The following is a 56,123-nucleotide window of genomic DNA, read 5'->3' as shown; positions in this document are numbered from 1 at the left end:
CGAGTCCGATGCCCGGGCCGCTGAGGCTGGCGCCGGCTCGACCGCAGGCCCCACCGCTCCACCCCGCTCCGACCCGAAGCGCGCCCCGACCGCGGCCGAACTCCGCGCGATCGCCAAGACCGCCCTCGATCGTGCAATCGACGCCGGCGAGTTCGACAACTCGCCGCTCGCCGGCAAACCGCTCCCCGGGCTCACTGGCGGCCACGATCCCGACTGGTGGATCAAGGCCAAGATCGAACGCGAGGGTCTTTCGGGGGTGGCTCCTCCGGCACTGTCTCTCCGCACCGAGAACGCGCAGCTCGACGACCTCCTCGACTCGATGGCGACCGAGGCGTCAGTGCGCGCGACCCTCGCCGACTTCAACTCGCGCATCGTCGAGGCTCGGCGGCAGCTCGCCGGCGGGCCACCCGTGGTGACGCCGTTGCGCGATGCCGACGCCGAGGTGGGGCGGTGGCAGGCGCGGCGGGAGGCGCGGCGCGCGGCAGCGGCAGAGTCAGCGGCGCTGGCCGAGGCCGAAGAAGCCGCCCAGCAGACGACATGGCGAGCCCGACGCCGGGCCGCTCGGGCTCAGCGCGCCCAGGAGCGGGGGCTCGGGGGCGGGGCCGCCGTATCCTGAGCCAGTTCGCCTCGAAAATTTGAGAGCGATCCGGCTGAGGCACCCCCGTACGGCAGTAACGGGTGTGACCCAAAGCCAGGATCGCTCTCAAATTGGCAGAGACAAAGACCGCCAACGGCAGCAGCCGAGCGTTACGCCTCGGGCACGACCTCCGACGTCGCATCCTTCTCGGCCGCGCGCTGCGACTCCGACTTCCACTTGCCGCGCGCGACGTACGTCACCATCACGTTGAGCACGGCGATCGTCGGCACGGCGAACAGGGCGCCCGGGATCCCGGCAATGTACGAACCGCCGGCCACCGCGAACACGACCGCGAGCGGGTGCACCTTGACAGCGTTGCCCATGACGAGCGGCTGGAGTACGTGCGCTTCGAGCAGGTGCACGACCACGATGACACCGAGCATGATCAGGCCGGCGCCCGGGCCGACGAACAGCAGTGCAATAACCACGGCGAAGGCGCCGGAGACGATCGCTCCGACCACGGGAATGAACGACGCCAAGAACACCAGGACGCCGATCGGCACGGCCAACGGCAGTCCGAGGAAGAACGCGCCGAGGCCCACTCCGAGACCGTCGACGGCGGCGACGAAGATCTGCACGCGCACGAACGTGGTGAGCGTGTGCCAGCCCGACTGGCCGGCCCCGTCGACCGCAGCGCGAGCGCGACGGGGGAACAGGCGGGTGACCCACTTCCAGACGCCATCGCCGTCGATCAACATGAAGATCGTCGCGAAGATCGTGAGGAGGCCGTCGGCGATGAAGTGCGCACCGCCGAGGCCGAACGCGGCGACACCAGAGAGGAGCGACTTCGAGCTGTCTTGGATGGCCTTGCCAGCCGAGTCGAGCACCGAGTTGTAGTCGCTGCTCGTGAGGTTGAACGGGGGCGCGGCGAGGAACTGCTTGACGACCTCGAACCGATCGACCGACTTCTTCTCGAGTGCGGGGAGCCCGGCACGCACCTGCAGGACGACGAGCAGCACGAGCCCGCCGAAGATGACGATCGCGAGCAGCAGTGCGACGACAATCGACAGCCACTTGGGAACGCGGTGGCGCTCGAGCAGGCGGACGAACGGCTGCAGCAGAGCCGAGATCAGCAGCGCGATCAAGAACGGCACGACGATTTCGGCGAGCTTCTCAATAAGGAACAGGAAGACGGCGAGGCAGGCGACGACGACGAGGATCCGCCACCCCCACGCCCCCGCGATCTTCATGCCGTTCGACACGGTGTCGTCGGCCCGGAACGCCGGAACGACCGGGCCGGCCGAGACGCGGACGTCGCGCGGGGCGCGCGGTTCGCGCGGTTCGCGCGGTTCGCGCGAATCGTCGGACGAGTGAGGGAAACCGGGGATCTTCATGAGCTGCGTGTGCTCGGCTTTCTAAACGGGTACAGGGAGGCCGCCGGTGCGGTGGCTACCGATGAGTCGGCAAGAGACGACCAATCGTCACGCAGAAACTGCGCGAACTGCAATGTACCGCCCAATCGCCGAGCAGTGCGCGCCCCCGAGTGGGGCCTATTGAGAGGGTGTCGGAGCGGCGGTGGGGGCGTTGGTCGTGCCCGTGCCGGTGTCGGCCGTGCCGGATCCTGCGCCCGTCGCGTCGGACGAAGAGGACGACGATGACGAGGATCCCCCCACCGCGCTCGACCCGACCTCGGATGCCGGCGGCGCGGTCAGCGTGCCCCCGCCGTACGCGGCGTCGAGCGACGCCAGGATCGGCTTCGCGATCAAGAACTTCACGTTGTAGCCGTAGTTCGAGCCGATGTACGTGTCGTAGAACGACGTCGACCCAGAGACGTTGCCGACCCAGGTCGCCGTGGCCACCTTCGTCGTCGAGGTGACGAGCCAGTTCTGCTCGGCGTTGTCGTTCGTGCCGGTCTTGGCGAGCATGTCGATGCCGTCGTTTGGGTTCGCCAGGGCTCCCGTGCCACCCGCCTTCAGCACCGTCTGGAGGGCGTAGGAGACGCCGGCAGCGACCTCGGATGACATGCCCTGCGTGCAGCTCGTGGGCGTCGCCGTGATCTTCGTGCCGTTGGCGCCGGTGATGCTGTCGATGGCGACTGGGGTGCAGACGACGCCGTTGTTGGCGATTCCGGCGTAGGCGGTGGCCATCGTCAGCGGCGAGATCGTGTTGGTGCCGAGGATCGACGACGGCACCGAGCTGAGCGTGCCGCCGGTGGTCGCCGTGTGCACGCCCATGTCGGTGGCGGCCTTGATGATGTTGCAGAGGTCGAGCTGGGTGCCCATCTCGGCGTAGGCGGTGTTGATCGATTCCTGCGTGGCGGTCAGTACCGACATCGACGACCCCACCGATTCGGCGTTCGCGACCGACCAGGTGCCCGAGCCAATGTTCGAGCAACTGTTGGTGAACTGCGAGAACGAGAAGTCGTGCTCGCCGGTCGTGACGTAGTCCGACAGCGAGTGGCCCGCCTCGAGCCAGGCCGCGAGGGTGAACGCCTTGAACGCCGATCCGGTCTGGAACCCGGTCGACCCTCCATATGCCTGATCGGTGTTGTAGTTCACGCCGGTCTGCCCGGCCGTCGCCTGGTCACTCTGCGTGTAGTCGGTGTTCTGAACCATGGTCAGGATCCGGCCCGACCCCGGCTCCACAGCCACGTTCGAGGCGCCCACATCGAGCCCCGCCACCGTCGTCGGCATCACCGCGCTCAGTGACGCCTGCGCCGTCCGCTGCTGGGGCAGGTCGAGGGTGGTCTCGATCTTCAGGCCACCCTGGTTGAGCGTTGCGAGCCGGGCGTCGGCGGTCGACCCGAAGGCTTCGTCGTTCTTCACGACGTTCAGCACGTAATCGCAGAAGTACCCGGCGTCGTACTTCACGGCCGACGCGCAGCCGTTCGTCGCCGCCGTGATCGTCGGCGTGATCACGCTCGCCGTCGCCGCGGTCAGCTGTGCTTTCGTGATGCTGCCGTGCACGTACATCCGCTGGAGCACGTAGTCGCGGCGCACCTGCGTCAGGGCGTAGTGGTTGGCCGATCCATTGGCTTTATCAGTCGGCTGGTCGATGCGGAGGTTCGACGGGTTGTTGATGATCGCGACAAGTGTGGCCGATTGGGCGATTGTGAGCCTCGATGCGGAGACTCCGAAGTAGTACTCGGCGGCGGCCTGGATGCCGTAGATGTTGCCGCCGAAACCGACGATGTTCAGGTAACCGGTAAGGATCTCCGACTTGGAGTACTTCTTCTCGACGCTGATCGCGTAGCGCATCTCGCGGAGTTTGCGCTCGGGCGTCACCGCCGTGACGTCTTCGTAGCACTTGGTCGCCTTCGCGGCGTCGCTGTTCTCGGTCGCACACCGCTCGACGAGCACGTTCTTCACGTACTGCTGCGTGATCGACGAGCCGCCCTGCACGCTGCCGCCGAGCGTCGTGGCGAGCACCCCGCGAATCGTGCCGGCGACGTCGATGGCCCCCTCGTCGTAGAAGCGGGGATCCTCGGTGTCGACGGCGGCGTTCTTGACGGCCGTGGCGATCTGGTCGGCGGTGACGTCGGTGCGGTTCTCGGTATAGAAGGAGGCGATCTTGACGTTCGTCGAGCCGTCTTTCGCGTACAGGCTGGACGCCTGGGCCGGCGGGGTGATCTCGAGGTAGCTCGGCAGCGAGTCGAACGCATCGACGCCGGTGGTCACGGTGTTCGAGGCGACCACGAGAGCGGGCACGGCGAGCACGGCGCAGAGGAGGCCGGCCACGAGGCTGAGCCCGGCGAAGCCGCCGAGGGCTCGGAGCCCGCCGAAGGTGCGGTCGTGGGCACGGGGAAGTCGGGTTGTCGTCACATCGAACCGTACGAACGGCTCGCCATGAACAGCCTGGGGTGAGGGCCCGTTTCAGCGAACCGGGGGGTGGCTCTTGTAGAACGCGCAGGTTGTGGCCATCCAACCTCGTGCCGGAGTTGCCGAGTGCCGCCAAATGCGCCCCCGGCCCAGGCAGAGGCAGCATTAGGCGGCACTCGCGGCCACGCAACAAGCCCGAAACCCGGCCTCGCTAGGGTGTCAGCCATGATCCTGCAGCCGGGCCACGGAGCGATCCCCGCCGACCTGTATCTGCCCGCGACCGCCCCGAATGTCCTGTGGGGGCGGCTGCCCTGCGCGGCCGACACCGCCGTGCTGACCGTCGACCCGGGCACGGAGGTGACGATCGACACCCTCAGCCACGAGGGGATACTCGAGGACCAGGGGCGCGATCCGCTCGCCTACTTCGGCACCCACGGTGTGGCCGCCGACGAGGTGCTCGAAGACGCCATCGCCGTCGCTGCCTCACAAGGACTGCGGGATCCTTCGGTCGACGGCCCGCATGTCGTCACCGGCCCGATCGCGATCCGCGGCGCCGAGCCGGGCGACCTCATCACGATGACCCTCGTGACCGCCACCCCGCGCGTGCCCTACGGCGTCATCTCGAACCGGCACGGGCGCGGTGCGCTGCCGGGCGAGTACCCACGGGGCGGCTTGAACGTGAGCGTCTTCGCGACGGTGGACGAGGATCCGGCGGGAGCGCTCCTCGGAACGATGCCGCGCACGCCGGGAGGGCCGCACGACGTGCGGTTCCCGCTCCGACCGTTCCTGGGAATCATGGGCGTCGCTGTCGCCGGCGACGAACGGCCGCACTCGGTGCCACCCGGAGCGCACGGCGGCAACATCGACATCAACCTTCTGGTGGAGGGAGCGTCGCTGCACCTTCCGGTGCAGGTGCCCGGCGCCCTGGCGTACGTCGGTGACCCGCACTTCGCGCAGGGCGACGGCGAGGTCGCGCTGACCGCCATGGAGGCGTCGCTGCGCGTGACCGTCCGCTTCGATCTGATCAAGCGGAAGGCCGCGCTCGCCGCATTCGGTGAGATCGCCGGGCCGCTCGCCGAGACCGCCGACTACCTCGTGCCCACCGGCATGGACGAAGACCTCGACGTCGCCGTGCAGAACTGCGTGCGAGCGGCGATCGACCTGCTGCATGCCCGCTTCGGCATGGACGAGAGCCTCGCCTTCGCGTACCTGTCGGCCGCGACCGACTTCAACATCTCCCAGGTCGTCGACCTGGTCAAGGGCGTCCACGCCAGGATCCGAGTGAGCGACTTCGAATGACGACCATCACCACTCTGCAGGGCGAGCTGCCCGACGGCCTCATCCCCGCTTTCGATGCTTACGAGACGGCACTGAAGAGCAACGACCAGCAGGCGCTCGGCGAGGCTTTCGAGCCGGGAGCGGAGACGCTCCGGGCTGATGGCGGCGGGCTCCTGGTCGGACACGACGCGATCTCGGCGTTCCGCGGACGCCGTTCGCAGGCGCCGCAGCGCGAGATCGTCCAGGTGCACGTGCGGGTGATCGACGCCGACACGGCGGTCATCGTCTCGGTGAATGCCCCGAAGGCGGGTGGGCGCGGGGTCGTGACGCAGCTGTGGCGGCGGAGCGCGGCTGGTGCCGACGCGGTCGGTGCCCCTGCCGACGTCGCTGCCGATGCCGATGCCGCTGCCGACACCGCTGCCGAAGACGGAACGGGCGTGTGGCGCATCGCCACCGCGCAGGTGCAGGCGCCGACCCCGGTGTTCGACACGCGCATCTGGCGCGTCGTGGGCGCTCCTCTGATCGAGACCACCGCGGATCCTTCGTCTCCTCCCGGCCCCCTCGCCGGCGAGACCGTCGCCGTCAAAGACCTCTTCGCCGTGGCGGGCGTGCGCATCGGCGCCGGTGTGCCCGGCTACCTCGACGAGCAGGTCGACAGCGAGTTCCACTCGCCGGCCGTGCAGGTGCTGCTCGACGCCGGCGCCTCGGTGCTCGGCATCGCCCAGACCGACGAGTTCGCGTACAGCATCGCCGGTCGTAACTCGTCGTACGGCACTCCTCCGAACGCCGTCGTGCCCGGTGCGATCTCGGGCGGCTCGTCGTCGGGCCCGGCCTCGGCCGTCGCACTGGGTCACGCGAGCATCGGGCTTGGCACCGACACCGGCGGATCGATCCGTGTGCCCGCCTCGTACCAGGGGCTCTGGGGTCTCCGCACGACCCACAATGCGATCCGTCGCACCGACCTGCTGCCACTCGCGCCGACCTTCGACACGGTCGGGTGGCTCACCCGCGACGCCGATCTGCTGGCCCGTGTGGCGTCCGCGTCGTTCGAGAGCGTCGCCGCGCGGTCGTCGGCCGTGCAGCGCGAGGTCAACCCGTCGTTCGTCGTCGACCGGCGGCTCAGCGCGTCTGTCTCGCCCGACGTCCGCGATGCGTTCGGCTCGCTCGTCGATGCCCTGCCCGCTGCCGGATTCGGCGCTCCCGCCGAGGTCGCACTCGGCGACATCGCTCACCTCTACGAGCTGTTCCGCATCGCGCAGGCGGCGGAGGCGTGGGCCTCGCACGGTGACTGGATCACGGCGCACCCCGGATCCTTGGCTCCCGATGTCGAATCGCGCTTCCTCTTCGGCCGCAGCGTCGACGCGGCGCACGAGGCCGACGCACGCGCCGAGCTGGCGGCCCAGCGCGACCACCTCGACCGGGTGCTCGACGGCAGGATCCTGCTGCTCCCCAGTGCGTCGTCGTCGGCTCCGCTGCTCAGCTCGACGCCGGCAGAGATCGACGTCGTGCGATCGCAGACACTCGGTCTCACCTGCATCGCCGGGGTCGGCGGGTATCCGGCGGTGTCGGCGCCGCTCATGTCGGTGCCCGGCGGGCCCGTCGGGCTCTGCCTGGTCGGGCCGCGGCGCACCGACCTGGCGTTGATCGGCATCGCGTCTTCGCTCGAGGTGGCCCTGCGCTCCTAAACTCAGGCGCCGCCAGTTTCGGCGAAACCCGTCTGAAACACAAGTTGCATAGACTGGCCTCGTGAAACAGTCTTTTCAGCCGATCGACCCGCCCGCGCGACTCCTCATGGGCCCCGGCCCGATCAACGCCGATCCGCGCGTGCTGCGCGCGATGTCGGCGCAGCTGGTCGGCCAGTACGACCCGTGGATGACGCAGACCATGGACGAAACTCAGGTGCTCTACCGCCAGGTCTTTCAGACGCAGAACGAGCAGACGCTTCTGGTCGACGGCACCTCGCGCGCCGGCATCGAGGCCGCCCTGGTCTCGCTGATCGAGCCGGGTGACCGAGTGCTGGTGCCGATTTTCGGCCGCTTCGGGCACCTGCTGCGTGAGATCGCCGAGCGCTGCGGCGCTGAGGTGCACGTGATCGAGGTGCCCTGGGGCCAGGTGTTCTCGTTCGAGGCGATCGCCGAGGCGGTCGAGCGCGTGCAGCCGAAGCTGCTCGCCGTCGTGCACGGCGACACGTCCACCACGATGGCCCAGCCGCTCGAGGGGCTCGGCGAGCTCTGCGAGAAGAACGGCGTGCTGTTCTACACCGACGTCACGGCGTCGCTCGCGGGCAACGCGTTCCACGTCGACGACCTCGGCCTCGATGCCGTGACCGCGGGCCTGCAGAAGTGCCTCGGTGGCCCGTCCGGCTCGGCCCCCGTGACCTTCTCGCAGAAGGCGGTGGACGTGATCACCGCCCGCAAGTCGATCGAGGCGGGAATCCGCACCGAGGGCGATGTCGTCAGTGCTCACCCGATCCGGTCGAACTACTTCGACCTCGCGATGATCTTCGACTACTGGGGCCCGAAGCGGCTCAACCACCACACCGAGGCCACTACGATGCTCTACGGCGCCCGCGAGTGCGCCCGCATCGTCGTCGAGGAGGGGCTCGACCAGATGGTCGCCCGGCACACGCTGCACGGGAACGCGATGCTGGCGGGCCTCCGCGGCCTCGGGCTCGAGATCTTCGGCGATGTGACGCACAAGATGACGAACGTCGCGGCGGTGATGATCCCCGACGGCATCGACGGCGACGCTGCTCGTGGCGCGATGCTCAACGACTTCGGCATCGAGATCGGCACCTCGTTCGGACCGCTGCACGGCAAGGTCTGGCGCATCGGCACCATGGGCTACAACGCGCGCAAAGACACGGTGCTCACGACTCTCGCCGCGCTCGAGGCAGTGCTCCGTGTGGGCGGCGTGACAGTCACGGGCGGGGGTGGAGTGGGCGCGGCCTACGACGTCTACTCCGACGCGGGTCGTGCCGAGGTGCCCGCGTGATCGACGCCCACGAGATCCTCGTCCGGTGTGACGCGCTCGCCCGCGAATCGTCTGATCCGAACGGCATCGAGCGCGTCTACCTGTCTCCCGAGCTCGCGGCGGTGAACCGTCGTGCGGGCGAGTGGATGCAGGAGGCAGGCCTTCGCACCTGGCTCGACGCGGCCGGTAACCAGCGAGGAAGGTTAGAGGGGCGCGAGCCAGGCCTCCCCGCCGTTCTTCTCGGATCGCACCTCGACACCGTTCCGAACGCCGGCCGCTTCGACGGCATCCTCGGCGTGATGCTCGCGATCGCCGTCGCGGAGCGCCTCCGTGAGAGCGCCGCCGAGCTGCCCTTCGCCCTCGAGATCGCCGCCTTCGCCGACGAGGAGGGCACCCGATTCGGCACGGCCCTCCTGGGCTCCCGCGCCCTCGCCGGCACCTGGGACGACGCGTTCTGGCACCTCACCGACGACAACGGCACCACCCTGCGCGAGGCCTTCGTCGAGTTCGGCCTCGACCCCGAGCGGATCGCCGATGCCTCCCCGAAGCGCGGTGAGATCGTCGCCTACCTCGAGGCGCACATCGAGCAGGGCCCCTACCTCGAAGAGGCCGATCTGCCCCTGGCGGTCGTCTCGTCGATCGCCGGTGCGCGACGGTTCGCCCTCACCCTCACCGGCGAGGCGGGTCACGCCGGGGGAGTCCCGTTCCACCGGCGGCACGATGCTCTCGCCGGCGCGTCCGAGGTCGTCCTCGCGGTCGAGCAGCTCGCCCGCTCGGCGGGTTGTGTCGCGACGGTCGGGCGCCTGCAGGCGTTCCCCGGCGGAGTCAATGTCATCCCCGGCCGGGTCGAATTCAGCCTCGATCTCCGCGGAGAGACCGATGCGGTGCGCGACGGCGTCTGGCTCGGCATCCAGGCGGTCGCGTCCGAGGTCTGCGACCGTCGCGGCCTCGCGTTCGCCGTCGAAGAGACGCACAACGCGCCTGCGGTCGTCGCCGATGCGTCGCTGCAGGACTCCATCCGCGCGGGCATCCGCACGGCGACGGGCGAACAGGATCCGATGGTCCTCTTCTCGAAGGCCGGTCACGATGCGATGGCGGTCGCCGAGCTGGCTCCCTGGGCCATGCTCTTCATCCGCAACGGGCACGGCGGCATCAGCCACCACCCCGACGAGACCGTCACCGAGGCCGATGTGGCCATCGCGCTCGACGCGTTCGAGGCAGCCGTCCTCGATCTCGCCGCGTCGAAGACCGCCTAGCGCAGATGCCCGACCACGGCGACATCGAGACCCAGGGCGACATCGAGACAAGGATCCGCGACACCTACGACAGTCTCTCGCCGGGAGCGCGCCGAGCGGCCGATCACCTCCTCCGCCACCCCGACGACGCTGCCGTGTACAGCGCTACCGAGATCGCTGCCGCGAGCGGCGTCTCGAAGGCCACCGTCTCACGGCTCTTCCGCACCCTCGGCTACGTCGATGCGCAGGAGGTCCGTGAGCACGCCCGTGCGCTGAGAAGCACCGGCGTGCCCGTGTCGGTAGGGCCCACCGCCGACCTCGCGGCTCACCTCCGCGCCGAACACGCGGCTCTCGACCGGATGGTCGACGGGCTGGCCGATGGGCGCCTCGATCGGGCGGCGGAGCTGCTCGCCTCGGCCCGCGAGGTCGTCGTGGTCGGATTCCGCAACAGCTATCCCGTCGCACTGCACCTGAGGCAGCAGCTCACGCAGGCGCGCGGCGGGGTGCGGATCGCACCCGCACCAGGTCAGTCGGTGGGGGAAGAGTTCGGCGGCCTGGGGGCGGAGGATGCAGTCGTCCTGGTCGGCTTCCGACGCCGACCCCGGGGGTTCGGCAGCGTGCTCGCCGCGCTCACCCGGAGAGGGGTGCCGATCGTGGTCGTGGCGGATCCTGAGTTCGGGCCTTCGGGCGCTGTGACGCTCGTCGCACCCGTCACGAGCCTGTCGGCGTTCGACTCGTACGCGGCGGCGATGAGCCTGGCGAACCTCCTGGCCGCGGCTGTGCTGGCACGTGACCCTCGCGGCGGGCGGGCGCGCGTGGAGGGGATCACCGCGCTCTACGGGGAGCTGGGCGAACTGGAGTAGCGGGGCGGTTCAGAACTCTGGCAAAACCGGCCGAAACGAGGGCTAATCGCTGGGAATCGGGCACTTCTGCCAGAGTTCTGAACGCCGCTCCGTTACGGCCGTGCGACGAGCTGGCCCACCAGGCCGCCGCCCGCGACGCCGCGCTGCCACACCGTCTCGACCGAGCCGACGAGGGCGGCACCGTCGAAGGCGCTGACCGGATTTTTGTGCGCGAGCGCGGTGGCGTCGACCGTGAACGGCGCTTCAGGGTCGAATGCGACCAGGTCGGCCTGCGCGCCCACGGCGATGCGGCCTCGATCGCCGAGCCCGACGAGATCGGCTGTCGAGGTGGCCATCCAGCCGACGACCGTCTCGAGCGGGATGCCCCGTGTCCGGGCTCCGGTCCACACCGCGCGGAAGCTCAGCTCGAGACCGGAGATGCCACCCCAGGCGAGGTCGAAGTCGCCGTCGCCCGCGAACTTCAGCTCGGCCGTCGAGGGGGAGTGGTCGCTCGCGACGAGGTCGATGGTGCCGTCGACGAGGGCTGCCCAGAGCTGCTCCTGGTTGGCGGCGTCGCGGATCGGCGGGCAGCACTTGTACTGGGTGCCGCCGTCGGGGATGTGCTCCTCTTCGAAGGAGAGGTAGTGCGGGCAGGTCTCGACCGTGAGCCGGAGCCCCTCGGCTTTCGCCGCCCGGATCGCCGGAAGGGCCGCCGCCGACGACAGGTGCAGGATGTGCGCGCGGCCGCCGGTACGACGGACGGCCTCGATTACGTGATCGATCGCCGCCTGTTCGGAGGAGTCGGGCCGCGAGCGGACGAACGCGGCGTAGTCGGTGCCCTCGGGGTGGGGAGCCGAGTCGAGCGTCGTCGGGTCTTCGGCGTGGACGATCAGGAGGCCGTCGAACGCCGCGATCTCGGCCATCGCCTCGTGGAGCTGCTCGGTCGACAGGTGCGGAAACTCGTCGACGCCGGAGGGGGAGAGGAACGCCTTGAAGCCGAAGACGCCCGCGTCGTGCACCCCGCGCAGGTGCCCGAGAGAGGAGGGGATCGCTCCGCCCCAGAAGCCCACGTCGACTGAGGCCTGCGGCCCGGCGGCGGCGCGTTTCAGCTCGAGGGCCTCGGGCGTCGTCGTCGGCGGGATGCTGTTGAGCGGCATGTCGATGATCGTGGTCACGCCGCCTTTGAGGGCGGCCTTCGTGGCGCTGGCGAAGCCCTCCCAGTCGGTGCGGCCGGGCTCATTGACGTGCACGTGCGTGTCGACGATGCCGGGAATCAGCACCTGGCCTTCAGGGAGCGTGCGGTCTTCGAGGGCGGTGACGGCCGAGTCGATGTCGTCGATCGCCGTGATGCGGCCGTACATCACGCTCACGGCTGCTGGGCGGAAGGCGCCGTCGATCAGCACCGACTCGGATCGGATCACGAGGTCGATGGGGGCGGCATCAGTCGTCATCCCCTGATTTTACGGGACTTCACGCGCTCGAAACGGTCCGACACCACGATCGAAACAGAGGAATGTAAGTGTGGTCAACATGGACGAGACTGCCCCCAAGCCCCATCCAGGCTGCCCAAAGTCGATGGTCTATGGCCCCTGCGGCGGGGTGGAGTTCGACGGCACGTGCGAGGTGGCCGAACATGCCTGCCCGTTTCTCGACGGGCCAACGGTGCGGTGGCCAGCGCCCGCGCTGTCCGTGCCGCCCGCGTCCTCATCGGGGCCGGGCGCCGCGATGCGCGACACCCTCGCGAAGCGCCAGGTGGTGGTGGCCGATTTTCCCGGGCGGGCCCTCGACGCCGTGTCGGGTGGGCGGATGGCCCGGATCCTCGTGGGCAGTGTCGACGCCGGTCTGGCAGGGGATTCAGGATCCGAGAGAGTCCAGTTCCCGCCCGCCTGCCTCGGCGAGGGCTGCCCGGCTGGTCGAGAAGGAGCGCGCCGGCGCCGAGGTCTGCTTCGTGAACCACGCGGGCGGTGCGGGCCCGGTCGCGCGCTTCATCGGGGAGGCGAGGGACCTTGGATCGACCGTGGCTTTCATTCCCTGCATCCCCGTCGTGGTCGATGCGGCGTCGGCGCGACTGCTCGAGTCGTTCACCACACTGGTGCTGCCCGACGGCTTTCTCCCTCGCATCCTCGGGGCGCGCGACCTCTTCGCTTCGGGGGTGGAAGCCGCCGTCGAGATGTCGCTCGAGATGCTGGCGCTCCCCGGCGTGCGCGGCGTAAACCTGTCAGGCGGGGCGGGGTCGTCGGTCGTGTCGCGCGAGCGGTTCGCGGAGGCGCTGGCTGCTGCGGGGCGGAGGCTTTACTAGCGAGTCGTCTCCGGATGGTCTAACTTGCTGATATGTCTATACCAGACCGATATGATTTACGGACCATCGAAACCGGAGAACTCGAGCAGGCTTCACTGTGGCTAGTTGCAGACGGTACCGATGTTCCGTCGTTTCAGCACATCGTTGTCGACGGGCCGGAGTACCGCGTCGAGAAGATCGGCGTTCCGAGCGAGGATTTTCTCGCTCGGCTAGCCGAGAACCCCCTCCCACCTCTGTCGAGAGAAGCTGCTGACAGCTGGATGGCAGACATTCGTTCGGCTTACGCCGACGATGATTTCGTCTGCGATCCGTACGAGCGGTTTGGGTGCTAAGCGTCGCAATCGGACATCTAAGTCGCTCGATTAGAGCCCAGTACGGTTTGTGGCCTAGCTCGCTCCGCATCTAGTTTCTCACCAACTCATTGAGTCCTGAACGTTGGAATGCCACATTTGCAATCCACACCAGGAAGCTAGGAGAAGAGAATGAAATTCACCAACACCCTCATTACGGCTGTCGTCGCCGGCGGCCTTCTAGCCGGCATCGGTGCTACTCCAGCAGGAGCGGCCTCAGGGACCATTCCGCGAGTCAGTGCCTCTCTGTCGTCGGCACGACTTGCTGTCGGTACGCCTTCTACGACCCTGGCCCGCGCAACTACAGTGCACGTCCCGGCAGGACCAGTCGGCCCCACCGCACCAGTGGCACCAGGCGCAGCGAGAGCGGCGGGGGAGTCGCGCTTCCTTCCCGTGGTCATTGCTGCCGCAGCTCGCTTGTTTGTAGCTGGGGCTAGGGCAGTTCCGGGGCTCCTCAATGTCTTGAAACCATTTGCGAAGAGGGGTGCAACAGCGTTCTTCAACGCGGTGAAAAAATACGCACCGAAGGCAGTCTCTGCCATTGTCACTGGTGCCATGGGGAGCGCCCTCTACGAGCAGATCAAACGCCTCCTGGGTTGGTGAGCGGTGGCCCCTCGGACGTGAAGTAAGACCGAGGGGCCACCGGTCAGGCCGGGGGCAGGCGCCTATCCATACCTTGACCGATCAGGTAACCGGCCAAGAAAATACTTAAGGCAATCTCGAGCACCCATGCCACGGGGCCCGCGGTGTGGTCGAGATTATTGGCCTTGGTGATCCAAATCACAGTGATGATCTGAACGAGCCCCAATAGCACTGAACCGTAGAAGACTCTGAGGCCGACGGGCCAGCGGTCTCCCTTTGCGAAAGATGCTGCGAATTCACGCGCCGGGCCGAGCGCTTGCTCGGGACCTTGCCCGACTGCCAAGCAATGTGTCTGCGCCTCGGCTAGTACATCGAGAACCTCCTGCTCCGGAAGCCCTCGTCGTCGGAGGGCGAAGACGAGTCGTCGGTAATAGGTCACGTCGCGGACCTCCCTTTCTCGCGAAGAAATATTTCGATGTGACTAGACATCGAATGCCAGTCGTTAGTGAGCTGGTCAACGAGCGCCTGACCGCTCTCGGTCAACGCGTAGCGCTTGCGAGCGGGGCCTGCGGAGGGGTGCTCCCACGTCCATGAGACGGCACCGCCTCTCTCAAGGCGGTGCAAAAGGGGATAAAGAGTGCCCCCGCCAACGCCCGTGAACCCCGCGGTGTCAAGGCGCTGTACAAGCTCATAGCCGTGGGATGGACGACGTCGCAGAAGGTTGGTCACCGCCAAGGGTAAGACGATGCCAGCCCATGCTTCTCGACAAACTGACATATCAAGACCGTACACCAGTCAGAAGTGTCCGTGTCGAGATTCAACCTTCCCCATGGAAGATCGGCGTCTCTAACCGGCTAGGAATCTTCGCGACCACGAACTGCCATCGGCGGCGAGCGAGAACTCCACCCGCTGCGACGCCGTATCGCCGTTCGACGACCAGAAGGTGAGCCGCGTCGGCGTCACGAGGTAGCCGACCCACGACTCGGGCTGCTCGAACACTCCGGCGTGGGCCTCCTCGAACGCCGCCCACTGCGCCACCCGCTCGTCGCGCGGCAGGGCCGCGAACTCGTGCGTGTTCAGCCAGGCGAGCTGCTTCAGGTAGGGCGACCGTGCCGCATAGGCCGCCGCGACGTGGGCAGGTGGCGCGGGGGCGGCCGTGCCGCGGATGACGACCTGGTGCGTGAACCCCGGCCAGAGCACGGTGATGGCCACGGCCGGATGCGCCGCGATGTCGGCCGCCTTGCGCGAGGCGCCGTCGGTGTTGAAGTAGAAGCCCTTCTCGTCGAACGAGGTCAGCAGCACCGTGCGGGCATCCGGGTCGCCGAAGGAGTCGACGGTCGAGAGGGTGACTTGCGGGCGCTCCGGATCCTCGTTGGATGGTAGCCAGTCGACCAGGAGATCCCATGCCTCGTCGGGGATGAGTGTGCCCGGCACCGTCACGAGAGCACCGTCATCACGACAACGTGCCCGGCTCGAGCGCGGGGTGGTCGAACCGCGCGATCTCGGCCAGCGACGCGACGCCCGCCTCGATGGCCGTCTTGTAGAGGGACGCGCCCCACTCGGCGTTCGCCTCCGACGCATCGCCGATGACGCCGGCCTCGCCGAAGTCGTTCGACAGCCAGCCGAAGTGCACCGGGCCGCCGTTGAACTTCACGTAGTCGAGGTCGAGCATGTGCTCGGGAATCCACCGTTCGGCCTTCGACATGTCGACGAGGTCGGGGCGGAGGTGCAGGATCATCGACGTCTCGCTGTGGCCGCCGTGCACTCCGAAGCCGTGCTCGTCGGGGCCGTTGGTGCCGTCGCCGCCCTTCATGTTGGAGCCCATCAAGAAGGTGCGCAGTCCGAAGCGACGCCGGAGTTCGCGCAGCGCCACCTGCAGCAGGGCGATGTTGCCGCCGTGGCCGTTGTAGAAGACGACCGTGCGGGCCGGGGTGTTCGCGATGGAGCGGCCGAGGTCGACGACTGTCTGCATCAGGGTGTCGGCGTTCAGCCACATGGTGCCGGGCGCCCAGTGATGCTCGTCCGATTTCGTGTAGGCGAGCGATGGGAGCAGCCAGACGTCCTGCCCCTCGGCGGCGGCGGCTTCGACCACGCCGCGTCCGATCAGGTCGGCCATCAACCAATCGGTGGAGAGGGGAAGGTGCGGTCCGTGGTGCTCGATGGCTCCGGTCGGGATCACGAGGATTGACGACGACGTGAGCGTCGATGCGAGCGCGGGGCCCGACAGGTTGACGAGGTCGCGGGTGGAGGCAGAAGAGATGGTCACGAGACTTTGGCTCCGGTGTTGATAGTGGCGTCGACGAGCTTGCCGGGGTTCAGCAGCCCGTTCGGGTCGGTGGTCGCGGCGAGCTCGCGCGTGCGAGCGGGCTCGAAGTCGACGAACCACTGGTGCGGGTTGTGGAACCCGACGCCGAGCTCTTTCAGGCGGTCGAATCCGGCGTAGACGTCTTCCGCCGACGAGTACGTGCCGGCGAGCATGCCGATCGGGCGCCCGTGCGCGGTCTCGATGTGCAGCATCCCGCCGGGGTAGACGGCGTGCACCTCGTCGATTCGGTCGATCAGCGCGTCACCCGACACCTCCACGTGGAAGTACGTGTCGGGGTAGGCCTTCTGCAGCCATTCGATGGGGTGGTTGTACGACATCATGCTGATCTTCATCGACGTCTGCGGCCCCTCGCGGACGTCTTCGACGCGACCCCCGGCGGCCTCCACGAGCTCGGTGGCACGTGCGACGGTCGAGGCGTCGAGGATCGCGCGGAGCGACGCGCGACCCTGGGGAATCCCAGGATCCGACGGAAGTGCATCGGCCAACGTCGCGAGGTCTCCCGACGCCAGCCGGGGGAGCGGATCGAGCTCACCGAAGGCGCGGATCAGCGGAAGAAGCTGCTCGAACGTATCGAAGCTCGCGAAGAATCCGAGCCACTCCTGTAGTGGTTCGAGGGTGATCGTGGCGCGGACGATGATGCCGGCCGTGCCGTAGTTGTGCACGTAGAGCTGAGCTTCGTCGCCTTCGACGTGGACGATCTCGCCCGTGCCGTCGGCGTGGACGACATCGAGCGCCCTGACGAAGCCCTGGTGGTTCGAGCCGTGCTTGATCGAGCCCGTGCCACCGGATCCTCCCGAGAGGAATCCGCCGAGCGACGACTGAGCCGTCGACGGGTACATCAGGATCTGCTGGCCGGCCTTGTTGGCGGCCTGCTCGAGTGACACCATCGTCGCGCCGGCCTCGGCGGTGAGCTCGCCATCGCCGACCGACACCACCGCGCGCGCCTTCGTCATGTCGAGCACGAGGCCTCCGGTGAACGGGATGGCCTGGCCGTAGTTGCCGGTCCCCTTGCCACGAGGGGTGATCGGTACACCGTGGCGCGAGGCGGCGCCCACGACGGCGGCGATCTCGTCGGCGGTGGTCGGGAAGGCGACGACGTCGGCGAGGCCGAGCGGCAGCTGCGCGCTGATGACGGGTGAGAGGCGCGACCCGTCGACGGAGGCCTTCTCGCGGGCGGCGAGTTCGACCGAGACGCCGCGCTCGCCGAGGAGCTCGCGGAGTTCGGCCACGAGGGCGGCGAGGTGTTCCGGGGTGGTGGTCATGACAGGGCTTTCTGGATCATGGTCGCTGCCTGGTGTGGTCGATGCCGTGTGGGTGGAGGATTTCGGCGGTGGTGGACGGCCACGACACCGGACGACCGAGGCTTGTCCGAGGTCCGGTGCCGTGGCAGTCCACCGCGGTGGGCACAGCTTGTCCGAGGTCCGGTGCCGCGGCCACCGGCCGCGATAAGAAGAGCTAGAACCCGATCGACTTGTCGATGAACTCGTTCGTGAAGAGGTCTTCCGGTGCGAGGCCCGACTTCAGCTTCGTGCCCGACTTCTCGTAGATCGGAGTGTCGATGTCGATGACCTTCTGGATGCGCTCGGTGTCCATGTCGCCGACGTAGTCGTTGTCGCCGTTCGACGCGATCTTGAGCTTCTTCATCGTCTCGACGCCGTAGTTGGCCACGTCCTCGTCGTAAACCCAGCCGTTGTTGTACTGGGTGACGAGGTCGGCGACGAGCTTGTTCGTGGTGCCGGGATTGGTGATGTAGTCGACGTCGGCCTGCTGGAGCACGGGCACCAGCTTCTTCAGGCAGGGGCTCAGCTTGGTGAGGTCGCCGGTGCGGACCGACATGGCCTCGGGGTAGATCGGGTAGCCGGTGTCGTTGACGAGCTGGTACTTGACGTCTTTGCCCCAGGCCGAGACCTGGTTCTTGTAGATGAACGGCTCGGCGGTGGCGAAGCCCTGCTGCGCGTCGTTGCCCTTCGCGACGACGAACTTCGACGGGGTTCCGTCGTAGCTGCCGTCGGTGACGCTCTTCGGCAGGATGCCGTTGCCGATGAGGTACTCCATGTAGGCGGAGCCACCGAAGTAGCGCACGACGCCGTCGTTCTTCTCGAGGGCGGCGCCGAGCTCCTTGATCGTGGTGACGTCGGGGTAGGTTGCCGGATCCCACATGATCATCTGCGGCGAGATGTCGTTCTCGGCCATGACCGCCGTGGTGGGGAGCTTCGCGGAGTTCTGCACGCCCTCGTCGGTGGTGACATAGCCCAGCATGATGTCTTTGTCCTGGTACATCTGCGACGAGACGGAGGCGTAGCCGATGGCCGGGCCGCCGGAGCGGATCTCGACCTGGACACCGGTCGATTTGCCGCCCGACATCAGGGTGCCCGAGACGCTCTTCTTGCTCGCGTCAACCTTGTAATCGTCACCCAGGAGCTCGTAGAGGTGACCGTGGTCTGCCTCCGGGTTCCAGTCGGTCTGGATGACGACGTTGGCCGGGCAGACGCTCGACAGGTCGACGGCCGCGGCGGCAGAGGTCGTCTTCGTGTCGGTCGTTGCGCCGCTGTCGGACGAACAGGCAGACAGGGCGAGCGCCGAGACGGCCACGAGGCCGAGGCCCGCGAGGGCGCGCTTGGGGAGGTGCATGGGATCTCCTTGATGTGGGTGCTGTGTGAAGGGGAGGGTGCTGTCTTCGGGTGGGGAGCTAGTTCTGGTCGTGCCACTTGCCGATCGCGAGGCGACGCAGCACGTTGAAGAGGACGAAGACCAGCACGCCGAGGATGGAAGCGGTGAGGATCGCCGCATACATCTCGGCGCCGTTGAGGCGCTGGTTCTCGACCGAGATGAGCACGCCGAGGCCGCCGTTTCCCCGCTGGAAGAACTGGTCGGCGACGACCGCACCGATCACGGCGAGGCCCGCGGCGTTGCGCAGGCCGACGAAGATCGACGGGAGGGCGGCGGGGAAGCGGAGCTTGGTGAGCATGGTCCAGCGACCGGCGCCCTGCAGCTGGAACAGCTCGCGCTGGCCCTTGTCGATCGACTGGAGGCCGAACAGCGTGGAGGCGATCATCGGGAAGAGGCAGAACAGCACGGTGACGATCACACGCGACTTGAACTCGTAGCCGAAGAGCGAGCCGATCAGCGGCACGAGCGCGAGGATCGGGATGCAGAGCAACACGACCGCATAGGGGAACAGGGCGCTTTCGAGCCACTTCGCCTGGGCCATGATGACGGCCCACACCATGCCGATGACGACGCCTATGACGAGGCCGACCACGGCCACGAGCATCGTGTTGCCGAGTGCCTCGGCGAGTTGCTTCTGGAAGATCGGCTCGGTGAAGACCGCCTTGAGGATCAGGTGCGGGTACGGCACCAGGAACGGCAGCCCCTTCACCTTGTCGTAGTAGAACGCGGCGACGTAGAAGAGGCCGACGAGCACGAAGAACACGACGATCGGCAGACCGATGTTCATGGCGCGCGAGTTGCCGTTGCGGCGGCGCGGCTGGGAGATGCCCGCGGCGCCCTGGCCGGTGGTCGTGGTGCCGGCGGTGTCGAAGGCCATCAGCGGTGCCCCTCTCGGAGAGCGTGTGAGACTTCGCCGACGAGCTTCGCGAAGTCCGCCTCGAAGCGGATCTCCGGGCTGCGCGGCATGGGGAACGGCACGTCGAAGGTGTCGACGATCGAGCCGGGCCGACCCGACATGACGATCACCTTGGTCGACAGGTAGACGGCCTCCGACACGGAGTGCGTGATGAACAGCCCGGCGAACTGCTTCTCGACGAAGAGGCGGAGCAGTTCGTCGTTGAGGCGCTCGCGGGTGATCTCGTCGAGGGCGCCGAACGGCTCGTCGAAGAGGAAGAGCTCAGGATCCAGCGTCAACGATCTCGCAAGCGACGTTCGCATGCGCATTCCCCCCGAGAGCTCCTTCGGCAGGTTCTTCTCGAAGCCCGAGAGGCCTACCAGCTCGATCGCCTCCTGCGCCTTCGCCCGGCGCTCCTTGGCGGGCCGCCCGTTCAGTTCGGCGAGCAGTTCGACGTTGTCGCTGACGGTGCGCCAGGGCAGCAGCGTCGCGTCTTGGAAGACGTAGCCGATGCGGTCGGTCTTCACCGCGGCGGTTCCCTCGGAGGCCTGCTCGAGGCCCGATGCGATGCGCAGCAGTGTCGACTTGCCGCAGCCGGAGGGGCCGACGACGGTGACGAACTCGCCCCGTTGCACGGTGAGGTCGACGCCCTGGAGCGCGACGGTGCCGTTCGGAAACTGCATCGCGACGTTCTGGAAGTCGAGCAGCGTGTCGGTGCCGCCGGAGGTCGTCCGGGTGGGGCTTGCCGGAGCTGTGGTCGTCATGGGCGGCTACCTGGTTTCGGTGAGGAGGGCGGGATCGGGCAGGGGGACCGCGACTTCGACGGTGGAGCGGCTTCGAGCGACGAGGCGCCCGGCGTGAATGACGTAGCGGTCGGCGGGCGCATTGGCCGTGACGTCGGCGAGGCTCGTGCCCTTGACTGCAAGCAGCTCGGCCTTCGCCCCGACTCGGGCACCGGCCTCGGGCAGGGCCATCACGGAGCGGGCTCCGTCGCTGACGGACGTGTAGGCCTCGTCGATGGTGAGGTGACCGGCGGTGACCATGAGCATCGTCGTCTCGAGGGCGTCGCTGCGGCCCAGGGGGTTGAACGGGTCGCGCACGTTGTCGGCCCCGGCGGCGAGACGGACTCCGGCGTCCAGCAGCTGGCGCGCAGGCGTGAGGCCCCGCGGCATCGAGACCGGGTGCTCCCAGCCCTGCAGGTAGAGGTTGGTGATCGGGTTGGCGATGATGCCGATGTCGGCCTTCTTTACCGCCGCGATCATCAGGTCGCGGGCTTCGGCGTCGACGGTTCCGAGTCGCACGCAGTGGCCCGCGCTGACCGGGACGGTCCAGTCGGTCACCGTCTCGGCGAACTCGTCGAGGGTGATCGCGCCGGCCAGGCTCTCGTCGGTGTGCAGATCGACGCCCACTCCGCGGCGCGCGGCGATCGCGAGGAGGCGCTGCAGGTCGGCGCTGGGGTCGGGTGCGAGATGCGACGAGCCGCCGACGAGGTCGACTCCCAGATCGAGGGCGGCCTCGATGTCGGCGTCGGGCACATCGGGTCCGGCGAGAGCCACGAGTTCGAGGTCGACGAGGCCGCGGAGCTCGTCACGAACCCGGCCAAGTGCCTCGGCACCGCGAAGAGGCGCGCCGCCGAGCAGGATGTCGACGTGGGTGCGGATCGACGTCGTGCCGTTCGCCAGCATGCGGAGGATCTGCTCGCGCGCCCGGCTCGCGATGTCGTCGACGGTCATGGTGCGGGCGTACTCGCGCCACGAGGTGATGGCCGAGACGAGGTCGCCCATGGGCGGCCGGATCGCCTCCCACGACAGGGCCTTGTCGAGGTGCGCGTGCGGATCGGCCGGGGCGGTGAGGAGCACGAAACCGCGGAGGTCGAGCACGGCGGGGTCGCCGGTCGCGGGCGAGCCTGCCGACGGGGACGAGGATCCTGCGGTCTCGATTTTCACGACCGTCTCGCCGTCGATCGTGACATCGACGACTGAGCCGTCGGGAAGCGTCGCCCCGGTGAGGAGGCGGAGGCGCTGGGGAGTGAAAGTCACAGGGGTCTTTCGCGGGAGGAGGGGAATTCGTCGAGCGGACGAATGAATGTTGATGTGCTCAACATGCTTGAATCTACGGACGCTGCGTTTCGGCCACGTAACGCCGTCGTTTCGACGTGTTAACTGCGGCGGGTCGATTCGAGTCGCCGTGGTACACAATTCGAGTCCATTCATCCGAAGGAGCACCCCGTCACCTCGCTCGACACCGCGATCGACCAGCAGTCGCTGCTGGTGGGCCGTCGCATCCGGGAGCTCCGTCGAGCCCGGAAGCTGACGCTCGTGCAACTCGCTGCGGCGTCGCAGCTGTCGCACCCGTTCCTGTCGCAGCTGGAGCGCGGGCTGGCCCGGCCGAGCATGGTGTCGCTCGAGCGGATCGCTCGGGCACTCGGGTCGTCTCAGGTCGAGCTCCTCGCCGCGATCGACGGCGAGGGGCGCGCCGATCAGCCGGGAATCCAGGTGGTTCGAGCGCACGAGGGTGCCCACGGTCCCTACGGTCAGGCCGAGGGGCGCGTGCTGACGGAGGGCGACCGCAGCTTCCACCCGATGCTGCTCGTCGGCACCAGCACCGAACGCGGCGAGTTCTTCAGCCACGCCGAAGACGAGTTCGTGCACGTGATCGAGGGCACCATCTCGATCGACTTCGACGACGGAGTGCCGCGGACGCTCGGCACCGGCGACTCGATCTACTTCGTCGGCGGCACTCGGCACCGCTGGTGGGCCGTCGACACGATCGGCTACCGGGTGCTCGTCGTCAAAGAGAGGCCGCAGTCGCTGTGAAAGACGGCGCCGTGAACAGGAAGTCGCTATGAACGCTCCCGGAACCACCGAGGGTCTGCACGAGACCCAGTTCGAGGTGCGGGTCGTGTCGCGCACCCGCGCCGCCGACGGGGTGGAACTGTTCGAACTCGGTTCGATTACCGGGTCGGGCCTTCCCGGCTGGAGTGCCGGCTCGCACATCGACGTGGTGCTGCCGGGTGACGAGGTGCGGCAGTATTCGCTGACCGGAGCGCCGCAGCCGGTGCGCAGCGACACGTGGCGCATCGGGGTGCTTCGAGAAGAGCAGGGCCGGGGCGGATCCTCGTGGTTGCACGACTCCGTGCAGGTCGGCGACACGCTCACGGTGGCCGGCCCGCGCAACCACTTCGAGTTCGTGCCGACGCACGGCACCTCGTACGTGCTCGTCGCCGGGGGCATCGGCGTCACACCGATCTCGTCGATGGCGGCTGCCGCGGCACGCGCCGGAGTCTCGTACGAGGTGCACTACTCCGGTCGCTCGCTGTCGACGATGGCGCTAATCGACGAGCTGTCTGCCGCTCACGGGTCGGCTCTGCACCTGTACTCAGGATCCGACGGAGTCCGTCTCGACCTCGACGCCCTCTTCGCCGGAATGAAGCCCTTCACGACCACCTACTGCTGCGGCCCGGCTCGGCTGATCGAAGCGATCGAGGAGGCGGCTGCGCGTGCTGGCCGCCAACTCGTCGTCGAGCGCTTCGAGCCGAAAGAGGTCGGTGAGCCGGTGCTCGCGTCGGCATTCGAGGTCGAGCTGGCCTCGACCGGCGTGACGATCACGGTGCCGCCCGACCGGTCGATCCTCGACGTCGCCGAAGAGGCCGGAGCTCTAGTGCTCTCGAGCTGCCGCGAGGGCACCTGCGGCACCTGCGAGACGGTCGTGCTCGAGGGGGAGGTCGACCATCGCGACTCGATCCTGACGCCCGACGAGCAGGCGGCGAACGAGGTCATGTACGTCTGTGTGTCTCGGGCGGCGTGCCCGCGGCTGGTGCTGGAGCTGTAGGGCTGCTGCTGCTGCCGGTGTTGTTGCTGTTGGGGCATCGCCAATTTGCGAGCGATTCGTGCGGCGCACAGCCTCCGGATGCGGTCACACGGCGGTTTTGCTCTCAAATTCGCGCAGGATCCGCGACACCGCCCACGAGCCTCGGCCGCCGGCGCTACCGCCCGACCCGCTCCCGCACCGCTGCTACCAACTCTCGCTCGTCCGCTTCGACCAGCTCGTAGTCGCGCACGACGACCCGCCCGCCGACCACGACGTGCCGCGGCCGCCGCCCGGGTGACGCCCACAGCAGCCCGGCCACCGGGTCGGCGATTCCCGCGTCCGCGACGCCGGCGACGTCCCACACGCAGAGGTCGGCTGCTGCGCCGGGCCGCAGATGCCCGAGCTCGGGACGCCCCAGCCCCGCGGCGCCGCCGGCCATCGCCATGCCGAGCACCGTCCGGGCGCTGAGCGCCGGGCCGACCAGCGGCGCCACCTGCATCGCGAGGCGTGCGTCGGCGATGAGGTGTCCGGCGTCGTTCGATCCGCCGCCGCTCGTGCCGAGGCCGACCGTGATGCCGGCTTCGCGCAGGGCGTGCACGGGTGAGATGCCCCAGCCCATGGGCAGGTCGCAGCCCGGGGCATGTGTCGCCGTGACACCCGCCGCCGCGAGTCGGGCGATCTCGGCGGGGTTCACGTCGCAGAGGTGGGCGATCGTCACGTCGTCGGCGAGCCAGCCCCACTCTTCGAGGAGGTCGAGCGGTCGGCGCCCGTAGCGCTGGAGGGCGATGGCGGTGTCGACCTGCTCGTTGGCCTGGGTGCGACGTCGGAGTCCGTGGCGGGCGGCGACCTCGCCGAGCAGCTCGAAGGTCTCGCGGCTGTCGCTGTGCACACCGGCCGGGCCGACCGCGACCTGCAGCAGTCCGTCGGCGCGCACCCCGCCGATCGCCCCGGGCACGAGGGCCTGGACGATGGCCTCGGCCGACTCCGCGGCGTCCTCAGGAGCGTCGCGCGCCGATCCGCGCACGAACACGAGCCGCCCGCCGAGCCTGGCGGCGGCATCGGCGGTCGCCCGCGCGATGGCGGTTCGATCGGCGACCGACGTTTCGGCGGGCCAGTTGAGGTGGTGATCGGCGACGGTCGTCACGCCGTTCAGAAGCCCCTCGGCCACCCCGACAGCGGCGCTCGCCTCGAGCAGCGACGCATCTATGCCCGCGGCGGCATACGACGCGGCCATCGCCGGCAGCCACGCCGTCATCGGCACGCCCCTCGTGCCGGGCAGGGTGCGAAAGGCGCTCTGCAGCAGGTGGTGGTGGGCGTTGACGAGCCCGGGCGTGACGATCGCGTCGGTTGCGTCGAGGAGTTCGTCCGCATCGGAGTGCGGTTTCGCCTCGCCGGCGGCCGTTTGATCCACGACGACGCCGCCATCGACGAGCACCTCGCCGCCTTCGATCTCGGTGGACTCGTCGACGAGAAGGGTGGCGGCGCCGGTGACTCTGAGCATGCCCGCATCGTTGCAGGTGCGTGTGTCGAGTGTGTAACGCGCCCCCTCTGCAAATTCGAAGGAGAAACGTGAAGTCGACCCCGCCGGATCCTGATGTTCTCGTTGTCGCGCGGCAGGATCTCCTTCGAACTTGCAAGACGGGCCGGGCGTAACCCGCGCGAAACCCGGGCGTGCGACCCTTGAGGCATGTTCGAGATCGCCGACCGCCTGCTGGCAGCGCTCGACGCGGGCCGCACCCTCGCGATCGCCACCGCCGTCTCGATCGAGGGCAGTGCCCCGCGCACGGTCGGCACGTCGATGGCATTCGACGGCGAGAGCGTGATCGGCTCCATCGCGGGCGGGTGCGTCGAGGCCGCGGTCGTCGCCGAGGCCGAGCTCGTGCTCTCCGACGGCCTGCCGCGCACGGTCGAGTACGGCGTCGACGACGAGACGGCGTTTAGCGTCGGTCTTACCTGCGGAGGCCAGCTCAGGATCCGTCTCGAACGCCTCGACTCAAACCACCCCGTTGTACCGCAACTGCGTGCCGCTGCGGCCGGGCGAACCGCGGGTGCGGCCCTCGTCGTGTCGGGCCGCGTTCCTGCCGGCTGGCAGTCGCGCATCGAGGCCGAGCTAGCCGCCCGAGTGGCTGTCGGCGGCTCCGGGCTCGCCGAGCTCGACTGCGACGGAACGCGGATCGAGGTCTTCTACGAGGTGCAGGCCGCACCCGCGCACTTCGTGATCGTCGGCGCGATGGAGTTCTCGACGGCTCTCGCCGCTGCAGCCCGCGTGCTGGGGTACCGGGTGACCGTGACGGATCCTCGTGCTCTGTTCACGACGGCCGACCGGTTCCCGGGCGCCGACGTGGTGGTCGGCTGGCCGCAGCGGGTGCTGCCGACGCTGGCCCTCGACGAGCGGTCGATCGTCTGCATCTTGTCGCACGACGCGCGGTTCGACGCCCTCGCCATCGAGCTCGCATTGGAGTCGCCCGCGTTCTACGTCGGAGCAATGGGCTCGCGCCGCACGCACGAGCGCCGGATGGCGTCTTTGCGCGAACGGGGAGTGCCTGAGTCGGTGCTGGCGCGGCTGCGGTCGCCCATCGGGCTCGATCTCGGGGCCTCGACGCCGGAGGAGACGGCGATCTCGATCCTGGCTGAGGTTCTGGCCGCTCGCACGGGGGCGTCGGCGGCGTCGCTCGCGACCACGCGCGGGGCGATTCACCGCCGCCCGCGGCTCGGCCTCGAGATGGCCGAGTCTGCGTGAATCGCGCGTCAGGCCTGTAGATCGCGCCATCTTGCGCGCCTGACATGCGGGCGCCCGTGCAACCTCGCGCGAATTGGCCAAAGTGACCCGCCGCGCCGCGTCACTTTGGCCGATTCGCGTCACCTCGCCAGCGGCGAGCGGCGACGACCTGCAGCAGCAGCGGCCAGCCGCACGCGCCTACGCCTGCAGCAACCGCCACAGCCGATCGCGCGACATCGGCAGCTCGTGCGGCCGCACCCCGATCGCGTCTCGCACGGCGTTCGCCAGCGCCGGAGCCACCGGGTTGTACGGCGCCTCGCTCATGCTCTTCGCCCCGAGCGGCCCGAGGTCATCGTGCGTCGCCGCGAACAGCACCTCGGTCACGGGCAGGTCGCTGAACTTCGGCGTTCGGTAGTTGCGGAACGCCGTCGTCGTCACCTGGCCCGCCCCGTCGAGCATCATCTCCTCGTAGAGCGCCGTGCCGATGGCCTGCGCCGTGCCGCCCTCGACCTGGCCGCGCAGCTGCTCGGGGTTGAGCACCGTTCCGGCATCGGCCGCCTGAACGGAGCGCAGGATCCGCACCTCACCAGTGTTCCGGTCGACCGCAACGCTGAAGCCGTGCACATTGAACGCGACCGACCGCGGGGTGCCGTCGTGGCTGCCGTCGGCGCGGAGTTCTCCGTGGGCGAGGAGCTCGGCGGCGGGGACGAGGCGGCCGGGGCCCCATGCTCCGGCCGGCATGAGCACGCCGTCGGGGGTGAGAGCGACGTCGACGAGCCCCAGGTCGGTCGAGACGGGGACGCCGGGATCCTGCGCCGGGTCTCCGACACCGGTCACGATGGCCTGTGCCCTCGCGATCATCGCGATCTTGAGCTTCTGCGCGGCGGCGTAGAGAGCTTTGCCGGCGACGACAACTCCGGCCGAGCCGAACGCCCCGGTGTCGTAGCGGGCGACATCCGTGTCGGACTGCTCGATCACGATGCGGTCGGGCGTGGTGCCGAGCACGGTCGCGGTGAGCTGGCCGTGCACGGTCGTGGTGCCGTTGCCGAACTCGGCCGTGCCGACGCCGATCGTGTACGTTCCGTCGGCGTTGAGGGCGACGGTGGTGTCGGCGAAGTGGCCGCGGGGCGGCATCGTGGCGATCATCGCCATCGCCATGCCGGTGCCGAACGCCCACTGGTCGCCGGTTGGCACGGGAGTGGCCCCGATGAGCGAGCCCGAGTCGGCGGGCGGCGGCCCGGCGAGGGCATTCTGCAGCAGGTCGAGGCACTGGTCGAGTCCGTAGCTGCCGAAGAGGAGGTCGCTCTCTTCGTTCGGGTCGACGACGGTCATGTGGTCGCCGGGAACGACGACGTTGCGGCGCCGCAGCTCGAACGGGTCGATGTCGAGCTTGCGAGCGAGCTCGTCGAGGGCCGATTCGACGGCAAAGATCACCTGGCCGAGCCCGTAGCCGCGGAACGCCCCCGACGGCAGGTTGTTCGTGTAGACGCTCTCGGCGTCGACCCGCTTGTTGGGGGCCCGGTAGACCGAGATCGACTCGTGCACGCTGTGGAACATCACGCCGATTCCGTGATTGCCGTACGCGCCGGTGTCCATGAGCTCGTCGACGGCCAGGGCGGTCAGGATCCCGCCCGCCGTCGCTCCGACCTTCACTCCCACGCGCATCGGATGCCGCGGCGGGGCGATCGTGAACTCGTCTTCGCGCGTGAACTCGTACTGCACCGAGCGTCCGGTGCGGAGCACGGCCATCGTGACGAGGTCTTCGGTGAGCAGCTCCTGCTTGCCGCCGAAGCCGCCGCCGACCCGCGCCGCGAAAACGCGCACCCGGTCGGTCGGCAGGCCGAAGATGTGGCAGATCTCGTCGCGCACGAGGAACGGCACCTGGGTGCTGGTGCGCAGCACGAGGCGGCCGTCGTCGTCGATCCAGCCGCGGGTGGCGTGCGTCTCGAGGGCCGCGTGCGTGATGCGCTGCGTCTGCCAGGTGCCTTCCACCGTCGCGGCGCTCGCGGCCAGGGCGGCATCGACGTCGCCGGTCTCGCCGTGCATCTGGGCGACGACGTTGCGCGACGGGTCGGAGATGCGCGACTCGGGGCCCTTCTCGCCGTGCACGAGCGGTGCACCGGGTTCCCTGGCGAGCGCGGGGTCGAAGACGGCGGGCAGCACCTCGTACTCGACGACGACCGCCGAGAGGGCAAGTTCGGCCTGGCGCACGGTGTCGGCGACGACTGCCGCGACTCGCTGCCCACGGAACCGCAGCACCGGGTCGAGCACGAGTGTGTCGTCGGGGTCGTCGGTGCGGTTCTCGTGGCGGCCGGTCGAGAACAGCGTCGCGGGGGAGTCGCGGTGCGTGAAGACGACGTGCACGCCCTCCATCGCCTCGGCGGCGGTCGTGTCGATCGACGTGATGCGGGCGTGCGCGTGCGGGCTCTTCAGCACCGCGAGGTGGAGGGTCTTCGTGGGGGTCGTGAAGTCGAGTGTGTACTGCTCCCGACCTGTCACGACGCGCATGCCGGCGGGAGCCTTGGTCGACCGCCCGGCCGAGTCTCCGGCGGGCGCCACCTCGGTGTTCGTCACGCCGCAGATCGCATCGCGGATCGCGCGGTAGCCCGTGCAGCGGCAGAGATTGCCCTTGAGGAGGCGGGGCAGGTCGGTGCCGTCGGCGATCTGCTCGTCGGTGAACGTCGACGCGGTGACGACCATGCCGGCCGTGCAGAAGCCGCACTGGAGGCCCGCCGCATCCGAGAAACGCTGCTGCATCGGGTGCGGGTGCTCCGGGCTACCCAAACCGGCGACGGTGGTTACGTGCTTGCCCTCGAGCCGATGTGCCGGGTAGATGCAGGAGTGCACCGGCTGACCGTCGACGAGCACCGAGCACGCGCCGCAGTCTCCGGCGTCGCAGCCCTTCTTGACCTCGTAGTGCTCGTTCTCGCGCAGCACCGTTCGCAGCACCTGGCCCGGGAGCACAGTGGCGTCGAGCTCTTCGCCGTTGACCTCGAACTTCATGCGTCGCTTCCTGTGTCGGAGTCTGTCCTGGTGCTGCTCTCTGTGCTGGTGCTGCTGTCCGTGTCGGCGCTCAGCTCCTCCCGGATCTCCTCCGCAAAGCGCATCGACACCGCCCGTCGCCAATCGGGCGCGCCATGCGGGTCCGAGTACCAGTCGGAATACCCGCTCAGCGCGTCGCTCAGTTCGCCCGCCTCGGGCACCGAGTCGAAGCGCAGCTGCACGGGCCGGGGTGTCGCCGCCGTCACAGTGATCACGCACTCGCCGGTGGCGTCGACCCGTCCGATCACCACGGCGGCGGAGCGGCCGAGGTTCGAAAGCGAGATGCGCCGGAACGCCGTCCGCGATCGGAGTGAAGTCAGCGGGATCTCGAACGAGCGGATCACCTCGTCGAGCGACAGATCGGTGGCCCGGACGCCGGTCACGAGGTCGGAGACCAGGATCCTGCGCTCCCGCCCCTCGGCCCCCCAGATCACCGCGCGCGCCCCGAGCCCTGCCAGCAGCGACGTCATTGCCCCGGCCGGCAGCGCTGTCGCGACGTTGCCGCCGACAGTGGCGAGGTTCCAGATCTTGAAGCTCATGAGCAGCGACTCGGCGCACTGCCGGAAGAGCTGCTGCGCCGGCCACTCGGGGTCGAGCGCGAAGTCGGTCAGCTCGCGGATCGTGCACGTCGCCGACACGACGAGGTGATCGGCGGTGGTCTCGATCGGGGTCCAGCCGAGGGTGGTCAGGTCGACGAAGCCGGTGTGCTCGGGCGGCTGCGGTTCGGAGAACAGCCAGGTGCCGCCACCGAGCGGTCGGACGCTCTCGCCCAGCACGATGTCGTCGCGGGTTCGGGCCACCCGGATTTCGTGAACGTCGATCAAGTCCATTGTTTGCTCAGTCAACATCACCTTTGTTTCGGGCGCGTTGCAACGGGCCGGTGCGGGTGGTTTGCGTCAGGTCGCGCGGGGGTTACCGACCGTGACCCGACGTACCTCGGCCGACCTCGCGCGCCGCGGCGCTATGACATTGGCCGAGTCGCGTCAGGTCGCGCGGGCGATGAGGATCCACACGATGATTCCGATGATCGGCAGTAGTACGAGGAACGTGATCGGCGGAGCATTCCGGTCTTTCATGCTCGTGCCGAAGGTCAGAACGAAGATGCCGACGGCCATCGGCACGAGCGAGAGCGTCGTGCCGATGATTACGAGAACGAGCGACAGGCTGACGAGTGCACACGCCGCCGCGCATCGCAGGTGGACGGAGTCGAGGCGCCGGCGGCGCGTGGTGCTGGATCTCATGGCGGCAGTATTCCACACTCTTGATACTGAGACCTACCACCGCAACCCGACCCGAATCGGCCAAACCGACCCGGCGCGCCGCGTCGAAATGGCCGATCCGCGTCGCCCTGTAGAAGCCCTCGGCGCCCTACCCCCTGGAATGGGGGTGAGCAATGGTTAGTCCGCCAGAAGGGGGACACCTACAGTTGCATTCATCACCGGAGTGAACACCCCTTCCGGAGGCGCCCGAATCGCCTCAGGATGCACCCGATGACGAGTGGCGGCCGTACCCGCGGCCGCCGAAGAAAGAGGCATCTGACATGGTCAGTTCCCGAACCCGATCCGCCCGAATCATTCACGCGCTCTTCCGCGAAGCCCCTCATCTGCAGTCGACCATCCTGACGGTCGGCCGCGCCGAGGCCGCCCGCTGGGGCAGTGCCCGTCGTGTCATCACCGTCTCGAGCGGAGCCGAGACCCTCTCGGCCGCCTGGTACATGAACGAGGTCTGGCACATCGGCCGGATCAGCCTGAGCCACGGCCACGCGCGCATGTCGCCCACCCGCGTCGTCACGAGCGACCACGATGTCGTCGAGGCGCTCGTCCGCACGGTCGAGCAGCGCGCCGAGTCGAGCCCGATAGCCCAGGATCCGGCAGCCGCCGCTCAGCCCAGAGTCCTCGCGGGCCACTTCGCCTAGCGCGCCCTGAGGGTCGCGGCCCGGCTCTGCTGAGGCGACGCGAATCGGCCGACGTCGCGTGCCGCGGCGCTGTGACCTTGGCCGATTCGCGTCGGTTCGCTCAGGAGGAGTGCTTGGCGGTCCAGTCGGCGAAGGGGGCCGTCGCGTTCGCGACCTGTCCCTGCTCAGCGGGCAGTGATCGATCCTCGATGCTCTTGGTGTATTCGTCGTAGAACGTGCCCAGGCTCATGAGGCGGTTGCCGTCTTCGTAGTGCTCGGCCTCCTCCTCGCGCGAGACCGCGTAGATCACGCGGTCGGGCTGGGCGTAGTAGAGGGCACCGAGGCACATCGGGCAGGGGTAGGCGGTGACGTAGGCGTCAAAGCCACGGAGGTCGGTGATGCCCTGTTCGGCGGCCATCCGGATGGCGCGGATCTCGGCGTGCGCGGTGGGATCGCCGGTCTGGGCGACGTGATTCTGCGCCTCGACCACGACCTCGCCGTCGCGGACGAGCAGGCAGGCGAACGGCTTGCCGCCCTGGTCGACGTTCTCCTGAGCTCGTTGGACGGTCAGGGCGGTGAAGGTGTCGTCGCGATCGGTCATGACTTCGAGCGTGCTCTTCGGCGGCTGGCCCAGAGCCGAGGGTTCGGGGGACGAGCGCGGCGAGGAGGCGTCGGTCCGCCGCTAACCGACGAGGATCGGCCAATCCGACCTGGCGCGCCTCGTCGGAATGGCCGATTCGCGTCGATTTCCGCGCCACCTGAGCGTCTGCGGGGGACTCGCGCCTACCATCTGCCGAAAGTCGGGGATTCCCGGCGCGAGGTGTTGAGAAGGGAACGTCATGTCCATTGGAGACAAGGCAAAGGATGTCATTCAGAAGGCTGCCGGCCACGCTGAGGAGTTCGTCGGCAAGAAGACCGACGACGACGAGCTGAAGCACCAGGGCCAGAAAGACCAGGCCATGGGCGAGGCGCGCAAGAAGACCGAGGACGTCAAGGACAACCTCAAGTAACGACGCACTACGACACGACCCCCGTCACCTTCCGAGGTGGCGGGGGTCCTGTCGTTTGGCGTCGGGTAGACCAGAGCCGAGCCCCCTACGCGTCGAGCGCGATCCCGGCCGGCACCACGGCGTCGAGCTCGGCCCACAGCGCCTCGGGCAGTGCGGCGGTGGCGTCGTCGATGGCCGACTCGAGCCGAGGCAGGGAGGAGACCCCCACGACGGTGGAGTGGATCCTTGGCTCGCGAATGCTGAACTGGAGCGCCGCCGTCTGCAGCGGGATTCCGTACGAGTCGCAGACACCCTGCAGGCCGTTCACGGCGCGGAGGATCTCGGGGGTCGCCGGCTGGTAGCCGTACGAGCCGGCGAAGCGCGGGTCGCCGGTGAGGATTCCGCCGCCGTACGGTGCCGCGTTCGTGATGCCCATGTTCCGGGCGGTCGCCGCGTCGAAGAGGTCGGAGGCCGACCGGTCGACGAGCGTGTACCGGTTGTGGGTGATGAGGGCGTCGAAGAGGTCGGTCTCGACGAACTGCTGCAGCATGCCGACGGGGCCGCCCGAGATGCCGATCGAGGAGACGAGCCCCTCCTCTTTCATGGCGACGAGCGCCGCGACCGGGCCGTCTTCGGCCATCGCGGCGTCGAACCCGATCGTCTCGGGGTCGTGCAGGTGCATCACCTGGATGCGCTCGAGGCCGAGCCTCGACAGCGACTCCTCGAGGGAGCGCCGCATCCGGTCGGTCGAGAAGCTGCCGGTCGCGACGTCGCGGTCGAGTTTCGTCTGCACGACGAGGTCGTTGCCGACCGACCCGTCGACGACCGCCGATGACGCGGCCAGGGCACTGCCGATCAGCGGCTCGCTGCGCCCTTCGCCGTATTCATTCGAGGTGTCGAGGAAGTTCAGAGTCGACCCGCCGTGCGACGCCGCACCGAGACGCAGCGCGCCGATCGCCCACGACCGCGCGATCTCGGCGATGCGCACGTCGGCGTCGGCCTGCGACTCCTCACCCTTGGGGCGGCCCCACGACGAGGTTCCGATGCAGAGGGGCGAGACCGAGAAACCGGTTCGGCCGTAGATGCGCTGTTCCATCAGTACTCCAACTCATATGACACGCAGGCGAAGCTGTCGGACGACGGTGCCCACGAGTTCATGTTCAGTGTGCCCTGTCCGCCGGTGAGGTGGAGCACATCGCGTTGACCGGAGCCGTCGGGCTCCATCGACCGGATCACGACGTCGACGTCGGTCGCATGCCCCACGGTGCCGGGCGGGAACGACAGGTAGACGACCCGTGACCCGTCGGGCGACACCTTCGGAAACCAGTTGACCCGCTCGTCGTCGGTCAGCTGCTTGACACCTCGACCGTCGGGGCGCATGCGGTGGACTTGCGAGTGACCGCGCGTCGATGAACCGAGCTCCGAGCCGAAGTAGAGCCACCCGTCCGGTGACCAGTCGCAGCCCACCGAGTCGGCGGTCCAGCCGCTGAGGCGGGAGACCTCCCGCGTGCCGAGGTCGAGCAGGAACAGCCCGCTCACGAAGTCGAGCCCGTCGCGACGCTCGGCTCCGGTGAACGCGAGGATCCCACCGTCCGGCGACTGCCCCTGCAAGAAGTAGCCGAAGACTCCCTCTCGATCGGGCGAGACCCGCACCGGCTCACCACCCCCGACGGGCACGGCGAAGAGGTGCCCGGTGGTCTCCGACGACGAGTAGATCGTCGTGCCGTCGCGCGAGACGAGATGGTCGTTGTTGTGATCGTCGAGGGCGCCCGAGGCGATCGGGGTCGGCACCCCGCCGGCCGCGGGCACGCTGTAAAGACGGCCCGCGGCGTTGACGATAAGCGACAACCCGTCGGGCGTCCAGTTCGGTGACTCGTAGGCGACATCGTGCGACTCGTGGACCACCCGAGTCGTGCCCGTGACCGGGTCGACCACCAGGATCCTGCACACCTGCCCTGGTGCCAGCGTGCGCCAGCGGGCCTCCTGCAGGATCGGGATCACGCGTCGTCGCGCAGCACGACCGCGTCTCCGGCAGCCAGCACCGTATCGGCACCGCTCTCCCCGGCCGTGGGCAGCGTCACGTCGCGGTCGGTGTGGTTGATCCAGGTCGTGAACGTCACCCCGTCGGCTCGACGCGACACCCGTTCGACACCGCGGAGTGCGATCGGCCCGGCCTCGACGCCGGCGTCGGCGTAGGCGCCCACCAGCACGTCGGCGAGCTGCTCGGCGGTGAAGTCGGTCGAGAGGTACCAGGCGTGACCGGCACCGAAGGAGTTCCGCGTGACTGCCACGCCGCCCGCCATCGGACCGTCGACGTAGGCGTCGATCGACTCGGCACCCTGCAGCAGGATCGCGTCGGTCCAGCGGCTACCGACGGCACCGGAGGTGAGCTGCACCGGGGTGTCCTGGGGAAGCGGGCCGAATTCCTCGACCGTGAGCCCGAGCACGTCGCGGAGCGCACCGGGCATCGCGCCGTCGTGCACCGTGTCGTGCGAGTCGACGATGCCCGTGAAGTACGACGAGACGAAGGTGCCGCCGGCCGCGACGAACGCCTCGATGTTCGTACGGGCTGTCGTCGAGATCAGGTAGAGGCTCGGAGCGACGACGAGGTCGTACGTCGAGAGGTCTGCTTCCGGGTGCACGAAGTCGGTCGTGATGCCGTCTTCCCAGAGGCGCGTGTAGAACGTTTCGATCTGGCGCCGGTGGGCGAGCTCGACACTCGGACGCCACTCGAGATCCTGCGCCCAGAACGACTCCCAATCCCAGAGGATCGCGACCGACGCGTGCACGCGGCTGCCGACGGCGGGAGCGAGCGCGCCGAGCTCGGCACCGAGGGCGACGGTCTCGCGGAACACCCGCGACGTCTCGCCGGCGTGCGGCAGCATCGCCGAGTGGAACTTCTCCGCGCCGTAGCGGGAGGCCCGCCACTGGAAGAACAGGATCCCGTCGGCCCCTCGGGCGAAGTGCTGCAGGCTGTTGCGGCGCAGCTCGCCGGGCTGCTTGCGCAGGTTGCGCGGCTGCCAGTTGACGGCCGAGGTGGAGTGCTCCATGAGGATCCAGGGACGCCCGGCCGCGAGCGAGCGGGTCAGGTCTGCATCGAGGGCCAGCAGCACGTGGTTGTCGGTGCGCTCCGCCACGAGGTAGTGGTCGTTCGAGACAATGTCGACCTCGTTCGCCCAGGTCCAGTAGTCCACTGACGGGCAGTTCGTGGCCATGAAGTTCGTGGTGACCGGGATGCCGGGCGAGAGCCGGTGCAGGATGTCGCGCTCGCGGCGGAAGCACTCGAGCAGGGCGTGGTTGGTGAATCGGGCGAAGTCGAGGCGCTGCGATGGGTTGACGACGGTGGCGGCGGTGCGCGGGGCGTCGATCTCGCTCCACGCGCCGTAGCGCTGACCCCAGAACGTCGTGCCCCAGGCGCTGTTGAGTGCGTCGAGGGTCGTGTAGCGGGCTGCGAGCCAGAGGCGGAAAGCGGCGACCGACGCGTCGTCGTAGCTCTCGGAGATCGGGGCGCCGTATTCGTTGTGGACGTGCCAGAGGGTGACGGCCGGGTGCGAGCCGTAGCGCTCGGCGAGAGCCGTGACGATGCGGGTGGTCGCCTCGGCGTAGGCGGGCGAGCTGGGGCTGGCCATGCCGCGCGAGCCGAAGCCGAGGGGCACGCCGTCGCGGGTGACCGGTCGCGCCTCGGGGTACTTCGCCCAGAACCAGGCGGGCGGCGAGGCCGTCGGGGTGCCGAGGTCGACCGCGATGCTGGCCGAGTGCAGCAGGTCGATGACCTGGTCGAGCCAGGCGAAGTCGAATTCTCCCTCGCGGGGTTCGAGCAGCACCCACGAGAAGATGCCGATGCTGACCAGGTTGACCCCGGCCTCGCGCATCAAACGGATGTCGTCGTCCCAGACCTCGCGAGGCCACTGCTCGGGGTTGTAGTCACCGCCGAACGCGATGGTGGAGGTGCCGGGGAGCCAGCCGCTGCCAGTGCCGGGGATCGTCTCGGGCTGGATCGTGGTCATTCGGTTCTCCTCGCTGAAAACAGGGCTTGGCCCGGCTGGAACTGTTACCGGTTACGGAACTGTAACCGGTGACAGAGTCGAGTATCACCGCAAAAGACGGGCTTGACAAGCCGGTGTGAGCGTGACGTACTGTAACCGCTAACAGTCACAGGGCCCGGCACCGGGCGTGCACAGCAGCCGACGCGAAGACGCTCGGCACTCAACGAGGAGGAACAATGCGCAGAACCATTCGCGCTGCAATCGGAGCGGGCGTCCTGGCCGCAGCTCTGGTCATGACCGGCTGCTCGAGCAGCGGATCGTCGAGCAGCAACGACGGCAGTCTCGGCACCGCCGACAAGCCGGTGAAGCTGACCTTCTGGGGATGGGCCCCCAACATGGACAAGGTCGTCGACACCTGGAACTCCACCCACAAGAACATCCAGGTCACCTACGTCAAGACCGACGCGGGCGACCCCGCCGTCACCAAGCTGCTGACAGCCATCAAGGCAGGATCCGGGGCTCCCGACCTCATGCAGGCCGAGTACCAGAAGATCCCGACCCTCGTGTCGGCCGACGCCATCATCGACATCAAGAAAGACGTCTCCGATGCGACGACGTCGAAGTTCTCGGACGGCGTCCTGTCGTCGGTGACCCTAGGATCCGACGCGCTGTACGGGATCCCGCAGGATTCCGGCCCCATGATGTTCTACTACCGCGCTGACATCTTCAAGAAGCTGGGGCTCTCCGTGCCCACCACCTGGGCGGAATACGCCGACGCCGCGAAGAAGGTGCACGAGGCCGACCCGAAGAACTACCTCGGCACGTTCTCGTCCGCCGACGCCGGTGAATTCGCCGGTCTCACGCAGCAGGCCGGCGCCTCCTGGTGGGGCTCCGACAAAGACTCCTGGTCGGTCGACATCGACTCGGCGGCCACCAAGAAGGTCGCGTCGTTCTGGGGTGGACTCGTCGAGGACGGCGTGATCGACAACCAGCCGCAGTACACGCCCGAATGGAACAAGGGCCTCGCCGCCGGCACGCAGGTCGGTTGGGTCAGCGCCGTGTGGGCGCCCGGCGTCCTCGCCGGCAACGCACCGAAGACCGCCGGCAAGTGGAAGATGGCGCCGCTCCCGCAGTGGACCGCGGGCGAGCAGGCCACCGGCAACTGGGGAGGCTCGGCTGTCGCGGTCACCTCGCAGTCGAAGAACGTCAAGGCCGCCGTGCAGTTCAACACCTGGCTCAACACGAGCAAGACCGCTGTCAGCCAGATGGTGACCGACGGCGGGCTGTACCCGGCCGACACGGTCGACTCGAAAGAGGCCCTCGCCACCGGCAACGGCTTCTTCAAGAACCAGCCCGATTTCTACACCCAGGCCGCCAAGATCGCCGAGACCGTGAAGCCCTTCACCTACGGACCGAACGTGAACGTCGCCTACTCGGCATTCAACGACCAGTTCGGCAAGGCAGCCCAGGCCAAGAGCCAGCAGGCGTTCCTCGACGCGGCCGCGCAGATGCAGAAGATCACTGTGGCCGACCTCAAGAATTCCGGCTTCACCGTCAAATAGCAGCGTCCACTCCTCAGGGGCGGGCCCGAAGTCAGGGTCCGCCCCGCTCCCTTCCCCCAGGAGGACTAGAAATGACCACCACCGTCGACGTCGACCAGACCGCCCCCGGGCGCGATCGGGCGGCGAAGCCGTCCGCGCCGGCCCCCCGGGCCACCCGCCGTCGCCGTTTCAATCCGACCCCGTACGCGATGCTCGCCCCCGCGGCCATCCTCTTTCTCGTCTTCATGGCGGCGCCGATCGTCTACACGCTGATCCTCAGCCTGCAGAAGACCGAGGTGCAGGGTCTCGGACTCGGATCCGGCGCTCGAAAGACGGTTTTTGCGGGCCTCTCGAACTACGCCGCGGCGTTCTCCGACCCCGACTTCCTCGCCAGCGCGGGCCGAGTGGGCCTGTACGGCTTGATCCTGGTGCCGGCCATGCTGGTCCTCGCGCTCGTCTTCGCGCTGCTCCTCGACTCCAAGCGCACCCGGCTCGCCGGCTACTCGCGCGTGGTCATCTTCCTGCCCTACGCCGTCCCCGCCGTCATCTCGAGCCTGCTCTGGGGATTCCTTTACCTGCCGAGCGTCAGCCCCTTCGTCGACCTGGCGAACGCGCTCAACCTGCCGTCGCCCGACGTCCTCTCGCAGGGAACCGTCATCTTCGCCATCGCCAACATCGCCCTCTGGGGCGGCGTCGGCTTCAACATGGTCGTGATGTACACGGCACTGAAGGCGATTCCGACCGACCTGTATGAGGCCGCTCGCCTCGACGGGGCAAGTGAGATTCGCGTCGCCCTCGCCATCAAGATCCCGATCATCTTGCCGTCGCTCATCATGACGGCGATCTTCTCCCTGATCGCGACCCTCCAGGTCTTCGCCGAGCCGACCACGCTGAAGCCGCTCACCAACTCGATCTCGAGCACCTACACCCCGCTCATGAAGGTCTACCGCGACGCCTTCGTCCGCAACGACGTCAACTCGGCCTCGGCGACGTCGATCATCATCGCCGTCACGATCTTCGCGCTCTCGTTCGTCTTCCTCCGGGTCGTCCAGCGCCGCGCCTTCCAGGAGGAGAACTCATGAGCACCGTCACCAAGCCCCTCTCCTCGCGCTCCTCGATGGGTCGCCCGCCGTTGGCCAAGAATCGATCGGGCCGGATCGGCGCGAACGACAAGACCAGCTACACGTCGACGATCATCCTGCTGCTCGGCGCGCTCTACTGCCTCCTGCCGCTCGCGTGGGTGCTGATGGCGTCGACCAAGTCGGGCGGCGACCTGTTCACCAGCAACACCTTCGTGCCTTCGGGTCACCTGTTCGACAACATCGTCGAGCTCACCCAGTACCGGGGCGGCCTCTACTGGCGTTGGATGCTCAACACGGCCCTCTACGCCGGAGTCGGCGCGTTCCTCTCGGCGGCGGTCTCGGCCTTCGCCGGTTTCGCCCTCGCGAAGTACACCTTCAAGGGCAAGCAGGCCACGTTCATGGTGCTGCTGGCCGGCGTGCTGGTGCCCGGCGTGATCCTGGCGATCCCGCAGTACTTCCTGCTCGCGCAGGTCGGCCTCACCAACACCTACTGGGCCGTGCTGCTGCCGCAGATCATCAGCCCGTACGGCATCTACCTGGCCCGCATCTACGCGGGTGCCTCGGTGCCGAACGAGATCATCGAGGCCGGTCGCACCGACGGGGCGAGCGATCTCCGCATCTTCCTGCGGCTCGCGGTGCCGATGATGGCGCCCGGACTCGTGACGGTGTTCCTCTTCCAGTTCGTGGGCATCTGGAACAACTTCATGCTGCCGTACATCATGCTCGGCGACGACCGCCTCTATCCGATCACCGTGGGGCTCAACGGTCTGCTCAACCAGGGCTCGACCGTCCCGGCGCTGTACTCGCTGGTGATCACCGGAGCGCTGCTCTCGATCATCCCGCTCGTCGTGTTGTTCCTCGTCCTCCAACGGTTCTGGAAGGTCGATCTCGGTGCCGGAGCCGTCAAGTCCTGATCCCGTGGTCTCGGCGATCGACCGCAATAGACTGCGAATCGTGACCGAGACCGCCAGGCGACCGACGATCCGCGACGTCGCGTCGGTCGCCGGGGTCTCGAGCGGCACCGTCTCGCGGGTGCTGAACGGGCGCAATTGGGTGAGCCCCGAGTCGAAGGCCGCCGTGCAGGCCGCCATCAAGAAGACGGGCTACCGCGTCAACGGTGCGGCGCGGAGCCTGGCGATGAGCCGGTCGAACACGATCGCCTTTCTGCTGACCGAGACCCAGGCGGTTCTCTTCGAGGATCCGAACTTCGCGGCTCTCGTGCGGGGAACTTCCGCCGAACTCGGCAAGCGCGACATCTCGTTCGTCTTGATCATGGCGGGCGACGAGGCCGAGCAGAACCGGGCTCTGAACTACGTGGCGGCCGGCCACGTCGACGGCGTGCTCCTCGCCTTCACCTCCGCCCACGGCAACCCGCTCGTCGAGCGCCTCATCCAGGCGAACGTGCCGATGGTCTCGGCGGGTCAACCCCTCGGCTTCGAGGGCGAGCTCGGTGTCGTGGCGGCCGACGACCTCCAGGGCGCCATCGCGATGACGAAGCATCTGCAGAGTCGCGGTCGCACGCGCCTGGCGACGGTCGCCGGCCCGCGCGACACCCCCGGTGGGCGGGCCCGGCTCGAGGGCTACCGCCGTACCCTCGGCGACGACTTCGACTCGGCTCTCGTGCGGCACGGTGACTACACGCGCGATAGCGGCGTGGCGGCGATGCAGTCGCTTCTCGAGGCCGACCCGACGATCGACGCGGTCTTCGCCGCGAACGACGCGATGGCCGCGGGTGCGATCGACGCGCTGCTGCGGGCGGGGCGCCGCGTTCCCGAGGACGTCGCAGTCGGCGGCTTCGACGACTCAGCGTTCGCGACCTCGACCCACCCAGCGCTGACGACGATGCGTCAGCCCTTCGATCGCATCAGCGCCGAGATGGTCCGGGTCCTCCTCGACATCATCGACGGCGCCGGCACCTCGACGATGATGCTGCCCACCGAGCTCGTCGTTCGCCAGTCGACCTGATCCGCAGTTCTGGTGGCATAATCTCGCCCCCCGCTCGCGGCTAGACAGATCCGTCTGGCAAAACCCGCGTGTTTTGTTGTGAAGTCACTTTGAGTCTGGCAGGCTCACTCCAACTCGACCGTGATTCACCTTCTCCAAAGGAACTACGTGCGCCCATCTCGCCGGTCCGTCGGAACGCTCTGCGTCGTCGCCGCCGCCACCATCGCCCTCGTCTCCACCCCTCTCACCGTCGCCTCTGCGGCACCGGCGAATCCCCTCGGTTCCGCCTCGAAGACCGCCGATCTGCTCAAGCTCAGCTCGCCGCTCCGCGAGGCCAAAGGATCCGTCGCCGCCTTCATTCGCGTATCGGGCACCGGCGCGCTGAGCGTCGACGCCTCGGCCAAGGGCGGCAAGCTCACTGGGCGACCCCAGTCGACCGCTGCGAAGAACCGCGTGAGCGCCATCCGCCAGAACGCGGCGGCCGTCACGAAGGCGCTCGCCGCCCAGGGCCCGAAGGTCACGACGCTCTACACGACCGAGTACACCGTTCCCGGTGTGGCCGTCATCGCCGACGCCGGCTCGCTCGCTACCATCGCCGCCCGCTCCGACGTCGTGAGCATCACGCCCATCGCGCCGAAGACCATTCCCACCCCCGTCGCGACGAAGGGGGAGGCTTCGCCGCTGAACTCGACGTCCGACGTCTACACCCGCGCCGTCCAGGCCTGGCAGCAGACCGGGCACACCGGCACCGGCGTCAACATCGCGGTCATCGACACCGGCCTCGACTACACGCACGCCGACTTCGGGGGCCCCGGAACGACGGCCGCCTACGACGAGGCTCTCTCTTCGACGGGAGCGCCGGATCCTGCGCTCTTCGACTCGGCGAAGTTCCTCGGCGGCACCGACTTCGCCGGCCCGACGTACGACGCTGACCCGTCGTCGCAGGCCTACGACCCGGTCCCCAACCCTGACGCCAACCCTATCGACGGGCGCGGGGGCGGACACGGATCCCACGTGGCCGGCACTGCGGCCGGCTTCGGCCTCGATTCCGACAAGAAGACCTTCACGGGTGACTACACGAAGCTCACCGAAGACGAGGTCAAGACCATGTCGATCGGTCCAGGCACCGCGCCCGACGCCGGTCTCTACTCGCTCAAGGTGTTCGGAGACGGCGGCGGCTCGACCGACCTCACCGGCGCAGCCCTCGACTGGGTCGGCCAGGCGCTGACCGAGGGCAAAGACATCAACGTGATCAACCTCTCGCTCGGGTCCGACTACTCGAACCCGGACGACCCCGACAACGCCAAGATCGACTCCCTCGTCGCTCGCGGTGTGCTGCCCGTGATCGCCAGCGGCAACGCCGGCGACTTCACCGACATCGGCGGCAGCCCGGGAGACGCGGAGAACGCCCTCACCGTCGCCGCGGCCACGACCGGCGCCGCCGTCTTCGACGGTGTGGACGTCACCGCTCCGTCGTCGATCGCCGGCACGATTCGTGCGCAGTACTCGATCTCGTACACGAAGCCTCTGGCCCTGACCGACGGCGTCGTCACCCTCCCCAGCGCGGCCAACGCTGCCGGCTGTGACCCGTACACGGCCGCCGACGCGGCCAAGGTCAAGGGCAAGGTCGTTCTTCTGAAGTGGACCGACACCGCCCTCGAGTGTGGTTCGGTCAAGCGTTTCGACAACGCCACCGCGGCCGGCGCCATCGGCGTGCTGCTCGGTGGCTCGGTGAACGTCTTCGACTCCGGCATCAGCGGCAACGCCGTCATCCCCGGAGCCGAGATCACCAAGGACGCCTACGCGAAGCTCCTCCCGGCCGTCACCGCCGCCGAGGCCGGGGGCACCCCCGTCACGGTCTCGTTCAAAGACTCGCTGCGGCTCTTCGACCAGGCGATCGACTCGGCGCTCACCGACACCCTCGCGACCTTCTCGTCGCGCGGCGTGCACGGCTCCTACTCGAACATCATCAAGCCCGACGTCGCCGCCCCCGGTGTCAACGTCGTCTCGGTGAGGTCCGGTACGGGCACCGACCGCGAGGCCGAAAGCGGCACCTCGATGGCCACCCCCGACACGGCCGGCATCGCCGCGCTGACGTTCGAGGCGCACGACGGCTGGAGCGCCCTCCAGGTCAAGCAGGCGGTCATGAACACGGCCACCCACGATCTGAAGAACGCCGCTGGAACCCTGTACTCGACCCTGAGCCAGGGAACCGGCCGGATCGACGCGCTCCAGGCGGTCACCAACCAGGTGACGGTCACCTCGACGCAGAACGCCGGTCTCGTGTCGGCGTCGTTCGGGGTCGTGCCCGTCTCGGCCGCGAAGACCGCGACCCGCACTCTGACGCTGCACAACTCCGGCAACACCTCGCAGACGTTCACGACGTCGTACAGCAGCCGGATCACGCAGCCGGGTGTGAGCTTCACTCTCTCGGCACCGAAGGTCGTCGTCCCCGCTCGCGGTGACGCCACCGTCACGCTGACGATGAAGATCGACCCGTCGAAGCTGCGCAAGGTGATCGACCCGACGCAGGCCGCCACGACAAAGGTCAGCGGGGTCGACTTCGTCCGCGAGTTCGTCGCAGCCGCCTCCGGCTATGTGAAGTTCGACTCGGCCGATCGGGCCAAGTCGGGCCTTCGCCTATCGGTGTTCGCCGCTCCCAAGCCGGTCTCGGCCAACACCGCGACCAGCCCCGTCTTCGCGAAGTCGACGAGCACCCAGGCGACGCTGAAGATCTCGGGTACGACGCTCAACCAGGGAACGGGATCGCAGGCCTACCTGGGCCTCGCCGCCCCGTTCGTGCTGGGAGCGAACAGTGCGAAGCTGACCTTCCCCACGGGAAGCCCGAAGCAGAGCCTCGCCGGCGCCGACATCCTCGCGGTCGGAGCATCGAGCAATGCGCCGAACCTCTCCGACAAGAACAAGGGGATCGTCTCGTTCGGTATCAAGACCGCCGGCCCGATCGCGAACCCTGGTCTGGACGGAGCCCCGGAGGTCTTCATCGACACCAACCGCGACGGCACGGACGACTTCGTGACATACGTGACGAAGTCGGCCTCGGTCGACGCGACGTTCGTGGCCACCGACAACCTGTCCACGAACGAGACGGTCGACCTCCAGCCCTACAACGCGAACTACCTCGATAAAGACGTGAACACGTTCGACAGCTCCGTGGCAGTCCTCCCGGTCTCCCTCGCCGCCCTCGGCTACACGACGAAGTCGAAGTCGACCGCGTTCAACTATCACGTCGCGACGTTCTCGAACTACGCGCCGGGCCTTGCCGAGACCGACAGCACCGTGGTCGACAGCACCCACTCCGCCAGCTTCGATGCGCTCAAGCCGTCGCTCTGGTTCTCGCAGAAGAAGGCCGATGACCTCGGTGGAGTTCTGCTGCGCGACCAGTCGCCGGGCATCGCGGTGCACCGCACCAAGGCGAGCACGAAGCAGATCCTGCTGCTCCACCTGCACAACGCGGTGGCCAAGCAGGCCCAGACGGTGACGGTGACCACCAAGAAGAAGTAGCGGCGGCCGACTGACGCCGGGCGGGCCCGGAATCCCTCAGGGGGTTCCGGGCCCGTCGTCTGTCTGGGGCCGGTCGACGTCGTCGCCGGTGGCGAGGTCGCCGCACTCCACCTCGAGGACGCCGTGACGCGCGAGGTAGGGCCGGGCGCCGCGATCACCGCTGAGCTCGGATGCGAGGGCTTCCCAGTGGTCACGGCCGATCAGCACCGGGTGGCCCGGGCGACCGCCGAAGACGGCCTGCCGGAGAACGGCGCGGGCATCGAGCCCGTCGGCGTCGGCCGAAACGCGAAGGCCGACACTCGCGGGCAGCCCGGGGAGGTCGACCAGCGTGACGAGCGCTGCGTCGGCGTCACTCGCCGCGGCGGCATCGAGCCCCGCCCGCAGGCTGGCGGCCATCCCCGACGCCCAGTCACGAGCGACCACCACGTGCACGCCGGGTGGCACGAGGCCGTGCGCCTCATCGGACGAGGATCCGAGGACCACCGTGACCGAGGAGGATCCTGCGCTGGTCAGCATCGCGCAGGCCTCCGCCAGCCATGGTGTGCCGTCGGGGTGGCGCATCAGCGCCTTTGCCCGCCCCATTCGCGTTCCGGCGCCTGCGGCGAGGACGATGCCGTGCAGGGTGGCCATGGCTCCAGTGTTGCAGGCATCAGAGCGCCTCAGGCGAGGACGACTTGATCGCGGACGATCTCGATGGTCGCGGCGTCGACGCCGACGAGATGCAATGGCGGACGGGCGAGGACGAGGCCATACGCGGAACGGACCCTGGCGGATTCTGCACGTGTGAGGCCGTGGCCGATGCGGTCTGCACGGGTGACGAGAGAGGCGAGGATTGAGAGGTCGTTGAGATGACGATCACTGATCGCGCCTTCACCAATGAGCATCGCAGACGACTTGGCGACGATGGCTCCTTGCAGTGTGGGGCGGAGGACGCGACCCACGACGCCTTCCACCTCTGCCTCGATCACTTCGGATCGGTCGAGCGCACCCTGCCCGCCCGGTGCTGAGATGGTCCGGCCGCCGGTCACTCCGACCCGGTTGTCGGCTCTCTCGCCCAGGAAGCGCGGGATGAGCACGTCGATCTGCGCCTTTCCCCTCAGCCAGCGGTGCTGGACGCCCCTAGCGCCCTCGATGATGGACGGATCTTCTCCTGCGGACTCGAACCCGAGGCGATTGAGGGTCGCAGTGAAGTCGTACAGCATCTTCGGCTGGGCCCGAATGTCGAGGACGGTGTCGGCGTCTTGTGTGGGTCGTGGTGGGGCGGCCCCTCGCTCCCAGCACAAAGAGTGAACCATTTACAAAGAGTGAACCATTTGGCCGCCGACGAGTGCCCAGTGCTTCGGGTGCGCCTCGTAGACCTGGAACAGCGCGTGCCATGCCTCGGCCTGCGCGCTCGTCATGGCTGGTGCCCGAATAGTCACGCGTCGACCTCGTGGAAGAGCTCGGCGACGCGGGAGCGCTCTCGGACACCCTCATGATGTGCGAGATCGACCAGGAGAAGCCCGAGGGGTAGAGGCGAGGGCGGCTTCTCGTCGGAGACGTGCAGGAAAACGTTGGGCTGCTGGGAGGGGCGGAGCAGGTACTCGCGGCGGATCGCGTCGACGTCTGCCTTGGCGACGCGGGCTTCGAGCTGACCTGCGCCGGCGATTTCGGCCCGCGGATCACTGAAGCCGGATTTGACCAGGCGGTCGTCCTCGGAGAGATCGTCGAGGTCGCTGGGGGCGACCTGAAGTCTCAGGGGTGCGCTGTCGGGTACCCACGCACTCAGGATGCGGTCGGGGTGCGGACTGTGAACGAGCTCGCTCAGGTAGCGGCGAAGCCGGGCGCGTTCAGAGGCGGACAGGCCCTCCGTGGCATCTCCGGAGAGGACGGCGAGGAGGTTTGCCCGCATACGGTCTGCAAGGGGGCGACTGGCTGCCGGTCGGTGGGCGGAGGCTTGGTCGACAAGCCAGAGACGTCCTACCTGTCGTGCTGGGATTGAGCCCTGCTCGATGAGCGCGCGGACACGTCGAGGTGAAATGCCCTCTCGCATCGCGAAGTCGGCGACACTCTCCTCAGGCATAGACACAAAGGTACCGCCGCCGGTACGGATCTGTATAGATGCAGGACGGAAGCGTCAATCGACCCGGGCGCCCGCGGCGAGGACGATGCCATGCAGGGTGGCCATGGCTACAGTTGACCACACCATGATCGACGTCTCCGAAGCCGACCTCACCGCAGCCCTGCACGTCTCCCGCTTCGTTCGTGAGGTCGCGGCCGCATCGCCCTACGCCGACTGGCCTGCTCTCCGCGACGCCGCGCACGCGTCCGCCACCCCGCTCAGTCCGGCCGAGATCGACGAGGCGATGGAGTCGCACCCGCGCATCGGCGACAAGCCGACCGGGGCCGACGCCGCCGCCCAATTCAGCCGACGCGAACAGCAGGCTGTCGACGTCGACGACCAGCACCTGCTGAAGGCCCTTGCCGAGGGCAACGCGACCTACGAGGCGCGCTTCGACCGCGTGTTCCTGATCCGGGCTGCCGGGCGCAGCCGCGCCGAGCTCGTCGACGAGCTCGACCGCCGACTCAAACTCGACGACGACACGGAGCTGTCGATCGTCGGGCAGGAGCTGCGCGACATCGCCGTCCTCCGTCTCGAATCGGTCTACGCCGACGACGCAGCCTCGACAGAACCCCGCGCATGAGCCACGTCACGACGCACGTGCTCGACTCGTCGGTGGGGCGCCCGGCGGTCGGTGTGGCAGTCGAACTGCAGGATCCTTCGGGCCTGGTTCTCGCGACCGGCACCACGAATGCCGATGGGCGCGTCGCTTCACTCGGCCCCGACCGGCTCGCGGCCGGCGCGTACCGGCTGGTGTTCGCGACCGGCGCCTACTTCGCGGCTTTGGGCACCCCGACGTTCTACCCGCGAGTCACACTCGACTTCGATCTCGCCGACGTCGAGGCGCACTATCACGTGCCCCTGCTGCTGAGCCCGTTCGCCTATTCCACGTACCGCGGCAGCTGAGCCGGATTTATGGGTGCGACGCGGGTCACGGTGCCGGACCTCGGACAAGCCTCGGTCGCCCGTCACTGCGACCCGCGCCGCGCCGTACTTTCGGGTGCGACGCGGGTCACGGTGCCGGACCTCGGACAAGCCTCGGTCGCCCGGCACTGCGACCCGCGCCGCGCCGTACCTCGGGGCGCGACGCCGCACGCAGCCGCGAATTTGAGAGCGATCCGCACCGCGAGTCACACCCGTTACTGCCGAAACGCGTCGGCACGCAAAAACCACTCGCAAATTGGCCCCGAGTGGAGCGAAGCGGGCTAGAGCTGACAGCTAGTAGTCGGTCCGGCCCTCTTTGGCCAGCCAGTCGTCGAACGGAGCCGACGCGTCGTCCGGGCGCACCGAGTCGATCGGCAGATCCCACTCCGACCGGGGAGTGGCGAACAACTCGTAGAACGCGAGGTCGTCGAACCCACCGCGAGCGGCGTCGTACCTGTCGGCCGCGAACACGACGCGGTCGAGCCGGGCCCAGAGCGAGGCCGATAGGCACAGCGGGCATGGCTCGCACGACGTATACAGCGTGGCGCCCGCCAACGAGAAGTCGCCCACGGCCTGACAGGCGGCACGGATCGCGACGACCTCGGCGTGCGCGGTCGGATCGAAGTCGCGAGTCACCCGGTTCTGGCCGGTCGCGATCACCTCGCCGCCACGCACGATGACGGCGCCGAACGGACCGCCACCCTCGGCGACGTTCTGCTGGGCGAGCGCGATGGCCTGAGCGAGGTATCCCGGATCCTGAAGTGTGTTCACTGCGTTCACGCTAGACCAGCGGAGGCGCGCCAGGCGTCGTTCGCCGGCGGAGCGTCATCGCGCAGGAGGGTCGCCTCGATCAGCCCGTAGGCACGATCGGAGGCGAAGAAGACCTCGCCGCGGTTCTCGATGCCGAAGCGACCGAGGTCGTAGTCGAAGTGGTGCTTGTTCGGCGCCTTCAGTCGCACCTCGGCGATAAAGGGGAAGGCCTCCATCACGGCCGTGCCCATGTGCCAGAGCGTCTGCTGCAGGGCCAGCGACTGCAGGGTCGCGAACTCTTTGACCATGAGCGCCTTGATCTCGGGGTAGACGGCGTTCCAGTCGACGTCGACCGAGGTGAAGCGCCACTTCGCATCAAGGGCGGTCGCCATCACGCGGTCGTGGGTCTCGGGCAGGGTGGTGAACTCGTCCGAGAGGAAGCCGGCGAACTCCGAACCCGTGCTCTTCAGCAGCACCAGATCTTTCAGCCCGCCGATCACGTACTCGCCCGTGGCGTCGACCGTGATCGCGGCGGTCCGCACTTCCTGCCCTTTGCGCAGCCAGGTGTGGTCGTGCTCGGTGCCGTCGACGAGCGCTCGCTCCCAGGCGAACTCCTCGATCTCGATGCGCGCGCCCTCGACGGGGTCGGTCTCGTTCACGAAGTGGCGTGCGAGTTCGAGACCGTACTGCTCGATCGCCTCGACGCCTTTCGTCTTCGCGAAGGCGTACGCCGTGTTCTTCTGAGTGTCGGTGGGCAGCACGTTCGACTGGTCGCCCGACAGGTACGCCTCGGCGAACGGACCCCGCAGAGCCGTCGTGACATTGAGGTCGTGGATCTCGTGCCGAGCAGTGTCGCGGACGATGCGCACGACGCGCGACTCCGCTTTTCCGTACTGGTTGTCTCCGAGGATAATCGCCATGATGTTGATTCTGTCAACATCGTGTGACAGGGATGTTTCACCGCCGTTCCGGGCAATGACGCGGATCGAGCCGGGGTCGCGCTGCTACAGCGCTCAGGATCCCTCGTGGCCGGTTCCGATCCGCTAGCGTCGACGCGTGGCATCGAAAGCACAGCGAGCAGCGCAACGTCGCGAAGAAGAGCGCCTTCTCGAGGAGGAGCGCACGATGCGTCGTCGACTCCTCTTCATCGTGCTCGGCGCCGTCGCGACCGTCGCAGTCGTCGTGGTCATCTTCGTCAGCACGATTCACGCGAGCGACAACGCTCCGGTGCCGAGTATGTCGCCGAGCCCGTCGTCGAGCGCGACTCCGTAGAGCGCTACTCCGTAGAGCTCTGGGCTGGGCGCGGCCTGCGGCCTGCGGCCTGCGTCGCTTCCTCAGGATCCGGCGGGTGCGACCGGGCTCAGGGGAGGCGGCCCTTCGAAAAGCATCATTGACTTCAGGGTCAATTGAGTCACCGAGGTGGTGCCCCACCGCGCACTCAATTGACTCCAGGGTCAATCAGGAAAAACGAGAGGTGCCTTCCCGGCAACCGGCAACCGGCAACCGGCAACCGGCAACCGGCATTCGGCGTCCGGCGTCCGGCACCCGGCCCTCGGCGCCCCAACCCGGGCCCGGGCCCCGGCACCCGAAACCGGGCCGTGCCCCGACCCCTGAGCTAGGCCCGCGCCAAAGACTGGCCCAGACGCATCACGCCACCGGCCGCCGCACCCGAGGCAACGCCTGCACCACGAGCCGGTACGACTCGGCGATCAGATCCGCCACGAGGTCGTCGGGCAGGGCGCCGTCGAGCTCGACCGTGATCCAGTGCCGCTTGTTCATGTGGTGGCCCGGCGTGATCTCGTCGTGGTCGCGCACCAGCACGAGGGCGTCCTCCGGATCAACCTTCAGCGTGATCGACCCCCGATCGCCGACGAGCGGCGACAGGGCGAAGACCTTGCCGCGCACCTTGTAGACCGCCGTCTCGAAACCGAACGGGTGCGTCAGCTCCGCCGACGGCAGATTGGCGCAGAGGTCGTATGCCGCCTGGTCGTCCATGCGTCGATCCTGCCGCACCGACGGTAAGTTGTGCAGGTGAAGATCAGCCAGCTGCGCCATTTCGTCGTCGCGGCCGAGGAGCTGCACTTTCCCCGAGCGGCTCAGCGGCTCGACATCTCGCGCCAGAAACTCAACTCGTCGCTCGCCGCGATCGAGGCCGAATACGGCAAGACGCTCTTCGACCGCACCGACCCCGAACCGCGACTGACGCGGGCCGGTCAGGCGGCGCTCGCCGACGCCTACGAGGAGCTCGCCAAGCCGTCGACCCCGCCTCCGCCCGAGCCGAAGCCGGCAGGCGGCAAAGCGAAGGCATCGAAGGGTGTCGGACGCGGCAAGGTGCTCAAGGGCGAGCCCAAGCCCTTCAAGAAGCGTCAAGGGCGTTGACGCGGATCCTTGTCGCGCCGCGTGCGCACCAGGGCGAACGCTACGACGTCTGCTGCGTCAGACCGTGCTCGGTCTTCTCCCAGTAGTGCGGGCGGGTCAGCAGCTGCCAAAGCCCCTTGTACGCGGCGAGCGAGTGCAGGATCCAGTACATCGGGTTCAAAAGTGACCACAGGATCAGGTTGAACGTTCCGCGTTTGAAGGGCCCCATCATTGACAGGTACACCATGATCCCGTTGCCGATGAGGAAGTTGAACAGGCAGATCCAGAGCACCCAGACCGGGAACACCGACGAGATGACCGTGCTCGGGATCGCCAGCGAGGCCGCGGTCAGCAGGTAGAACGGGATCACTCCGAGGAACGTTGCCGGTGTGCCCCCGATCAGCAGGGCGAAGGCGAGGAACCGGACGATACCGACCTCGCGGATGAGGGCCACGGGCCGCCTCGCGTGCACGAGCGTGGTCTGCATGTAGCCCTTGATCCACCTCGATCTCTGGCGGATGAAGTTCGGAATGGAGGTGTTCGCCTCCTCCATCGTCGTGGAGTTGATCACGCCGACGCGGTAGCCGATGGCGGAGGCTCGAATGCCGAGGTCGGCGTCTTCGGTCACGTTGTAGGGATCCCAGCCGCCGAGTTCGATGAGCGCCTCGGTGCGGAAGTGGTTCGACGTGCCGCCGAGGGGGATCGGGAGGTTCGAACGGTCGAGGCCCGCGAGCATGTAGTCGAACCAGTACGAGTACTCGAGCGTGAACATGCGGGTGAGGGCGTTCTCGGTGGCGTTGAAGTAGTTGAGCGCCGCCTGCACGCACACGGTGTCGTCGCCGCCACGGTCGAACGCGATCAGGGCCTTCTTGAGCTGATCGGGATCGGGGGTGTCTTCGGCGTCGTAGATGACGAGGTAGCTACCCGAGGCGAGGAAGAGGCCGACGTTGCACGCGCGGGGCTTCGTCTGCGGGTGCCCCTTCGGCACGGTGACGATGTGGAAGTGCGCCGGTGGCTCGGCCTTTTCGATGGCCTGGCGCGTTTCGAGGTCTTCCTCCTCGATCAGGATGAGTACCTCGAGCTTGTGCACCGGATAGTCGAGTCCGCCGAGGTTGTCGATCAGCTGCGCGACGATGTTCGCCTCGTGGAAGACGGGCACCAAGACCGTGTAGACCGGCAGGTCGTCGTCCGAGAGCTCGGCGACCTCGGTGTCGGTGATGCGCTCCACGACGTCGAACTGCGCGCCCTGCAGAGACACGAAGAACTTGAAGGCGGTTCCGGCGAGGAACACCAGGCTCACCGTCGCGAGCACGCCGATGGCCGTCTCGCGCGGCCACAGCAGGGCCAGCACGACCAGCGCGAGGCCGAAGACGAGGCCCGAGATCTTCTGGCTTCTCGAGAACACGATCCGGCCCGAGAGCTCGGGGTTGCGGAGGAACAGAGCGTTCGCGGCGTCATCGGCGACTTTGTCACCGAAGACTTTGAGGGCGATGCTCTTGAGCTCCCACGGCCCCACGCGCGTGAAGACGACCGGCTCGTCGAACTCCTCGCTGAGGGCGTCGGCGAGGGCGGCGTCGTTGAACCTCTCGGTGGAGGCGATCAGGAGGGTGCCGTCGGCAAGCCGGCGCAGGGGCAGCCAGTCTTCGGTGATGTAGCGCTGCCCGGATCCTCGTCGAACCAGGTCGAGGTCGATCGAGTGCGCCCAGGCGGGATCGAGCGACAGGGGGCGGCCGGCGCGGTGCCGACCGGCGCCCGGCTCGGAGACCAGAGGGGTCGAGGTCGTCGTGGCGTCCATGTCAGTTCCATCCGAGCGCGTGCGTGAGGGAGCCCATCCAGTCGAGCACGACCGGACGGTTGTAGGCGGCCGCCCAGGCGATGATGATCTGGGCCCCCGCGACGATGGTGATCAGGGTGGTCGCCCGCCTCGTGGTGGCGGCGGGCAGGATCGCGATGCCCATCATGGTCATGATCAGGAACGTGTTGCCGGCCGCGTTCAGCGGGATGAGGTCGAACACGTAGCCGAAGATCAGCGCGACGAAGAGGAACGTCGAGATGAGGATCGCGCCGGGCCGTCGGACGAGCAGCGCCAGGGCCCAGCCGGACAGCATCGGAGCGAGGATCAGAAAGCCGTTCAGGGTTGTGACGAGTTGCGGGAAGAGCGCCCAGCGAGTCGGGTCGTAGGTGAACTGGGTCGTCAGCACGGCGAAGGGGCGGTGGAGGAACACCAGCTGGAGGAAGAACACCGTCACGAAGGTCGACAGGGTGGGGAAGAGAATCACGAGGATGTTGGAGGCGCGCGCTCCGCGCTGACCTCGCCGCGCGAGCGTCAGCAGGGGCGCGGTGACGCCGGCGACCGCGATGTAGACGAGGCCGCTGGTGCTGCTCAGGGCGCTCACCATGAAGAGCAGCCCGGCCCGGAAGCCCGCCTGGGTGTTGCGGTTCACGATGAAGCGGAACATGTTGATCGCGCCCACCCCGAAGAACGCGATGCCGAGGAAAGCCTCGAAGTTCGTGGTGACCGTGTAGGCGAAGAGGGGATTGACTGCGAGGGCGATGAAGAACGCGGTCGCCTTGATCCGAGGGAACCGGCGCTGGTGCATCACCTCGATCATCTGTTGCAGGAACGGCCCTGCCACGACGGCGCCGGCGATACCGAGACCGAGCGTTCCGCCGGGGATGAGCGAGGCCAATACCGTGCCGATCGGCGGGTAGAGGCTGCCGACCCACGACACATCGGCGCGGGTCCAGTCGATCTGCTCGACCCGGGCCAGGAGATCCTGGTTGACGGTCGTGCCCGAGGTGAGTCCGCTGGAGAAATGCTCGATCAGCGCGATGACGACGAAGGGCGCGGCCAGCGCGAGTCGCAGCAACCAGCGGTTCGAGGCTTTGCGGGGGAAGGCGTCGAGGCGGACGCGGGGCTGGCGGGGCGCGACGCGGGGAAGGGCGGTCGACTCTCTGTGTGCGGGGGCCGCCCCGGTCGGCAGGACGGTCATCGCGTCGCCTCGACCGGTATGGCTGCGCTCAGGTCGTCGAACACCCGCGTCAGGCGGCCGACGTCATCGCGATCGACAACGGTGCTGAACAGCACGCGGTAGCGCTCCCAGATGTCGTCGACGACTTCTCCGCCGTCCGCCGTCAGGGAGACCAGCAGGCTGCGCCGATCAGCGGGGTTCGGTCGTCGCGCGAGGTAGCCGGCCTTCTCAAGGCGGTCGGCGAGGAACGTGATCGTGCTGGGGATCTGGCAGAGGAGCTGCCCGAGCCGGGTCAGAGTCATCTCGCCGTGAACGCGCAGAGTCAGCAGGGCTCGAAGCTCGACGGCGCCGACCCCGTGCTCGAGGATCAGCTGCGAGGTCATGCGCTCGTTCTGACCCTGAAAGCGCTGGAACGCGCCCAACAGGTGGTGCACGCTCGTCTCGTCGGGAGCCTCGGCTGCGCTCTGGGTGGTGATCACATCTACTCCCGGTGTTTCTCCGGTCTGAACTTCAGAGGCCGGATAGTCCAAGGGTAAAAATTCTCACCGTCCGTGCCAAGCCCCCAAGGGAGGGGTGTAGACGGGTCAGACTGGAGCGATGCGCACCCCCACCGCCCTCCTCGGCCTGGCCGCCCTCGCCGCAAGCGCCGTCGTCACGAGTGAACTGATCACGCCCCGCCCGGTGGTGGCCGCGATCCGGTGGCTCTTCGACCGCGGCACCCGATCGTGCGTGCGTGAGATGGAGCAGTACTCGACCGCGGGCCCGGTGACAGAGCGGCCTGGTATTCGTTACGGCAGGATCCGAGACGACCTCCGGTACGACCTCTACCGCCCTCTCGGCGAGGTGCGCCCCCGCCCGACCATCGTGTGGATCCACGGCGGCGCCTGGGTCTCGGGGTCGCGGGCCGACGTTCGCCCCTACGTCCGCGACCTGGCCTTCGAGGGCTACACGACGGTGGCGGTCGACTACACGGTCGGCCCCGACGCTCACTACCCCACGCCGCTCCGCCAGATCGACGACGCCCTCCGGCACCTCCTCTCGAACGCCGCCGAGCTCGGCGTCGATCCCGACCGGATCGTGCTCGCCGGTGACTCGGCCGGTGCGCAGCTGGCCAGCCAGCTCGCCGCCGCCGCGACGAACCCCGCCTACGCCGCGCGGATGGGCTTCGAACCGAGCCTCCGCCCCGAGCAGCTCGCAGCGACGATCCTGCACTGCGGCATCTACGACCTCGAGGCCGTGGCCGAACTGCGGGGCATCATGGCATGGGGGTTCCACAAGGCACTGTGGGCCTACACCGGCACCCGTCGCTGGACGCGCTCGCCGCGCGCGGCGGGCCTCTCGACGCTCCCCGCTCTCACCTCCGCCTTTCCGCCCTCGTTCGTGTCGGGCGGCGACGCGGATCCCCTCACCAGGATGCAGTCGATCCCGTTCGCCGATCGCCTCGACGAGCTGGGAGTGCCGGTCGCTCGGCTCCTCTGGCAGGACGGGCGCCGACCCGGTCTGCCGCACCAGTACCAGTTCCACGCGCACCTGCCCGAGGCCCGCGAAGCCTACGAGGCGACCGTGAAGTTTCTGAGCGCGACCCTCAACCCCTAGTTGAACCGGATATCGCGAGAAGACCACGACCCTAGGAATGGAGGTTGATCCGGCCCCAAAATCCCCCCTAGGGTGGATGCCGATGACAACGACAGACCTCGCCTCCGTTGAGCCGCTAACCCGCCGCTCCGGTCGTCGAGCGGCTCCTGTCGTCTCCCAGAGCCGCGACCTTCCCCGAGTTGCAGGCGCTTCCGAGCTCACCGGCGTATCCGCCCCGGTGCTCGACACGGTCATCAGCCCGCGCCGCGCCGCGCGAGCGGCCCGCGAGGCCGCCGCTGCGGCCGAGCTCGCCTCCGGTGCTGCCTCGTCGGGCGCCCCCGCGGCTGCGCCCACCTCGCCCGTTGTTGCGCCCATGGCCACCCGGGTTGCGACCGAGGCACCCGTCGTCGAGTCGCCGGCCGTGTCGGATCCTGCGCTTTCTGCCCCGACCTCGTCGACCACCGGTTCGTTCGGCGGGCTCGCGGCGAGCATCCCCGGGCACGTGCACGGGCGTCGGCAGACGTTCGTCTCCGCTCCTGCCGCTCCCCGCCGCCGCACCGCCCCGCAGACCGCTGCGGTGCGCCCGGCCGCAGTCGCTCGCACCCGTCGCGGCAGTGTCGCCACGACCGCTCGACGCGTCGGTCTGCTCACGATCGTCTGCGGCATCGTCGCGACCAGCATCATCCCGGCGCTCGACGCCACGCAGAGCCAGGCATTCGCCGCGGGCACGGGTACGGGCGCCGCATCGGTTGCGTCGGGTAGCCAGCAGTACGCCGTCTCGAGCAGCGTGACCACCACCGTCGGAGCCCGCGACGGCTACGGCGCCACCTCGGTCGTCGACTACGAGAAGACCGCGATCTCGGCCCGCGAAGCCCTGGGGGTCACCGACTACACCGGGCCCTCCGCCGCCGAGTACCTGGCCAAGCCGCTCTACGATCACCTCGATCGCGCCGAGGTCTTCCAGGTCGCCCTGCAGTACCTCGGCACTCCCTACGTGCACGGCGGCGGCGACCCCTCCGCCTTCGACTGCTCCGGCCTCATCATGTTCGTCTACGCGCAGTTCGGCATC

At 68.3% G+C, this 56,123-nt stretch carries 53 protein-coding genes and 1 pseudogene (2 of these 54 cut by a window edge); 25 read left to right on the top strand and 29 right to left on the bottom strand.

Going from position 1 to position 56,123, the window contains the following annotated elements:
• Window positions 1-616: the 3' portion of a DUF1992 domain-containing protein gene (locus ITJ49_RS14100; protein WP_194606234.1), read on the top strand. It extends 173 nt beyond the left edge of the window; the window shows 616 of its 789 coding nt (coding positions 174-789); its start codon lies off the left edge, out of view; it ends in the stop codon at window positions 614-616.
• Window positions 617-747: 131 nt separating this feature from the next.
• Here the strand turns inward: ITJ49_RS14100 and ITJ49_RS14095 are convergent, their stop codons facing one another.
• Together ITJ49_RS14095 and ITJ49_RS14090 are read right to left on the bottom strand one after the other, a co-directional pair.
• Window positions 748-1,971, bottom strand: a complete 1,224-nt coding sequence (locus ITJ49_RS14095; RefSeq protein ID WP_228514491.1) for an AI-2E family transporter — start codon at window positions 1,969-1,971, stop codon at window positions 748-750.
• A gap of 156 nt (window positions 1,972-2,127) precedes the next feature.
• Window positions 2,128-4,398: a transglycosylase domain-containing protein gene (locus ITJ49_RS14090; RefSeq protein WP_194606233.1), complete on the bottom strand. Its 2,271-nt coding sequence runs from the start codon at window positions 4,396-4,398 to the stop codon at window positions 2,128-2,130.
• A 222-nt stretch (window positions 4,399-4,620) separates the two neighbouring features.
• Between ITJ49_RS14090 and ITJ49_RS14085 the strand changes: the two genes are divergently transcribed.
• From ITJ49_RS14085 to ITJ49_RS14065, 5 genes are all read left to right on the top strand, one after another.
• The gene (locus ITJ49_RS14085; RefSeq protein WP_194606232.1) at window positions 4,621-5,694 is read left to right on the top strand and encodes an acetamidase/formamidase family protein; all 1,074 of its coding nucleotides are present in this window, start codon (window positions 4,621-4,623) and stop codon (window positions 5,692-5,694) included.
• Window positions 5,691-7,358 (top strand): AtzH-like domain-containing protein, encoded by a 1,668-nt coding sequence (locus ITJ49_RS14080; RefSeq protein WP_194606231.1) that lies wholly within the window; start codon window positions 5,691-5,693, stop codon window positions 7,356-7,358. Before ITJ49_RS14085 ends, ITJ49_RS14080 begins: the two co-directional genes overlap by 4 nt.
• A gap of 106 nt (window positions 7,359-7,464) precedes the next feature.
• Window positions 7,465-8,667 carry an alanine--glyoxylate aminotransferase family protein gene (locus ITJ49_RS14075; RefSeq protein WP_194606267.1) on the top strand — a complete coding sequence of 401 codons (1,203 nt, stop codon included), beginning with the start codon at window positions 7,465-7,467 and terminating at the stop codon, window positions 8,665-8,667.
• Entirely contained in the window at window positions 8,664-9,902 is a 1,239-nt protein-coding gene (locus ITJ49_RS14070; protein WP_194606230.1) for an allantoate amidohydrolase, read from the top strand. The genes ITJ49_RS14075 and ITJ49_RS14070 overlap by 4 nt, the downstream gene beginning before the upstream one ends.
• A 5-nt stretch (window positions 9,903-9,907) precedes the next feature.
• Entirely contained in the window at window positions 9,908-10,744 is an 837-nt protein-coding gene (locus ITJ49_RS14065; RefSeq protein WP_194606229.1) for a MurR/RpiR family transcriptional regulator, read from the top strand.
• A gap of 92 nt (window positions 10,745-10,836) precedes the next feature.
• Here ITJ49_RS14065 and allB read toward each other — a convergent pair whose 3' ends face one another.
• Window positions 10,837-12,174 carry an allantoinase AllB gene (gene allB, locus ITJ49_RS14060; protein WP_194606228.1) on the bottom strand — a complete coding sequence of 446 codons (1,338 nt, stop codon included), beginning with the start codon at window positions 12,172-12,174 and terminating at the stop codon, window positions 10,837-10,839.
• Between the two features lie 79 nt (window positions 12,175-12,253).
• Between allB and ITJ49_RS18255 the strand changes: the two are divergent.
• The 3 genes and pseudogenes from ITJ49_RS18255 to ITJ49_RS14050 form a co-directional block, all read left to right on the top strand.
• A pseudogene (locus ITJ49_RS18255) lies at window positions 12,254-12,358 on the top strand (methylenetetrahydrofolate reductase C-terminal domain-containing protein); the annotation flags it as partial.
• A 382-nt stretch (window positions 12,359-12,740) separates the two neighbouring features.
• On the top strand, window positions 12,741-13,022 hold the full coding sequence (locus ITJ49_RS17655; protein ID WP_228514490.1) for a hypothetical protein: 282 nt from the start codon (window positions 12,741-12,743) through the stop codon (window positions 13,020-13,022).
• A gap of 32 nt (window positions 13,023-13,054) precedes the next feature.
• Window positions 13,055-13,354 carry a hypothetical protein gene (locus ITJ49_RS14050; protein WP_194606226.1) on the top strand — a complete coding sequence of 100 codons (300 nt, stop codon included), beginning with the start codon at window positions 13,055-13,057 and terminating at the stop codon, window positions 13,352-13,354.
• 664 nt (window positions 13,355-14,018) lie between these two features.
• Here the strand turns inward: ITJ49_RS14050 and ITJ49_RS14045 are convergent.
• The 9 genes from ITJ49_RS14045 to ITJ49_RS14005 all read right to left on the bottom strand — a co-directional run bounded on the left by ITJ49_RS14045 (window position 14,019) and on the right by ITJ49_RS14005 (window position 21,884).
• Window positions 14,019-14,393 (bottom strand): hypothetical protein, encoded by a 375-nt coding sequence (locus ITJ49_RS14045; RefSeq protein ID WP_194606225.1) that lies wholly within the window; start codon window positions 14,391-14,393, stop codon window positions 14,019-14,021.
• Window positions 14,390-14,731: a PadR family transcriptional regulator gene (locus ITJ49_RS18250; RefSeq protein ID WP_370544532.1), complete on the bottom strand. Its 342-nt coding sequence runs from the start codon at window positions 14,729-14,731 to the stop codon at window positions 14,390-14,392. Before ITJ49_RS18250 ends, ITJ49_RS14045 begins: the two co-directional genes overlap by 4 nt.
• A gap of 69 nt (window positions 14,732-14,800) precedes the next feature.
• Window positions 14,801-15,394 carry a pyridoxamine 5'-phosphate oxidase family protein gene (locus tag ITJ49_RS14035; protein ID WP_194606223.1) on the bottom strand — a complete coding sequence of 198 codons (594 nt, stop codon included), beginning with the start codon at window positions 15,392-15,394 and terminating at the stop codon, window positions 14,801-14,803.
• 13 nt (window positions 15,395-15,407) lie between these two features.
• Window positions 15,408-16,220 carry a creatininase family protein gene (locus tag ITJ49_RS14030; protein ID WP_370544527.1) on the bottom strand — a complete coding sequence of 271 codons (813 nt, stop codon included), beginning with the start codon at window positions 16,218-16,220 and terminating at the stop codon, window positions 15,408-15,410.
• Complete coding sequence (locus ITJ49_RS14025; protein ID WP_194606222.1) at window positions 16,217-17,542, bottom strand: FAD-binding oxidoreductase; 1,326 nt, start codon at window positions 17,540-17,542, stop codon at window positions 16,217-16,219. Before ITJ49_RS14025 ends, ITJ49_RS14030 begins: the two co-directional genes overlap by 4 nt.
• Window positions 17,543-17,735: 193 nt before the next feature.
• Complete coding sequence (locus ITJ49_RS14020; RefSeq protein ID WP_194606221.1) at window positions 17,736-18,911, bottom strand: ABC transporter substrate-binding protein; 1,176 nt, start codon at window positions 18,909-18,911, stop codon at window positions 17,736-17,738.
• A 58-nt stretch (window positions 18,912-18,969) separates the two neighbouring features.
• On the bottom strand, window positions 18,970-19,827 hold the full coding sequence (locus ITJ49_RS14015) for an ABC transporter permease (protein WP_228514489.1): 858 nt from the start codon (window positions 19,825-19,827) through the stop codon (window positions 18,970-18,972).
• Window positions 19,827-20,609: an ABC transporter ATP-binding protein gene (locus ITJ49_RS14010; RefSeq protein ID WP_194606220.1), complete on the bottom strand. Its 783-nt coding sequence runs from the start codon at window positions 20,607-20,609 to the stop codon at window positions 19,827-19,829. The genes ITJ49_RS14015 and ITJ49_RS14010 overlap by 1 nt, the downstream gene beginning before the upstream one ends.
• Before the next feature lie 6 nt (window positions 20,610-20,615).
• Window positions 20,616-21,884 carry an amidohydrolase family protein gene (locus tag ITJ49_RS14005; RefSeq protein ID WP_370544526.1) on the bottom strand — a complete coding sequence of 423 codons (1,269 nt, stop codon included), beginning with the start codon at window positions 21,882-21,884 and terminating at the stop codon, window positions 20,616-20,618.
• Between the two features lie 231 nt (window positions 21,885-22,115).
• On the opposite strand from ITJ49_RS14005, the gene ITJ49_RS14000 reads away from it, so the two are divergent.
• Window positions 22,116-22,661 carry a helix-turn-helix domain-containing protein gene (locus ITJ49_RS14000; protein WP_235481002.1) on the top strand — a complete coding sequence of 182 codons (546 nt, stop codon included), beginning with the start codon at window positions 22,116-22,118 and terminating at the stop codon, window positions 22,659-22,661.
• Between the two features lie 28 nt (window positions 22,662-22,689).
• Entirely contained in the window at window positions 22,690-23,676 is a 987-nt protein-coding gene (locus ITJ49_RS17975) for a PDR/VanB family oxidoreductase (protein ID WP_194606218.1), read from the top strand.
• Between the two features lie 154 nt (window positions 23,677-23,830).
• Here the strand turns inward: ITJ49_RS17975 and ITJ49_RS13990 are convergent, their stop codons facing one another.
• Complete coding sequence (locus tag ITJ49_RS13990; protein ID WP_194606217.1) at window positions 23,831-25,156, bottom strand: amidohydrolase family protein; 1,326 nt, start codon at window positions 25,154-25,156, stop codon at window positions 23,831-23,833.
• A gap of 186 nt (window positions 25,157-25,342) precedes the next feature.
• Between ITJ49_RS13990 and ITJ49_RS13985 the strand changes: the two genes are divergently transcribed.
• On the top strand, window positions 25,343-26,395 hold the full coding sequence (locus tag ITJ49_RS13985) for an XdhC family protein (protein ID WP_194606216.1): 1,053 nt from the start codon (window positions 25,343-25,345) through the stop codon (window positions 26,393-26,395).
• A 177-nt stretch (window positions 26,396-26,572) separates the two neighbouring features.
• On the opposite strand, the gene ITJ49_RS13980 is transcribed toward ITJ49_RS13985, so the two are convergent.
• From ITJ49_RS13980 to ITJ49_RS13970, 3 genes are all read right to left on the bottom strand, one after another.
• Complete coding sequence (locus ITJ49_RS13980) at window positions 26,573-29,377, bottom strand: molybdopterin cofactor-binding domain-containing protein (protein ID WP_194606215.1); 2,805 nt, start codon at window positions 29,375-29,377, stop codon at window positions 26,573-26,575.
• Complete coding sequence (locus tag ITJ49_RS13975; protein WP_194606214.1) at window positions 29,374-30,246, bottom strand: FAD binding domain-containing protein; 873 nt, start codon at window positions 30,244-30,246, stop codon at window positions 29,374-29,376. The genes ITJ49_RS13980 and ITJ49_RS13975 overlap by 4 nt, the downstream gene beginning before the upstream one ends.
• Window positions 30,247-30,399: 153 nt before the next feature.
• Window positions 30,400-30,657, bottom strand: coding sequence for a hypothetical protein (locus tag ITJ49_RS13970; RefSeq protein WP_194606213.1), 258 nt, complete (start codon window positions 30,655-30,657; stop codon window positions 30,400-30,402).
• Between the two features lie 299 nt (window positions 30,658-30,956).
• On the opposite strand from ITJ49_RS13970, the gene ITJ49_RS13965 reads away from it, so the two are divergent.
• Window positions 30,957-31,331, top strand: coding sequence for a hypothetical protein (locus tag ITJ49_RS13965; RefSeq protein WP_194606212.1), 375 nt, complete (start codon window positions 30,957-30,959; stop codon window positions 31,329-31,331).
• Between the two features lie 100 nt (window positions 31,332-31,431).
• Here ITJ49_RS13965 and ITJ49_RS13960 read toward each other — a convergent pair whose 3' ends face one another.
• The gene (locus ITJ49_RS13960; protein WP_055961594.1) at window positions 31,432-31,911 is read right to left on the bottom strand and encodes a nucleoside deaminase; all 480 of its coding nucleotides are present in this window, start codon (window positions 31,909-31,911) and stop codon (window positions 31,432-31,434) included.
• 238 nt (window positions 31,912-32,149) lie between these two features.
• On the opposite strand from ITJ49_RS13960, the gene ITJ49_RS13955 reads away from it, so the two are divergent.
• Entirely contained in the window at window positions 32,150-32,320 is a 171-nt protein-coding gene (locus tag ITJ49_RS13955) for a CsbD family protein (protein WP_123940423.1), read from the top strand.
• Window positions 32,321-32,405: 85 nt separating this feature from the next.
• On the opposite strand, the gene ITJ49_RS13950 is transcribed toward ITJ49_RS13955, so the two are convergent.
• Genes ITJ49_RS13950 through ITJ49_RS13940 form a run of 3 tightly spaced genes read right to left on the bottom strand, consistent with a single transcriptional unit; the run spans window position 32,406 to window position 36,306 of the window.
• Window positions 32,406-33,395: an aldo/keto reductase gene (locus tag ITJ49_RS13950; RefSeq protein ID WP_194606211.1), complete on the bottom strand. Its 990-nt coding sequence runs from the start codon at window positions 33,393-33,395 to the stop codon at window positions 32,406-32,408.
• Window positions 33,395-34,300, bottom strand: a complete 906-nt coding sequence (locus tag ITJ49_RS13945; protein WP_194606210.1) for a PD40 domain-containing protein — start codon at window positions 34,298-34,300, stop codon at window positions 33,395-33,397. Before ITJ49_RS13945 ends, ITJ49_RS13950 begins: the two co-directional genes overlap by 1 nt.
• Window positions 34,297-36,306, bottom strand: coding sequence for a beta-galactosidase (locus tag ITJ49_RS13940; protein ID WP_194606209.1), 2,010 nt, complete (start codon window positions 36,304-36,306; stop codon window positions 34,297-34,299). The genes ITJ49_RS13945 and ITJ49_RS13940 overlap by 4 nt, the downstream gene beginning before the upstream one ends.
• Before the next feature lie 215 nt (window positions 36,307-36,521).
• Here ITJ49_RS13940 and ITJ49_RS13935 point away from each other — a divergent pair, with 215 nt between their 5' ends.
• The 5 genes from ITJ49_RS13935 (at window position 36,522) to ITJ49_RS17895 (ending at window position 44,374) form a co-directional block, all read left to right on the top strand.
• A complete protein-coding gene (locus ITJ49_RS13935) occupies window positions 36,522-37,847 on the top strand; it encodes an ABC transporter substrate-binding protein (RefSeq protein WP_194606208.1) in 1,326 nt (441 codons plus the stop codon).
• Window positions 37,848-37,918: 71 nt separating this feature from the next.
• Window positions 37,919-38,908, top strand: coding sequence for a carbohydrate ABC transporter permease (locus ITJ49_RS13930; protein WP_194606207.1), 990 nt, complete (start codon window positions 37,919-37,921; stop codon window positions 38,906-38,908).
• Window positions 38,905-39,822, top strand: a complete 918-nt coding sequence (locus ITJ49_RS13925; protein ID WP_084816092.1) for a carbohydrate ABC transporter permease — start codon at window positions 38,905-38,907, stop codon at window positions 39,820-39,822. The genes ITJ49_RS13930 and ITJ49_RS13925 overlap by 4 nt, the downstream gene beginning before the upstream one ends.
• Window positions 39,823-39,862: 40 nt before the next feature.
• The gene (locus ITJ49_RS13920) at window positions 39,863-40,873 is read left to right on the top strand and encodes a LacI family DNA-binding transcriptional regulator (protein ID WP_370544525.1); all 1,011 of its coding nucleotides are present in this window, start codon (window positions 39,863-39,865) and stop codon (window positions 40,871-40,873) included.
• Window positions 40,874-41,020: 147 nt separating this feature from the next.
• Window positions 41,021-44,374: a S8 family serine peptidase gene (locus ITJ49_RS17895; protein WP_194606206.1), complete on the top strand. Its 3,354-nt coding sequence runs from the start codon at window positions 41,021-41,023 to the stop codon at window positions 44,372-44,374.
• A gap of 36 nt (window positions 44,375-44,410) precedes the next feature.
• Here ITJ49_RS17895 and ITJ49_RS13910 read toward each other — a convergent pair whose 3' ends face one another.
• From ITJ49_RS13910 to ITJ49_RS13900, 3 genes are all read right to left on the bottom strand, one after another.
• Window positions 44,411-45,004 carry an NTP transferase domain-containing protein gene (locus tag ITJ49_RS13910; RefSeq protein ID WP_194606205.1) on the bottom strand — a complete coding sequence of 198 codons (594 nt, stop codon included), beginning with the start codon at window positions 45,002-45,004 and terminating at the stop codon, window positions 44,411-44,413.
• Window positions 45,005-45,033: 29 nt separating this feature from the next.
• Window positions 45,034-45,669 (bottom strand): hypothetical protein, encoded by a 636-nt coding sequence (locus ITJ49_RS13905; protein ID WP_228514488.1) that lies wholly within the window; start codon window positions 45,667-45,669, stop codon window positions 45,034-45,036.
• A gap of 122 nt (window positions 45,670-45,791) precedes the next feature.
• The gene (locus ITJ49_RS13900) at window positions 45,792-46,265 is read right to left on the bottom strand and encodes a hypothetical protein (protein ID WP_194606204.1); all 474 of its coding nucleotides are present in this window, start codon (window positions 46,263-46,265) and stop codon (window positions 45,792-45,794) included.
• Between the two features lie 274 nt (window positions 46,266-46,539).
• On the opposite strand from ITJ49_RS13900, the gene uraD reads away from it, so the two are divergent.
• Both uraD and uraH read left to right on the top strand, forming a co-directional pair.
• Entirely contained in the window at window positions 46,540-47,058 is a 519-nt protein-coding gene (gene uraD / locus ITJ49_RS13895; protein ID WP_194606203.1) for a 2-oxo-4-hydroxy-4-carboxy-5-ureidoimidazoline decarboxylase, read from the top strand.
• The gene (uraH, locus tag ITJ49_RS13890; RefSeq protein WP_194606202.1) at window positions 47,055-47,381 is read left to right on the top strand and encodes a hydroxyisourate hydrolase; all 327 of its coding nucleotides are present in this window, start codon (window positions 47,055-47,057) and stop codon (window positions 47,379-47,381) included. Before uraD ends, uraH begins: the two co-directional genes overlap by 4 nt.
• 312 nt (window positions 47,382-47,693) lie before the next feature.
• On the opposite strand, the gene ITJ49_RS13885 is transcribed toward uraH, so the two are convergent.
• Together ITJ49_RS13885 and pucL are read right to left on the bottom strand one after the other, a co-directional pair.
• Entirely contained in the window at window positions 47,694-48,179 is a 486-nt protein-coding gene (locus ITJ49_RS13885; protein ID WP_194606201.1) for a nucleoside deaminase, read from the bottom strand.
• Window positions 48,176-49,069 carry a factor-independent urate hydroxylase gene (gene pucL / locus ITJ49_RS13880; protein WP_194606200.1) on the bottom strand — a complete coding sequence of 298 codons (894 nt, stop codon included), beginning with the start codon at window positions 49,067-49,069 and terminating at the stop codon, window positions 48,176-48,178. The genes ITJ49_RS13885 and pucL overlap by 4 nt, the downstream gene beginning before the upstream one ends.
• Before the next feature lie 136 nt (window positions 49,070-49,205).
• On the opposite strand from pucL, the gene ITJ49_RS13875 reads away from it, so the two are divergent.
• Complete coding sequence (locus ITJ49_RS13875) at window positions 49,206-49,421, top strand: hypothetical protein (protein ID WP_194606199.1); 216 nt, start codon at window positions 49,206-49,208, stop codon at window positions 49,419-49,421.
• A gap of 375 nt (window positions 49,422-49,796) precedes the next feature.
• On the opposite strand, the gene ITJ49_RS13870 is transcribed toward ITJ49_RS13875, so the two are convergent.
• The gene (locus tag ITJ49_RS13870) at window positions 49,797-50,144 is read right to left on the bottom strand and encodes an MmcQ/YjbR family DNA-binding protein (RefSeq protein WP_194606198.1); all 348 of its coding nucleotides are present in this window, start codon (window positions 50,142-50,144) and stop codon (window positions 49,797-49,799) included.
• Window positions 50,145-50,180: 36 nt separating this feature from the next.
• On the opposite strand from ITJ49_RS13870, the gene ITJ49_RS13865 reads away from it, so the two are divergent.
• Complete coding sequence (locus tag ITJ49_RS13865) at window positions 50,181-50,528, top strand: LysR family transcriptional regulator (protein WP_194606197.1); 348 nt, start codon at window positions 50,181-50,183, stop codon at window positions 50,526-50,528.
• 40 nt (window positions 50,529-50,568) lie between these two features.
• On the opposite strand, the gene ITJ49_RS13860 is transcribed toward ITJ49_RS13865, so the two are convergent.
• Genes ITJ49_RS13860 through ITJ49_RS13850 form a run of 3 tightly spaced genes read right to left on the bottom strand, consistent with a single transcriptional unit; the run spans window position 50,569 to window position 53,958 of the window.
• Complete coding sequence (locus ITJ49_RS13860; protein ID WP_194606196.1) at window positions 50,569-52,302, bottom strand: glycosyltransferase; 1,734 nt, start codon at window positions 52,300-52,302, stop codon at window positions 50,569-50,571.
• Between the two features lies 1 nt (window position 52,303).
• Window positions 52,304-53,500, bottom strand: a complete 1,197-nt coding sequence (locus tag ITJ49_RS13855; protein ID WP_194606195.1) for a hypothetical protein — start codon at window positions 53,498-53,500, stop codon at window positions 52,304-52,306.
• Window positions 53,497-53,958: a MarR family transcriptional regulator gene (locus tag ITJ49_RS13850; RefSeq protein WP_194606194.1), complete on the bottom strand. Its 462-nt coding sequence runs from the start codon at window positions 53,956-53,958 to the stop codon at window positions 53,497-53,499. Before ITJ49_RS13850 ends, ITJ49_RS13855 begins: the two co-directional genes overlap by 4 nt.
• Window positions 53,959-54,076: 118 nt before the next feature.
• Here ITJ49_RS13850 and ITJ49_RS13845 point away from each other — a divergent pair, with 118 nt between their 5' ends.
• Window positions 54,077-55,075, top strand: a complete 999-nt coding sequence (locus ITJ49_RS13845; protein WP_194606193.1) for an alpha/beta hydrolase — start codon at window positions 54,077-54,079, stop codon at window positions 55,073-55,075.
• Window positions 55,076-55,157: 82 nt separating this feature from the next.
• Window positions 55,158-56,123, top strand: partial view of a C40 family peptidase gene (locus ITJ49_RS13840; protein WP_194606192.1) — the 5' portion only. The gene runs 216 nt beyond the window's last position; only the first 966 of its 1,182 coding nucleotides appear in the window; the start codon lies at window positions 55,158-55,160; the stop codon falls past the right edge of the window.

Origin of the sequence: Frondihabitans sp. VKM Ac-2883 (assembly GCF_015350875.1) — a bacterium.
In the GTDB taxonomy this organism is placed as follows: domain Bacteria; phylum Actinomycetota; class Actinomycetes; order Actinomycetales; family Microbacteriaceae; genus Frondihabitans.
This window is presented reverse-complemented; position numbering and strand designations above follow the sequence as displayed.

Coding starts and splice junctions, on each gene's coding strand:
- ITJ49_RS13910 (WP_194606205.1), bottom strand. CDS start 45,004: ATGGCCACCCTGCACGGCATCGTCCTCGCCGCAGGCGCCGGAACGCGA.
- ITJ49_RS13925 (WP_084816092.1), top strand. CDS start 38,905: ATGAGCACCGTCACCAAGCCCCTCTCCTCGCGCTCCTCGATGGGTCGC.
- uraD (WP_194606203.1), top strand. CDS start 46,540: ATGGCTACAGTTGACCACACCATGATCGACGTCTCCGAAGCCGACCTC.
- ITJ49_RS13930 (WP_194606207.1), top strand. CDS start 37,919: ATGACCACCACCGTCGACGTCGACCAGACCGCCCCCGGGCGCGATCGG.
- ITJ49_RS14015 (WP_228514489.1), bottom strand. CDS start 19,827: ATGGCCTTCGACACCGCCGGCACCACGACCACCGGCCAGGGCGCCGCG.
- ITJ49_RS13960 (WP_055961594.1), bottom strand. CDS start 31,911: ATGACCGATCGCGACGACACCTTCACCGCCCTGACCGTCCAACGAGCT.
- ITJ49_RS13900 (WP_194606204.1), bottom strand. CDS start 46,265: ATGCGGGCAAACCTCCTCGCCGTCCTCTCCGGAGATGCCACGGAGGGC.
- ITJ49_RS13935 (WP_194606208.1), top strand. CDS start 36,522: ATGCGCAGAACCATTCGCGCTGCAATCGGAGCGGGCGTCCTGGCCGCA.
- ITJ49_RS14010 (WP_194606220.1), bottom strand. CDS start 20,609: ATGACGACCACAGCTCCGGCAAGCCCCACCCGGACGACCTCCGGCGGC.
- ITJ49_RS14020 (WP_194606221.1), bottom strand. CDS start 18,911: ATGCACCTCCCCAAGCGCGCCCTCGCGGGCCTCGGCCTCGTGGCCGTC.
- ITJ49_RS14085 (WP_194606232.1), top strand. CDS start 4,621: ATGATCCTGCAGCCGGGCCACGGAGCGATCCCCGCCGACCTGTATCTG.
- ITJ49_RS13855 (WP_194606195.1), bottom strand. CDS start 53,500: ATGACCGTCCTGCCGACCGGGGCGGCCCCCGCACACAGAGAGTCGACC.
- ITJ49_RS13980 (WP_194606215.1), bottom strand. CDS start 29,377: ATGAAGTTCGAGGTCAACGGCGAAGAGCTCGACGCCACTGTGCTCCCG.
- ITJ49_RS13955 (WP_123940423.1), top strand. CDS start 32,150: ATGTCCATTGGAGACAAGGCAAAGGATGTCATTCAGAAGGCTGCCGGC.
- ITJ49_RS14025 (WP_194606222.1), bottom strand. CDS start 17,542: ATGACCACCACCCCGGAACACCTCGCCGCCCTCGTGGCCGAACTCCGC.
- ITJ49_RS14065 (WP_194606229.1), top strand. CDS start 9,908: ATGCCCGACCACGGCGACATCGAGACCCAGGGCGACATCGAGACAAGG.
- ITJ49_RS13905 (WP_228514488.1), bottom strand. CDS start 45,669: ATGGTTCACTCTTTGTGCTGGGAGCGAGGGGCCGCCCCACCACGACCC.
- ITJ49_RS13970 (WP_194606213.1), bottom strand. CDS start 30,657: ATGAGATCCAGCACCACGCGCCGCCGGCGCCTCGACTCCGTCCACCTG.
- ITJ49_RS14080 (WP_194606231.1), top strand. CDS start 5,691: ATGACGACCATCACCACTCTGCAGGGCGAGCTGCCCGACGGCCTCATC.
- ITJ49_RS14075 (WP_194606267.1), top strand. CDS start 7,465: ATGGGCCCCGGCCCGATCAACGCCGATCCGCGCGTGCTGCGCGCGATG.
- ITJ49_RS14095 (WP_228514491.1), bottom strand. CDS start 1,971: ATGAAGATCCCCGGTTTCCCTCACTCGTCCGACGATTCGCGCGAACCG.
- ITJ49_RS13965 (WP_194606212.1), top strand. CDS start 30,957: ATGGTCAGTTCCCGAACCCGATCCGCCCGAATCATTCACGCGCTCTTC.
- uraH (WP_194606202.1), top strand. CDS start 47,055: ATGAGCCACGTCACGACGCACGTGCTCGACTCGTCGGTGGGGCGCCCG.
- pucL (WP_194606200.1), bottom strand. CDS start 49,069: ATGGCGATTATCCTCGGAGACAACCAGTACGGAAAAGCGGAGTCGCGC.
- ITJ49_RS13950 (WP_194606211.1), bottom strand. CDS start 33,395: ATGGAACAGCGCATCTACGGCCGAACCGGTTTCTCGGTCTCGCCCCTC.
- ITJ49_RS13940 (WP_194606209.1), bottom strand. CDS start 36,306: ATGACCACGATCCAGCCCGAGACGATCCCCGGCACTGGCAGCGGCTGG.
- ITJ49_RS13975 (WP_194606214.1), bottom strand. CDS start 30,246: ATGGACTTGATCGACGTTCACGAAATCCGGGTGGCCCGAACCCGCGAC.
- ITJ49_RS13990 (WP_194606217.1), bottom strand. CDS start 25,156: ATGCTCAGAGTCACCGGCGCCGCCACCCTTCTCGTCGACGAGTCCACC.
- ITJ49_RS13860 (WP_194606196.1), bottom strand. CDS start 52,302: ATGGACGCCACGACGACCTCGACCCCTCTGGTCTCCGAGCCGGGCGCC.
- ITJ49_RS13985 (WP_194606216.1), top strand. CDS start 25,343: ATGTTCGAGATCGCCGACCGCCTGCTGGCAGCGCTCGACGCGGGCCGC.
- ITJ49_RS14050 (WP_194606226.1), top strand. CDS start 13,055: ATGTCTATACCAGACCGATATGATTTACGGACCATCGAAACCGGAGAA.
- ITJ49_RS17975 (WP_194606218.1), top strand. CDS start 22,690: ATGAACGCTCCCGGAACCACCGAGGGTCTGCACGAGACCCAGTTCGAG.
- ITJ49_RS13870 (WP_194606198.1), bottom strand. CDS start 50,144: ATGGACGACCAGGCGGCATACGACCTCTGCGCCAATCTGCCGTCGGCG.
- ITJ49_RS18250 (WP_370544532.1), bottom strand. CDS start 14,731: ATGTCAGTTTGTCGAGAAGCATGGGCTGGCATCGTCTTACCCTTGGCG.
- allB (WP_194606228.1), bottom strand. CDS start 12,174: ATGACGACTGATGCCGCCCCCATCGACCTCGTGATCCGATCCGAGTCG.
- ITJ49_RS13845 (WP_194606193.1), top strand. CDS start 54,077: ATGCGCACCCCCACCGCCCTCCTCGGCCTGGCCGCCCTCGCCGCAAGC.